Source organism: Mesorhizobium sp. LSJC285A00 (assembly GCF_000503155.1).
GTDB lineage: Bacteria > Pseudomonadota > Alphaproteobacteria > Rhizobiales > Rhizobiaceae > Mesorhizobium.
Genome location: NZ_AYVK01000051.1, coordinates 1 through 43344, shown reverse-complemented (window position 1 = coordinate 43344; position 43344 = coordinate 1). Strand labels below are relative to the sequence as shown.

Annotated in this window: 42 protein-coding genes and 1 pseudogene; 28 read left to right on the top strand and 15 right to left on the bottom strand. The window is 63.6% G+C overall.

Annotated elements, in window-relative coordinates; genetic code table 11:
- Nucleotides 1-268 precede the first annotated feature (268 nt).
- The 5 genes from X726_RS140815 (at nucleotide 269) to X726_RS140835 (ending at nucleotide 5068) form a co-directional block, all read left to right on the top strand.
- Entirely contained in the window at nucleotides 269-952 is a 684-nt protein-coding gene (locus tag X726_RS140815) for a M15 family metallopeptidase (RefSeq protein WP_023673083.1), read from the top strand.
- Nucleotides 953-1182: 230 nt separating this feature from the next.
- The gene (locus tag X726_RS140820; RefSeq protein ID WP_023673082.1) at nucleotides 1183-2211 is read left to right on the top strand and encodes a sulfate ABC transporter substrate-binding protein; all 1029 of its coding nucleotides are present in this window, start codon (nucleotides 1183-1185) and stop codon (nucleotides 2209-2211) included.
- An 18-nt stretch (nucleotides 2212-2229) separates the two neighbouring features.
- On the top strand, nucleotides 2230-3081 hold the full coding sequence (cysT, locus tag X726_RS140825) for a sulfate ABC transporter permease subunit CysT (protein WP_023687973.1): 852 nt from the start codon (nucleotides 2230-2232) through the stop codon (nucleotides 3079-3081).
- On the top strand, nucleotides 3074-3958 hold the full coding sequence (cysW, locus tag X726_RS140830) for a sulfate ABC transporter permease subunit CysW (RefSeq protein WP_023673080.1): 885 nt from the start codon (nucleotides 3074-3076) through the stop codon (nucleotides 3956-3958). Before cysT ends, cysW begins: the two co-directional genes overlap by 8 nt.
- A gap of 69 nt (nucleotides 3959-4027) precedes the next feature.
- Entirely contained in the window at nucleotides 4028-5068 is a 1041-nt protein-coding gene (locus tag X726_RS140835) for a sulfate/molybdate ABC transporter ATP-binding protein (RefSeq protein WP_023673079.1), read from the top strand.
- Nucleotides 5069-5082: 14 nt separating this feature from the next.
- Here the strand turns inward: X726_RS140835 and X726_RS140840 are convergent, their stop codons facing one another.
- Together X726_RS140840 and X726_RS140845 are read right to left on the bottom strand one after the other, a co-directional pair.
- Complete coding sequence (locus X726_RS140840) at nucleotides 5083-5481, bottom strand: type II toxin-antitoxin system VapC family toxin (protein ID WP_023673078.1); 399 nt, start codon at nucleotides 5479-5481, stop codon at nucleotides 5083-5085.
- Nucleotides 5481-5753 (bottom strand): AbrB/MazE/SpoVT family DNA-binding domain-containing protein, encoded by a 273-nt coding sequence (locus X726_RS140845; protein ID WP_023682213.1) that lies wholly within the window; start codon nucleotides 5751-5753, stop codon nucleotides 5481-5483. The genes X726_RS140840 and X726_RS140845 overlap by 1 nt, the downstream gene beginning before the upstream one ends.
- 240 nt (nucleotides 5754-5993) lie before the next feature.
- Here X726_RS140845 and X726_RS140850 point away from each other — a divergent pair, with 240 nt between their 5' ends.
- Nucleotides 5994-6977, top strand: a complete 984-nt coding sequence (locus X726_RS140850) for a sulfate ABC transporter substrate-binding protein (RefSeq protein ID WP_023673076.1) — start codon at nucleotides 5994-5996, stop codon at nucleotides 6975-6977.
- Between the two features lie 260 nt (nucleotides 6978-7237).
- A complete protein-coding gene (locus X726_RS140855) occupies nucleotides 7238-7687 on the top strand; it encodes an Rrf2 family transcriptional regulator (protein WP_023673075.1) in 450 nt (149 codons plus the stop codon).
- A 65-nt stretch (nucleotides 7688-7752) separates the two neighbouring features.
- Here X726_RS140855 and X726_RS140860 read toward each other — a convergent pair whose 3' ends face one another.
- Nucleotides 7753-9321: an acyl--CoA ligase gene (locus X726_RS140860; RefSeq protein ID WP_084630940.1), complete on the bottom strand. Its 1569-nt coding sequence runs from the start codon at nucleotides 9319-9321 to the stop codon at nucleotides 7753-7755.
- A gap of 86 nt (nucleotides 9322-9407) precedes the next feature.
- Here X726_RS140860 and X726_RS140865 point away from each other — a divergent pair, with 86 nt between their 5' ends.
- On the top strand, nucleotides 9408-10553 hold the full coding sequence (locus X726_RS140865; RefSeq protein ID WP_023673073.1) for a hypothetical protein: 1146 nt from the start codon (nucleotides 9408-9410) through the stop codon (nucleotides 10551-10553).
- On the opposite strand, the gene X726_RS140870 is transcribed toward X726_RS140865, so the two are convergent.
- From X726_RS140870 to X726_RS140900, 7 genes are all read right to left on the bottom strand, one after another.
- Complete coding sequence (locus tag X726_RS140870; RefSeq protein WP_023673072.1) at nucleotides 10548-11102, bottom strand: gluconokinase; 555 nt, start codon at nucleotides 11100-11102, stop codon at nucleotides 10548-10550. The genes X726_RS140865 and X726_RS140870 overlap by 6 nt on opposite strands.
- 2 nt (nucleotides 11103-11104) lie before the next feature.
- Nucleotides 11105-12091 carry an ABC transporter permease gene (locus X726_RS140875; RefSeq protein WP_023673071.1) on the bottom strand — a complete coding sequence of 329 codons (987 nt, stop codon included), beginning with the start codon at nucleotides 12089-12091 and terminating at the stop codon, nucleotides 11105-11107.
- Entirely contained in the window at nucleotides 12088-13068 is a 981-nt protein-coding gene (locus X726_RS140880) for an ABC transporter permease (RefSeq protein ID WP_023673070.1), read from the bottom strand. The genes X726_RS140875 and X726_RS140880 overlap by 4 nt, the downstream gene beginning before the upstream one ends.
- Nucleotides 13065-14630 carry a sugar ABC transporter ATP-binding protein gene (locus X726_RS140885; RefSeq protein ID WP_023673069.1) on the bottom strand — a complete coding sequence of 522 codons (1566 nt, stop codon included), beginning with the start codon at nucleotides 14628-14630 and terminating at the stop codon, nucleotides 13065-13067. The genes X726_RS140880 and X726_RS140885 overlap by 4 nt, the downstream gene beginning before the upstream one ends.
- Before the next feature lie 94 nt (nucleotides 14631-14724).
- Entirely contained in the window at nucleotides 14725-15849 is a 1125-nt protein-coding gene (locus X726_RS140890; protein ID WP_023673068.1) for a sugar ABC transporter substrate-binding protein, read from the bottom strand.
- Nucleotides 15850-16174: 325 nt separating this feature from the next.
- Nucleotides 16175-17203, bottom strand: coding sequence for a LacI family DNA-binding transcriptional regulator (locus tag X726_RS140895; protein WP_023712085.1), 1029 nt, complete (start codon nucleotides 17201-17203; stop codon nucleotides 16175-16177).
- Between the two features lie 159 nt (nucleotides 17204-17362).
- Nucleotides 17363-18535 (bottom strand): MFS transporter, encoded by a 1173-nt coding sequence (locus X726_RS140900; protein ID WP_050587434.1) that lies wholly within the window; start codon nucleotides 18533-18535, stop codon nucleotides 17363-17365.
- Nucleotides 18536-18766: 231 nt separating this feature from the next.
- Here X726_RS140900 and X726_RS140905 point away from each other — a divergent pair, with 231 nt between their 5' ends.
- The 4 genes from X726_RS140905 (at nucleotide 18767) to X726_RS140920 (ending at nucleotide 22063) form a co-directional block, all read left to right on the top strand.
- Entirely contained in the window at nucleotides 18767-19054 is a 288-nt protein-coding gene (locus tag X726_RS140905; protein WP_023673065.1) for a DUF3175 domain-containing protein, read from the top strand.
- 208 nt (nucleotides 19055-19262) lie between these two features.
- A complete protein-coding gene (gene iolE / locus X726_RS140910) occupies nucleotides 19263-20174 on the top strand; it encodes a myo-inosose-2 dehydratase (RefSeq protein ID WP_023673064.1) in 912 nt (303 codons plus the stop codon).
- A gap of 214 nt (nucleotides 20175-20388) precedes the next feature.
- Nucleotides 20389-20595 carry a LacI family DNA-binding transcriptional regulator gene (locus X726_RS140915; RefSeq protein ID WP_023673063.1) on the top strand — a complete coding sequence of 69 codons (207 nt, stop codon included), beginning with the start codon at nucleotides 20389-20391 and terminating at the stop codon, nucleotides 20593-20595.
- A 1-nt stretch (nucleotide 20596) separates the two neighbouring features.
- The gene (locus X726_RS140920; protein WP_023673062.1) at nucleotides 20597-22063 is read left to right on the top strand and encodes a PLP-dependent aminotransferase family protein; all 1467 of its coding nucleotides are present in this window, start codon (nucleotides 20597-20599) and stop codon (nucleotides 22061-22063) included.
- Between the two features lie 19 nt (nucleotides 22064-22082).
- Here the strand turns inward: X726_RS140920 and X726_RS140925 are convergent, their stop codons facing one another.
- The gene (locus tag X726_RS140925; protein ID WP_023673061.1) at nucleotides 22083-23327 is read right to left on the bottom strand and encodes an aminotransferase class I/II-fold pyridoxal phosphate-dependent enzyme; all 1245 of its coding nucleotides are present in this window, start codon (nucleotides 23325-23327) and stop codon (nucleotides 22083-22085) included.
- A gap of 112 nt (nucleotides 23328-23439) precedes the next feature.
- Between X726_RS140925 and X726_RS1000000171330 the strand changes: the two genes are divergently transcribed.
- The 6 genes from X726_RS1000000171330 (at nucleotide 23440) to X726_RS140950 (ending at nucleotide 28876) form a co-directional block, all read left to right on the top strand.
- Entirely contained in the window at nucleotides 23440-23712 is a 273-nt protein-coding gene (locus tag X726_RS1000000171330; RefSeq protein ID WP_198037391.1) for a hypothetical protein, read from the top strand.
- On the top strand, nucleotides 23687-24598 hold the full coding sequence (locus X726_RS140930; protein ID WP_023673060.1) for a polysaccharide deacetylase family protein: 912 nt from the start codon (nucleotides 23687-23689) through the stop codon (nucleotides 24596-24598). Before X726_RS1000000171330 ends, X726_RS140930 begins: the two co-directional genes overlap by 26 nt.
- A 63-nt stretch (nucleotides 24599-24661) precedes the next feature.
- Complete coding sequence (locus X726_RS140935) at nucleotides 24662-25630, top strand: sugar ABC transporter substrate-binding protein (protein WP_023673059.1); 969 nt, start codon at nucleotides 24662-24664, stop codon at nucleotides 25628-25630.
- 157 nt (nucleotides 25631-25787) lie between these two features.
- Nucleotides 25788-26903, top strand: coding sequence for an ABC transporter permease (locus X726_RS140940; protein ID WP_023746972.1), 1116 nt, complete (start codon nucleotides 25788-25790; stop codon nucleotides 26901-26903).
- Nucleotides 26900-27736, top strand: coding sequence for an ATP-binding cassette domain-containing protein (locus X726_RS140945; protein WP_023712088.1), 837 nt, complete (start codon nucleotides 26900-26902; stop codon nucleotides 27734-27736). The genes X726_RS140940 and X726_RS140945 overlap by 4 nt, the downstream gene beginning before the upstream one ends.
- A gap of 33 nt (nucleotides 27737-27769) precedes the next feature.
- Nucleotides 27770-28876: a Gfo/Idh/MocA family oxidoreductase gene (locus tag X726_RS140950; RefSeq protein WP_023673056.1), complete on the top strand. Its 1107-nt coding sequence runs from the start codon at nucleotides 27770-27772 to the stop codon at nucleotides 28874-28876.
- Nucleotides 28877-29025: 149 nt separating this feature from the next.
- Here X726_RS140950 and X726_RS140955 read toward each other — a convergent pair whose 3' ends face one another.
- Nucleotides 29026-29802 carry a FadR/GntR family transcriptional regulator gene (locus X726_RS140955; RefSeq protein WP_023673055.1) on the bottom strand — a complete coding sequence of 259 codons (777 nt, stop codon included), beginning with the start codon at nucleotides 29800-29802 and terminating at the stop codon, nucleotides 29026-29028.
- Between the two features lie 107 nt (nucleotides 29803-29909).
- On the bottom strand, nucleotides 29910-30800 hold the full coding sequence (locus X726_RS140960) for an NAD(P)-dependent oxidoreductase (protein WP_023673054.1): 891 nt from the start codon (nucleotides 30798-30800) through the stop codon (nucleotides 29910-29912).
- A 117-nt stretch (nucleotides 30801-30917) separates the two neighbouring features.
- Between X726_RS140960 and X726_RS01000000167605 the strand changes: the two are divergent.
- Nucleotides 30918-31932, top strand: a pseudogene (locus tag X726_RS01000000167605) (NAD(P)-dependent oxidoreductase).
- An 18-nt stretch (nucleotides 31933-31950) separates the two neighbouring features.
- Here the strand turns inward: X726_RS01000000167605 and X726_RS140965 are convergent.
- Both X726_RS140965 and X726_RS140970 read right to left on the bottom strand, forming a co-directional pair.
- Complete coding sequence (locus X726_RS140965) at nucleotides 31951-32733, bottom strand: FadR/GntR family transcriptional regulator (protein ID WP_023673051.1); 783 nt, start codon at nucleotides 32731-32733, stop codon at nucleotides 31951-31953.
- 179 nt (nucleotides 32734-32912) lie between these two features.
- The gene (locus X726_RS140970; protein WP_023673050.1) at nucleotides 32913-33902 is read right to left on the bottom strand and encodes a sugar-binding protein; all 990 of its coding nucleotides are present in this window, start codon (nucleotides 33900-33902) and stop codon (nucleotides 32913-32915) included.
- A 414-nt stretch (nucleotides 33903-34316) separates the two neighbouring features.
- On the opposite strand from X726_RS140970, the gene X726_RS140975 reads away from it, so the two are divergent.
- The 9 genes from X726_RS140975 (at nucleotide 34317) to X726_RS141015 (ending at nucleotide 43149) form a co-directional block, all read left to right on the top strand.
- Nucleotides 34317-35108, top strand: a complete 792-nt coding sequence (locus tag X726_RS140975) for an ATP-binding cassette domain-containing protein (protein ID WP_245261375.1) — start codon at nucleotides 34317-34319, stop codon at nucleotides 35106-35108.
- A 41-nt stretch (nucleotides 35109-35149) separates the two neighbouring features.
- Complete coding sequence (locus X726_RS140980) at nucleotides 35150-36148, top strand: ABC transporter permease (RefSeq protein ID WP_023673048.1); 999 nt, start codon at nucleotides 35150-35152, stop codon at nucleotides 36146-36148.
- Between the two features lie 988 nt (nucleotides 36149-37136).
- Complete coding sequence (locus tag X726_RS140985) at nucleotides 37137-37964, top strand: AraC family transcriptional regulator (RefSeq protein WP_023673046.1); 828 nt, start codon at nucleotides 37137-37139, stop codon at nucleotides 37962-37964.
- Nucleotides 37965-38077: 113 nt separating this feature from the next.
- On the top strand, nucleotides 38078-38521 hold the full coding sequence (locus X726_RS140990) for an SRPBCC family protein (RefSeq protein WP_023673045.1): 444 nt from the start codon (nucleotides 38078-38080) through the stop codon (nucleotides 38519-38521).
- 16 nt (nucleotides 38522-38537) lie between these two features.
- The gene (locus X726_RS140995; protein ID WP_023673044.1) at nucleotides 38538-39332 is read left to right on the top strand and encodes an FAD binding domain-containing protein; all 795 of its coding nucleotides are present in this window, start codon (nucleotides 38538-38540) and stop codon (nucleotides 39330-39332) included.
- A gap of 60 nt (nucleotides 39333-39392) precedes the next feature.
- On the top strand, nucleotides 39393-39875 hold the full coding sequence (locus tag X726_RS141000; protein WP_023673043.1) for a (2Fe-2S)-binding protein: 483 nt from the start codon (nucleotides 39393-39395) through the stop codon (nucleotides 39873-39875).
- Nucleotides 39876-39886: 11 nt separating this feature from the next.
- Complete coding sequence (locus X726_RS1000000172315; RefSeq protein WP_023673042.1) at nucleotides 39887-41254, top strand: xanthine dehydrogenase family protein molybdopterin-binding subunit; 1368 nt, start codon at nucleotides 39887-39889, stop codon at nucleotides 41252-41254.
- Between the two features lies 1 nt (nucleotide 41255).
- Nucleotides 41256-42260: a molybdopterin cofactor-binding domain-containing protein gene (locus X726_RS1000000172310; RefSeq protein WP_023673041.1), complete on the top strand. Its 1005-nt coding sequence runs from the start codon at nucleotides 41256-41258 to the stop codon at nucleotides 42258-42260.
- Between the two features lie 7 nt (nucleotides 42261-42267).
- Nucleotides 42268-43149, top strand: coding sequence for a MoxR family ATPase (locus X726_RS141015; RefSeq protein ID WP_023673040.1), 882 nt, complete (start codon nucleotides 42268-42270; stop codon nucleotides 43147-43149).
- Nucleotides 43150-43344 lie beyond the last annotated feature (195 nt).

The window sequence follows — 43344 nt, the reverse complement described above, 5'->3', positions numbered from 1 at the left end:
GTGTTCGTTGAATAGATGGCGCCAAGCGATTCAGGGGATTGGGCTTCTTCGCCCGAGGCCCGGCGCGAGGCACCCCCCTCTGGCCTGCCGGCCATCTCCCCCGCAAGGAGGGAGATTGGCAGCTTCGGCGCCACGCTCATTCAGCAACGTTGAAAAATGGCGAAAGCCGCAGCGACATCTGATCTCCCCCCTTGCGGGGGAGATGGCCGGCAGGCCAGAGGGGGGTGTGCCGAAGCGCTTGCATCGAGGATTGGCCTTAGCCCTATCCATGTTCGTTTCGACTTGCTCCCCCGCCGACGCCGATCCCCTGCCCGCCGGCTTCGTCCGCCTGGCCGATGTCGATCCCTCGATCCGCCAGGAAATCCGCTATGCCGGCCTGGAAAATTTCCTGCATCGCAAGGCCGATGGCTACGACGCCCCAATCTGCATCCTCACGAAGCAAGCTGCGCATGCGCTGTCCGGTGTGCAGAAAGCGCTCGCCGCCGATGGCCTGACGCTGGTCGTCTTCGACTGCTACCGCCCGGCCCGCGCCGTTGCCGACATGGGCAAATGGACCAGAGAGGGCGGCCCGCCCGATCCGCAATGGTACCCTCAAGTGCAGCGCGGCGACCTCATCGCCAAGGGCTATATCGGCGAATTGTCCACCCATTCGCGCGGCTCGACCGTCGATGTCGCCATCGCCCGCAGCGACGGCAAGAACAAGTCATCCGCCGCTTGCGGCGCGCCCGGCGCCGGCACGCTCGATTTCGGCACCAGCTTCGACTGTTTCGACCCGGCAAGCGAAACCGCACATCGCCCATTGGCGGCAGAAGCGGCGGCAAACCGCAAAAGGCTGCTCGACGCCATGCGCGCCGGCGGCTTCAAGAATTATGCGCGAGAGTGGTGGCACTACACGCTTCGGGATGAGCCGTTTCCAAAGCTGCGCTTCGATTTTCCCATCACTGCGGGCTGAACCGCCCGGTGCTACACCGAGCCTTCCCTCACTCGGCCTTGCTTCTGCGGTGTCAGCTCCTACATAGCGTCAAACCGGCCGGATTTGGGTTAGACCAATATGAGGAAAATATTTCCTTCCGAAACCCAATATCGGCGGAAATTTCCTTCGAGTGGACAAAAAAGGCAACGTTGAATGCATCTAATTTCTATCAATTCGATAGAGTTCAGCCGTCATCAACGGAGGCGGGAATGACCAAACCTCATTTCAAGAAACTGCTCGGCGCACTGGTCGCCACATCGATCCAGTTCGGCACGCTCGGTTTCGCGTTTGCCGATACGACCATTCTGAACGTGTCCTACGACCCGACACGCGAACTCTACAAGGCCTATGACGAAGCCTTCGTCGCACACTGGAAGGCCGAGACCGGCGAGACGGTCACCATCCAGCAATCGCATGGCGGCTCCGGCGCCCAGGCCCGCGCCGTGATCGACGGCCTCGATGCCGATGTGGTCACGCTGGCGCTCGAAGGCGACATCAACGCCATCGTCACCAAGTCGAAGAAGATCAACCCGGACTGGCGCAAGAAGTTCGAGAACAATTCGGCGCCTTACACCTCGACCATCATCTTCCTGGTCCGCAAGGGCAACCCGAAGGGCATCCACGACTGGAGCGATCTGGTCAAGGACGGTGTCCAGGTGATCACGCCGAACCCGAAGACGTCGGGTGGCGCCCGCTGGAACTACCTTGCCGCCTGGGCCTATGCCAACGCCAATGATGGCGGCGACGAAGCCAAGAACAAGGAATTCGTCGGCAAGCTCTACGCCAATGCTCCGGTGCTCGACACCGGTGCGCGCGGCTCGACGGTCACCTTCGCGCAAAAAGGCATCGGCGACGTACTGATCGGCTGGGAAAACGACGCCTATCTGGCGCTCAATGAATTCGGCGCCGACAATTTCGAGATCGTCTATCCCCCGACCTCGATCCTGGCCGAGCCGCCGGTGGCGATCGTCGACGCCAATGTCGATGCCAAGGGCACCCGCAAGGTCGCCGAAGCCTATCTCGGCTGGCTCTATTCCAAGGAAGCCCAGACGATCATCGCCAAGAACCACTATCGTCCGGCCAAGCCCGAGCTGGTGGATGCGGCTGACATTCCGAAGACGCCCGAAATCAAGCTGATCTCCATCGACGATCCGCTTTTTGGCGGCTGGAAGAAGGCACAGCCTTATCATTTCGGCGACGGTGGTATATTCGACCAGATCTACAAGCCGGCCCAGTAGGATTTAGATCAGGACGACATGACCATAGCACCCGCCAAGGCGGGGTGGCGATTCAGACAGCCGAGTGTCATTCCGGGTTTCGGATTGACGCTCGGCTTCTCGCTTGCCTACCTCACGCTCATCATCCTCATCCCCCTGTCGGGCCTGATCTGGCGCTCGGCAGCCCTCGGCTGGACCGATTTCTGGGCGATCGCCACCGACCGCCGGACCATCAACGCACTCGAAATCAGCTTCGGCACAGCCTTCATCGCAGCCGCCGTCAACGTCGTCTTCGGCACGCTCGTCGCCTGGGTGCTGGTGCGCTACCGCTTCCCCGGCCGCCGCGTCGTCGACGCCATGGTCGACCTGCCCTTCGCGCTGCCGACCGCGGTCGCGGGCATTGCGCTGACCACTCTTTATGCGCCCAATGGCTGGATCGGCCATCTCCTGGCGCCGCTCGGCATCAAGGTCGCCTACACGCCGCTCGGCATTGTCGTGGCGCTTGTCTTCATCGGCCTGCCGTTTGTCGTGCGCACGGTGCAGCCGATCATGGAGGAGATCGACAAGGAAGTGGAGGAAGCCGCCGCGACGCTCGGCGCCAACCGCTTCCAGATCATCACCCGCATCCTGTTTCCCGGCCTGGCGCCGGCCATCATCACCGGCTTCTCACTCGCCTTCGCGCGCGGCGTCGGCGAATACGGCTCGGTCATCTTCATCGCCGGCAACCTTCCCTACAAGTCGGAGATCGCACCGCTTCTGATCGTCATCCGGCTCGAGGAGTACAATTATCCGGCGGCCACCGCGATCGCGGCGATCATGCTTTTGCTGTCGTTCGTGATGCTGCTGGTCATCAACCTGGCGCAGTCATGGAGTCGCAAGCGCTATGGCTGACCCCGAGATCAAATCCTACGAACCGCATCACGAGAGCCGGTCGGCGGCGGTGACCGAAAGCCGGCCGGTGCGGCTGCTGCTGATGGCGGTGGGCTTCGCCTTCCTCGCCATCTTCCTGCTGCTGCCGCTGATCATCGTCTTCCACGAGGCGCTGGCGAAAGGCATTGGCGCCTACACGGAATCGCTCTCCAATCCCGATACGCGCTCGGCGATCCGGCTGACGCTGCTGGTGGCGGTGATCGCCGTGCCGCTTAACGTCGTCTTCGGCATTTCGGCTGCCTGGGCGATCGCCAAGTTCGAGTTCAAGGGCAAGGCTTTTCTGACCACGCTGATCGACCTGCCCTTCTCGGTCTCGCCGGTCATTTCCGGCCTGGTCTATGTGCTTTTGTTTGGCGCTCAGGGACTGTTCGGTGAATGGCTGAAGGCGCACGGCATCCAGATCTTGTTCGCCGTGCCCGGCATCGTGCTCGCGACCATCTTCGTCACCTTCCCCTTCGTTGCCCGCGAACTGATCCCGCTGATGCAGGAACAGGGCAACGGCGACGAGGAAGCCGCGCTCTCTCTCGGCGCCAATGGCTGGCAGACCTTCTGGTACGTGACGCTGCCCAACGTCAAATGGGGATTGCTCTACGGCGTGCTTCTGTGCAACGCCCGCTCGATGGGCGAATTCGGCGCGGTCTCGGTCGTGTCGGGCCACATACGCGGGCTGACCAACACCATGCCGTTGCATGTCGAAATCCTCTACAACGAGTACAACGCCGTCGGCGCTTTTGCCGTCGCTTCGCTGCTTGCCGGCCTGGCGCTGGTCACGCTGGTCTTGAAAACACTTCTTGAGATGCGCTACGGCGCCGAGATCGCCGCGACGCGCGGACATTAGATGCATGTCGCCCAAAAGTGTGAAGCGGTTTTGGGATAACGACATGCATCCACTAAAAAGGGACATTTGATGGAAGTTCGCGTTGCCAACGTACGCAAGGAGTTTGACCGGTTTCCGGCCCTCCATGACGTATCGCTTGACATCAAGTCGGGTGAGCTGATCGCGCTGCTTGGGCCATCCGGCTCCGGCAAGACGACGCTGCTGAGGCTTATCGCCGGCCTGGAGCGGCCGACGCGCGGAAAGATCTTCTTCGGCGACGAGGACGCCTCGCACCGCTCGATCCAGGAGCGCAATGTCGGCTTCGTCTTCCAGCACTATGCGCTCTTCCGGCACATGACGGTCGCCGACAATATCGGCTTCGGCCTCAAGGTGCGGCATGGACCGTCGCGACCACCGGCGGCCGAAATCCGCCGACGCGCCTCCGAACTGCTCGATCTCGTTCAGCTTTCCGGCCTGGAAAAGCGCTATCCGGCGCAACTTTCCGGTGGCCAGCGCCAGCGCGTGGCGCTCGCCCGGGCCATGGCCATCGAGCCCAAGGTGCTGTTGCTCGACGAGCCGTTCGGCGCGCTCGATGCGCAGGTGCGCCGGGAACTCCGCCGCTGGCTGCGCGAGATCCATGACCGTACCGGCCACACCACCGTCTTCGTCACCCACGACCAGGAAGAGGCGCTCGAGCTTGCCGACCGCGTCGTGGTGATGAGCCAGGGCCGCATCGAGCAGGTCGGCTCCGCCGACGAGATCTACGACACGCCGAACTCGCCCTTCGTCTACTCCTTCATCGGCGAATCGAGCATGCTGCCGGTCAAGGTTGAGAATGGCGAGATCTGGCTCGCCGACCGTCCGATCGGCGTGTCGGCGCCGCACGCACCCGAGGGCGATGCGACGCTGTATTTCCGCCCGCACGATATCGAACTGCTCGACGGCTGCAGCGGCTGCATCGCCGGCACGGTCGCCGCCAGCCGCCGCGTCGCCGGCACAAGACGCGTCGAACTGGAAATCGGCGGCGAGCGCCAGCGCGTCGAGATCGAACTGCCTGTGGACCATCCTGCGGCGCAGAAGAGCCGGGTGGCGTTCAGGCCGAGGCGCTGGAAGCTTTTCCCGGCGGCATAGACATCGATCCGGCGCTACTCCAGCCAGTTCTCGACCGTCAGGCCCTTGATCCGACGGAACTCAGCGGTGTTGGCCGTCACCAGTGTCGTCCCCAACACACAGGCATGGGCAGCAATGAAAAGATCATTGTGGCCGATTGGCTGGCCTCTGGCCTCCAGCTCGGCACGAAGTGCTCCGTATTCGTTATCCATCGGCACATCGAGCGGCAACACAGGAACCTCGGCGAGCAATTCCTCCACCTTGGCGAGCAGCTTGGCCGATCTCTTGCGGGCGCAGCCATAACGCAGCTCCGAGGCGACAACGATGCTGGTGCACAGGGCACCGTCTCCCGCGCGAACCGCCGCACTGGCAGCCTTGCCGGCAGGGTTTCGGATCATGTCGCTGAGAATGTTGGTGTCCAGCATGAACCGCATCAAAAGATATCCTCAGGCCCCACGGGCGCATCATGGATCTCGGGAAAGTCGTCTTCAGGACCAAGCGGCGGCTCTTTCGCCCATTGGGTGAGCAAGGCGGTGAGGCCTGGTTGACGGACCGGCTCGATGATCAGCCGGTCGCCATCGCGGCTGATCAGGACCTTCTCGCCAGGCAGCTCGAATTCGACAGGGATGCGAACCGCCTGACTGCGGTTGTTGCGAAACAACTTCGCCTCCCTGGGCGGTGGTATTGAGTGACGGTGCTGCGGCATGGCAGCCTCCCCTGTCTGTTCCACTTGTATATGCCATTTGTATATGCCACTCGGCCTCGAATTGCAAACCACAGAAAACCCCAACGCATCGGCATTTCGGCTGGAATGAAATTTCGCCGATAACCTGCTTCAGCGATTTCTTTTTCGCTGCAACGCCATACGTCTGCCCCGTGTGCCTCGCAGTACACCCTCCGGCCCGGCTATGTTCTGGCAACGCATTGCACATCGGAGCCTGTTTTCATGAAGCGTTTTTTGCTCAGCGTAGCCGCCGCCGGCCTGATCCTCGCCTCTTCGCAGGCTTGGTCGGCCGACAAATTGCTCAACGCTTCCTATGATGTCGGCCGCGAATTGTTCGCCCAGGTGAACAAGGCTTTCGTCGCCGGCCATCCGGGCGTCACCGTCGACCAGTCGCACGCCGGCACCTCGGCGCAGGCGCGCGCCATTGCCGAAGGCCTCGGCGCCGATGTCATCACCTTCAACCAGGTCACCGACATCGACTTTCTGGTCAAGAAAGGCCTCGTCTCCGCCGACTGGCAGAAGGATTTCCCCGACAACGCCTCGCCCTTCTATTCGCTCCCATCCTTTCTCGTCCGCGCGGGCAACCCCAAGCACATCAAGGACTGGGACGACCTCGTGCGCGACGACGTGCAGGTGATCTTCCCCAACCCCAAGACCTCGGGCAATGCGCGCTACACCTATCTGGCCGCAACCGCCTACGCCAAGGAAGCCTTCAAGGGCGACGACGCCAAGGTGAAGGAGTTCGTCACCAAGCTGTTCAACAACGTGCCGATCTTCGACACCGGCGGGCGCGCCGCCACCACCACCTTCGTGCAACGCGAGATCGGCGACGTGCTGATCACCTTCGAGTCGGAAACGCGCGGCATCCGCAAGGAGTATGGCAACGACAAGTTCGAACAGGTCACGCCAACGGTCAGCCTGCTCGCCGAATTCCCGGTGGCGATCGTCGACAAGGTCGCCGACGAGCACGGCAGCCGTGACCTCGCCAAGACCTATCTCGATTTCCTCTACACGCCCGAGGGCCAGACCATCGCGGCTGAAAATGGCCTGCGCGCCCGCAACGCTGAAGTCGCGGCAAAATACAAGGCCGACTTCCCCGATGTCCGCCTGCTGACGGTGGAAGACGTCTTTGGCGGCTGGGACAAGGTACAGAAGGAGCACTTCGCCGCCGGCGGTCTGCTCGACCAGACCTATGGCAGCCGCTGATATCAGCAGCGTTCGACCTCACCTCACAAGAAAGCCGGCGCTTTGCCGGCTTTTTTGATTTCGCGCGCCGACAAACGGCTTTCAGGCGGAATCTGTCGCGATCGGCGAAAACGTTACAAAGAATCAACGCCTTTGTGCCTAACATCTCAACCGGGCGGCTTGTTCTACGCGAAACCGGGTTGTTCAGGCGAAACGTCATGATTTGCACACAAACAACCGCCAGATGCGGGTGGTTGGGGTTTTCATGAACTGAAGCGGGCATGCTTACCAAAAAAGGCAAATACGGCCTCAAGGCCCTCGTGCATCTTTCCGGCCTGCCGGTCGGCCAGCTTGCATTCGTCAACGACATCGCGATCGCCAACAACATCCCGAAGAAATTTCTGGATGCCATTCTGGGCGAGCTGCGCAATGCCGGCTTCGTCCTCAGCCGCAAGGGCAAGGAAGGCGGTTATCGCCTCGCCCGGCCGGCTTCCGAAATCAAGATCGGCCACGTCGTGCGCGTGCTGGACGGCCCGCTCGCTCCCATACCCTGCGCCAGCCGCACGCAATACCAGCGCTGCGAGGATTGCGACGAGGCGACCTGCCAAGTCCGGCACATGATGCTGGAAGTGCGCCAGGCGATCGCCGAAGTGCTGGACAATCGCAGCCTCGCCGCCATGCGCGACGCCGACAATGATGATTTTCCGGTCGAACTGACATCGCAGATCTAAATTAGAGCATGGTCCCGAAAAGTGCGAACCGGTTTTCGGACAAGATCATGCTGAAATGAGAGTCCTCAGACCAGGCCGAGCTTGCCGGCCAGGCCGACGCGCTGGATTTTGCCGGTGGGACCCTTGGGTATCTCCTGGAGAAACAGGATGTGGCGCGGCACCTTGAACTCGACGATCCGGCTGCGCGCGAAATCACGAATCTGCTCGGCATCGGCGGTGGCGCCCTCGGCCAGCACGATGGCCGCACCCACCTCTTCGCCGAGCATGGCGTGCGGCACGGCGAAGGTCACCGCCTGCGCCACCAGCGGATGATCGAGCAACACATTGTCGACCTCGAGCGGCGAGATCTTTTCGCCGCCGCGATTGATGATCTCCTTCAGCCGCCCGGTGATCTTCAGATCGCCATCCTCGTCGATGAGGCCCTGGTCGCCGGTGCGGAACCAGCCATCGCTGAAGGCAGCTTCATTGGCCACCGGATTGTCGAGATAGCCATCATGGATGTTGGCGCCGCGCACCGCGATCTCGCCCTTTTCACCCGCCGGCAGGATCGTCCCCTTGTCGTCCAGGATCGTCACCTGCGGACCCGCAGGCAGGCCGACCGAGCCTGGCTTGCGGCGTGCCGGCGGCAGGCCGTTGGATGTCATCTGGTGCGCCGCCTCGGTCATGCCATAGGCCTCGACCACCGGACAGCCGAAGACGCGCTCGAGGTCGCGGAACACGGTGTCGGGAAGCGCTGCCGAAGACGAGCGGATGAAGCGCAGCCGCGCAGCCGCGATGGTTTCGCCATTGCGGGCGGCGCGCGCCAGGATCGCCTGATGCATGGTCGGCACCGCGCTGTACCAGCTCGGCCGGAAATCGCCCAGCCAGCCGTAGAATTTGAGCGGGTTGAAGCCCGGCGTGCAGACAACAGCGCCGCCGACTGCCAGCTGTGCGCTGAGCGCCGCCATCAGCCCGTGAATGTGGAACAGCGGCATCACGTTGAGACACATATCGTTTGCCGACAGCGCCAGGGTGCTGGCGATGTTGGCCATCGATGCCTGCAGATTGCGCTGCCGCAAGCCGACGATCTTCGGTCGCGCCGTGGTTCCCGATGTGTGCAGGACAAGCGCGAAATCGTCGGGTCCGTTGAACTGCATATCGTCGAGGCGAGCCTCGCTGGCAGCCTCCACCTCGGCGTCGCCCGCCAGCAGAAACTCGCCAGCCTTGGCGCCGTCAGTCACGACGACGTCGAGCACCGCAATGCCGAGCCCCTTTGCGGCGTTGCGCGCGGCATCGCCCATGCCTTGTCCGCACAGCAGCAGCTTCACATCGAGATCGCCGAGATAGAAGCGGAATTCGTCTTCGCCGTAAGCCGGATTGAGCGGCGCCGCCGTCGCCAACGCCGAGACCGCCAGGAAACAGGCCGCCGTTTCCGGGCCGTTGGGCAAGACGATGCCGACGGCCGTGCCGCGGGCAACGCCACGCCTGGCGAGATCGCCGCAGAGCTTGTCGACAAGATTGGCGAGGCCGGCAAAGCTCAGGGACGGCCGGTCCGGCGCCATCAGCGCCACCGCAGCCGGCCGCCAGGGCGCCAGTTGGGGAAGTGCTACCGATAGGGCCTGTTTCAAGTTCGAACCCTGAATGGCGTTCACCATGGCCTTGCCGGCGCCGATTGCGCGCCCGTGGCAGACGCAGTAAAGCGATTTCCGGACGCACGCAAGAACAGGTGGACACCGATCGGATGAGGCTGCCGTGGTTGGGAAAATCCCGGAAAGCCGACCGGACACCATCTTCCGCCGTCATTTATCATACGGAAATCATCGCCGACATCCTGGTGCCCGAACGCGCCGAGCATGTCCGCTTCTTCAGCCGCAAGCAGGTCCGCGCCGGCAAGTTGCGCACCTTCAACAACAGGGATTTCCGCGAGCTGCTGCTGGCCGCCTTCTATCTCGGGGTCGCGGCATTGCTGCCGGTCAATTGGTGGGCCGCGATCTGCAGTCGCATATCGGGGCGGCGCCTCAAGCGCCATATCCGCAAGGATTTCGTGCGCTACGCCGCCGCGACGCGCGCCGTGCTCGGCAATGGCATCGATGCGCAAAGGCAGTTCAGGGCCTTGCTCTGCGCCAACCACCGCCGGCGTTTGCTGCTTGCCGCGCATCTCATCGGCCGCCGCTGGTCACCTGATATCCGGCTGGAGGGCCTGGAAGGCCTGCAAGCGGCGCTGAAGCGCGGCCACGGCGCTATCATCTGGTGCGATCAGTTCACGGCACAGACCATCATCGGCAAACGCGCTCTCCATGAGGCCGGTATCGAGACACACCAGCTCAGCGTCAGGGCTCACGGCATATCCGATTCGACCTTCGGCTTGCGCTTCCTGAACCCGCCGATGGTTCGGGTCGAGAACCGTTTCCTGAAAAGCCGGATCGTGTTCGACCGCAGCGACGCCTACCAGGTCACCGGCCGGATCCAGAAGATCCTTGGCAGCAACGGCGTCGTATTGGTGACCAACACCGTGCATGCCGGCTCGACATTCACCGAAGTCGGCCTTGGCGAGAGCGGCTGGACTCACCTCGCCTCGGCGCCGACGAATTTCGCTGCCAGAGGCAAGGCGGCGCTGTTTTCCATGTCGACCTTCGAGACCGATCCGTTCCGCCAATACCGCGCCGTCCTAAGTCCCGAACTGGTGCCGGCCCCGGCAGAGGCCGGCGAGCGCGCGGCCAGAGCCGGCGCCAAGAACATGGCGCTGCAGGCCGAGTACATATTGCTCAAGCGCGACCGCTTGCTGGAGGCGCTGAAACTCTATCCCGAGCAAATGATGGTCTGGTCCGGCGCCGACCGGTTCACCGAACGACCGGAAACCGCCTTGCCCGACGAGGGTGGTTCATGATTTTGCGCCGGCCAGCAGGCTGGCAACGGCGGTGACGATCTCAGCCACTGGAAGTGTGGCGTCGGCCGTCAGCGCCCGCTCGTCGGCGCCAGGCGGCTCAAGGATGGCGAACTGGCTTTCGACCAGGCTTGCCGGCATGAAATGGCCCTTGCGGTTGGCGACACGCTGCTTGGCGGTTGCGGGATCGATCTTCAGATAGATGAAATCGATATCCCGGCGGAAGCCACGCAGACGATCGCGGTAGCTGCGCTTCAGCGCCGAGCAGGCGGCAACCACGCTTTGGCCGCTGCCGGTCAGGTCGGCGATCCGCTCGCCGATGGCATCGAGCCAGCCCTCACGCAGTTGATCTGTGAGCGGCTCGCCGCTCGCCATGCGGGCGACGTTTTCGGGTGGGTGCAGCCTGTCGCCTTCGACAAAGACGGCCCCTTCCTCTGCTGCCAATGCTTTGCCGACAGCCGATTTTCCGCAGCCGGCGACGCCCATCACCACAATGGCCCGAGGCACTGAGCCGGTAGCGCCCATTGGCGCCTTTGCGGTCTTTTCGTCCATGGTCAGCGGCTTGCCGGCGCGCGGCCGTAGAGCAGGAGCATGGCGACGATGACCAGGCCATAGACGATCTGCCGCCCCGCCTCCGGCATCTGCATGACCGAGAGTATGGACTGCAGGAGGGTGATCAGAATGACACCGGCGACGGTGCCGAGATAGGAGCCGCGGCCACCCAGGATGGAGGTGCCGCCCAGAACCACGGCGGCGATCGACGGCAGGAGATAGGCATCGCCCATCGATTGCGCCGCCTTGGAGGCATAGCCGGCGAGAAGCACTCCGCCAAAGGCGGACAGCCCGCCTGAGATAGCGAAGGCGATCATCACCACGCGCCTTGTATCGATGCCGGAGAGATAGGCGGCACGCTCGCGGTTGCCGATGCCGTAGACGGTGCGGCCGAAGCTGGTGCGGGACAGCACGAACACCATCGCGGCACCAATCAGGGCCCAGATGATGACGGCGTTAGGCACGCCTGGAATGGTAAAACCTGTCGCAAGATAGCGCATGGCGCCGGTGGCCGAATCCTGTGGCGAGTAGCCGCCGGTATAAACGACCATGAGCCCCTGAGCGACAGCGTTGGTTGCGAGCGTGATGATCATCGAGGGTATGCGCAGATAGGCGACGCCAAAGCCGTTGACGATGCCGATCAGCACCCCGCAGAAGATGCCGAACGGGATGGCCAGCGCCACACCGATCGGGCCATAGGCCGCAGCCGCACACGCCATCATCGCGCCCGCCGCCACCGCCCACGGCACCGACAGGTCGATCTGGCCTAGCAGGATGACCAGCATCATGCCTGTGGCGATGACGCCGAGGAACGAGGCCACCTTGAGCTGCTGCAAGAGATATTCAGGCGACAGAAAGCTCCTGGAATAGAGGCTGCCTAGGAACAGCAACAGCACGATGCAGGCGAAGGCCGTCAGCACCGCCGGATCGGCGCGGCGGATGAATTTCGGCATGCGGCCGGCTATGCCGCCCAACGTCGTTTCGCTCACAGGAACCACTCCAGCCGGTTGCGGACCCGAAACAGTGCGAAGGCGCCGAGGCTGACCGCAACCAGCAGGATAACGCCCTGGAACAGTGGCTGCCATAGCGGGTCGAAATCGAACACGAACAACAGGTCGCCGATGGTGCGGAAGGCCAGCGCGCCGAAGATGGCGCCGATGGCGCCGCCTTTGCCGCCGAACAGCGAGACGCCGCCCAGCACCACCGCGGCGATTGAAAACAGCGTATAGGCGTTGCCGCTGGCATAGGCTGCATCGCCCGTATAGGTGAAGAAGGTCAGGAACAGTCCGCCGATCGCGGCCAACAGGCCTGCGAGCGCGTAGGCAGCGAACTTGCCGCGCCTTATCGGCACACCGGACATGTAGGCCGCCGTCTCCGACGAGCCGGCCGCATAAGCCGCGCGCCCGAGCACCGAGCGGCTGAACGGCACCCAGACGATTAGCACGACGGCGAGCAGCGCGATAAGACTGGCCGGCACTACGCCGAACAGGCGCCCGGTCAGCGCGTCGGCGAGACCTTCGTTGACCGAACCGCCGGGAAACGGCCTCAGCAGCAGCGCGATGCCGAAATAGACCGCACCCGTGGCGATCGTGGCGACGATCGGCTGCAGGCGGCCGTAGATGACGATGGCGCCGTTGATCGCCCCGCAAAGGAGCCCGGTGCCGAGCACGGCGATGACGCCGAAAGCGGTCTCAAGGCCGGTGCCGATGACCACCCAGGAGGCGAGGCAATTGGTCAGCGTGAAGATCATGCCGACGGAGAGGTCGATGCCGGCGGTGATCACGACGAGTGTCTGCGCCATGGCGACGAAGGCGAGCAGCACGCCCTTGTTCGACGCCGTCTGCACGACATTGGCGGTGAAGCCCGCCGGATGGTTCGAGGTGTAGATGACGAACATGACAATGAATATGCCGAGTGCCATCAGTGTTCCGCGCTGCTCGGCCAGCCAGTAGCGCCACTCTTTCACGCGTCCGCTCCCTGTCTTGCGCCGGCATCGTCCCTTGCGCCGGCGTCATCGCCGTGGATGTTAAGCGCGCTTGCAATCAGCGCCCGCTCGGTGATCTCGGCTCCGACCAGCTCGCGCTTGACCGCGCCGTCATAGAGCACCAGCACGCGGTCGCAGCAGCCGATCAGTTCGTCATAGTCGGTTGAATAGAACAGGATCGCCGCCCCCGCATCCGCCAGCTTGCGCATCAGTTGATAGAGTTCCTGCTTGGTGCCGACATCGATGCCGCGCGTCGGATCGTTGAGCAGGATGATGCGCGGCTGGCGCATCAGCCATTTGGCGATGACCACCTTCTGCTGGTTGCCCCCCGACAGCGCACCGACCGGAATGTCGAGGCCGGCCGTCTTGATCGCCAGCAGCCCGACCATGTCGTCGATCAGCCGCTGTTCGGCGGCGCGGTCGATGATGCCGGCCTTGGACAGCCGGTCTAGGGCGGCAAAGGACAGGTTCTCGCGCACCGTCATCGGCAGCATCAGGCCTTCGGTCTTGCGGTCCTCCGGGATCAGCGCCATGCCGATGCGGTCGTCGCGCGCCGCTTGGGGGCTGGCGATCGAAACAGGCTTGCCGTCGATAAGGATCTGGCCGCCGAGGCCGCGCAGCACACCGAAAAAGGCAAGCAGCAATTCGCGCTGGCCCTGGCCGTCCAGGCCGCCAAGGCCGACGACCTCGCCTGCCCCGACCGTCAGCGAGACATTGTCCAGCCGGTCCGTCCAGGACAGCTTGCGCGCCTCCAGCACGGGAACGGCGGCGGCTGCGGTGCGCGCGGGTTTCGGCGGGAAAATATGGCTGTATTCGCGCCCGATCATCAGTTCGACGACTTCGTTGTCGCTCTTTGTGCCTGCCTTGTAGCTGGCGACATTGCGGCCGTTGCGAAACACCGTGCAGTGGTCGGCAAGCTCGGCGATCTCGTTCATGCGGTGCGAAATGTAAAGCAGCGCCAGCCCTTCCGAGCGCAATCGCTTGAGCACGCTGAATATCCTGGCGACGTCCGTCGCGGTCAGCGCCGAGGTCGCCTCGTCGAGGATCAGGATGCGCGGCTTCCTGGCCAATGCCTTGGCGATCTCGACCATCTGTCTTCTTGAAAGCGGAAGATCCTTGACCAGCGCCAATGGATGGATGTCGGCCGCACCTGCGCGTGCCAGCGCATCCTCGGCAATGCGGCGCTGCGCCTTGCGGTCGATCATGCCGAAACGCTTCGGCGGATCGGAGATGACGATGTTGTCGGCAACGCTGAGTTCGGGAACCAGCGACAGCTCCTGGAAGATGCAGACGATGCCGGACTTGTTTGCAGCAGCAGGCGAAGCGAACGTCACCTCGCTGCCGTTCAGCATCATGCGGCCTTCGTCGGGCGCGACGACGCCCGCCATGACCTTGATCAGCGTCGATTTGCCGGCGCCGTTTTCGCCGAGAATGGCGTGGATGCTACCGGACGCGACCGAAAGCTCGGCCTTTTCCAGCGCCCGCACACCACCATAGCGCTTGGATATGCCTTCCATCCGGAAAAGCGGAACCGCACCGTCCATCGGCCCTCCCGAGGCAGTTTGACTTCAAGGGATATCGAGTGGCCGGCGCCGCGGAGATCCCGCGGCGCCGGATATGCCGCCTATTGGTCAGCCCCTATTGGTCAGCTTTGGTCTGGCCCATAATTTCCTGCGCGGTGAAATTGATGCCGCAGGTCGGGAAGGAATTGCCGACGAAGAAATTGTCGGACTGGTCGGGGAAGAAATCCTGACCGGCCTTGAAGTTCGGGTCCTCGACGATCGCCAGCGGCAGCTTCACCGCTTGCGGCACAACGTTGCCTTCGAGCGCGGCAATCGCCGTCTTGATGGCGACCGCGACCTGCGCCGGACCGGTGCCGGCCGATGAGCATTTCAGCCCGTCGCCGGCATGTGCCGCGCAGAACTTGCGGAAACCGTTCTCGGTCTCGCCGCCGAACGGCACGAAAGCATGCTTGGCATCGATCATCGCCTGCACGATGCCGGTGTCGCCGCCTTGCCCGGTGATGCCGTCGAACGGGCCGTTGGTGGCAATGGCGTCGGCCGTGGCTTTCTGCGCCACGCCGTCGTCCCATTTGCCGACCACCTCGGTGACGTCCCATTTCTTGCCGGAGGCATCGAGCGCTTCATGGATGCCGTTGTGACGGTCGGTGTCCACGGAAGTTCCGGCAACGCCGCGCACTTCGAGCACCTTGCCGCCATTCGGCACATGGCCGACCAGCCATTTGCCCCACAATTCGCCAAGGCCCTTCTGGTCGACATTGACGTTGATGGCGTCCTTGGTGTCGAGAATATTGTCGAAGGCGACGAGGATGACGCCAGCTTCCCTGGCGCGCTTGATGACCGGCCCGAAAGCGGTCGGGTTCTGGGCGTTGACGACGATCGCGTCATAGCCGGAATCGATGAAGTTGTTGATCGCCGAAATCTGAGCCGGCACGTCCTCGCCGGTCGAGACGACCTTGAATTCCTTCAGTTTCGCGGCGACCTCCGGCTGGGCCGCATAGGCCTTGGCGGTCTGCACCATCTGGATGCGCCAGGTGTTGGCGATATAGCCATTGGCGAGCGCGATGCGGTATGGGCCGTCTTTCTTGGGGAACTTGAAGAACTGCGTATCGGCCGCCCAGGGCGCAAAGCAATCCGGCTCAGCCGACGGTCCCTTGACAACTTCCGGGTCGGCCATGGCCGACGAACTCAGCATGACGAATGCAGTGGCGGCAACGATGCCACCAACAAGTGACTTGATCATCGATATTCCTCCCAGTTGTAGTTTTGTTTGCTGCTGCTTGTTTATTTGATGCTGTTTGTCGTGGTGTGTTTTCCACGCCTGCCGAAGGCCCTCCAGCCTGGCCGGCGCCACGTCTCAAGGGCCCGAAGCCGGCCCGATCCCCTCCCCCTCGCCGCTTCACAGGCGAGAAACGAAACTAGCATATTATACATAATAAACAAGCATGAGCTGTTGCTTATGTATAATAAACAGGGGCGGCCTTTCATCAAAACGTCTGCCCGACGAAAATGGTAGCGCTACCATGACGTTGTGTAAAGCACCATTTGCTGAGGCAGCCAAAGCGTGTTCAGCGTGCGGTGCTCTCGCGGGGCTTGAGTTCGAAACCGAGATCGACGACCCGCTGCTCAGGCCTTCGTCCTGCGATCGCCGCCAGCGCCATGGCGACAGACCGACGGCCGATTTCATAGCGAGGGGTGCGGATACTGGTGAGCGGCGGGAACGCCGCCTGCATCATTTCGAGGTCGTTGAAGCCGACAATGCCGATTGTTTTCGGCACGTTGAGCGCGGCGCTATGGCATTCGAACAAAACGCCGAGCGCGATGTCGTCATTGTTGCAGAAAACGCCGTCGAGCGCCGGCATCTTGGCCAGCGCATCGCGAAGCAGCTCGCGGCCGAGCGTCACGCTGGACAGTAGCGGAGTGGTGGTGACGAGCCGCGGGTCGAACAGGCCGGCCTTCTCCATTGCCGCGCGATAGCCGGCAAGCCGCCGCTGCGAGCGCGGGTCCATGCGTGCGCCGATGAAGCCGATCCGCCGGCAGCCCGCCTCGATCAGATGCTCGGTCGCGGTGCGGCCGCCGTCGAAATGCGAGAAGCCGACCAGCATGTCGACCGGATCGGGCCCGGTCTCCATCACCTGCACCACCGGGCAGCCCGCGCTCTCCAGCAGCTTTCGCGAGGTCGGCGTCTGGTCGATGCCGGCCACGATCAGCGCCGCCGGGCGCTGCGGTGCGAACACCTGCAGCAGGCGCTCCTCCTCGAGGCCGGAATAATGGGTGTTGCCGAGCTGGACGCGGAACGGGCCGTCCGACAGGCTGTCATAGATGCCGCGCACCACTTCTGCGAAGACGTTGTTGGTCAGCGACGGCACCAGCACGCCGAACACATCGGCGCGCGCCGAGGCCAGTGCCCGTGCATTGGGATCCGGGACATAACCAAGTTCGTCGACAGCGGCCTGGATCTGGCGCCGCAGATCCTGGCTGACGCGTTCCGGTTCGCGCAGCGCCCGCGACACGGTAATGGCGCCGACGCCGGCCTTGCGCGCCACATCTGATAGGGTCGGGCGGCCGCCCCCACGACGCGAGCGCGGCTTGGTCATGGACATCCTCCACGTGCCAGGCCCCGGCCGCTGCGCCCTTGCGAAACCATGTTCAGCTTTTCCACTGCCACCATGCCAACCGGCTGCTGCCGCACCCACTCGCCTGCTGGCGTCGCGCAGCCAATCGCCCTTGTCAAGCAACAGGGCAATCCTGCCTTCCTAAGCCATCAGGGCAGCACTGCGTTTTGCTTTCCACAGCAGCAGCCCGATGGCCACTATGTTCAGCAAGTTCCACGCGATCCCGTTGAGGAACGCGGCGGCGTAAGAGCCGGTCAGGTCGTAGATCCAGCCCGACATCCAGCCACCGATCGCCATGCCGAAGATGGTCGCCATCATGACGATGCCGATACGCTGGCCGGCCTCCCTGGCGGGCAGGTATTCGCGCACGATGATGGCATAGCAAGGCACGATGCCGCCTTGCGACAGGCCGAACACCAGCGACACGACATAGAGCGAGGCAAGCCCATCGAACGGGATGTAAAACAAAAGCGACAGGCATTGCAGCACGGAACCGATAAGCAGGGTTTTCACGCCGCCGATGCGGTCGGCGACAAAGCCGGAGGCGAGCCGGCTGACGACACCCGCCGCCATCATGATCGACAGCATGTCGGCGCCATGCGCAATGCCGTAGCCAAGATCCATGCAATAGGCGACGATGTGCACCTGCGGCATCGACATCGCCACGCAGCAGCCGAGACCGGCAACGATCAGCAGCACCTGTAACGCCGCCGGCGACAGCGAAATCGACTGCACTGGCCGGCTTCCGGGCGAACCGGCGGCAGCCGCCGCCGGAGCAGCGCGCCGCAACAACAGCACCAGTGGCACCATGGTGACCAGGCAGAAGACACCGATGCCGGCATAGGTGAAGCGCCAGCCTTCCGCCTTGATCAGTGTCGGCATGATGGTTGGCCAGAGCGCTCCGGCGAGATAGTTGCCAGCCGCCGCAGCTGTGACGGCGACGCCGCGCCGACGGTTGAACCAGTGCGAGATGTCGGCGATCAGCGGCCCGAAGATCACCGATGTGCCGACACCAATCAGCACGCCCTGGGCAAGGGTGAATTGCAGGATAGAGGTCGACAGCGCGGCGAGCAGCAGGCCGGCGGCGAGAGCCACCGAGGATAGCAGTGCCGGGATCCAATACCCCATGCGATCGACCGCGCGGCCAACCAGCACATTGCCGGCGGCGAAGCCGACCATGGTTGCGGTGTAGGGCATCGATGCCGCGGCGCGGTCAACGCCGAACTCGGCCTGCACGGCCGGCAGCACGACGACGACGGCCCACATGCCGACCGCACCGATCGTCGCCAGCAGCATGGAGATGGCAAGCCGCATCCAGGCGTAGCTGCTGTCGATGCCGGGGCTATCCGCCTGATTGGCGACGATCGGGGTCAAGGCGTTTCCTGTCTACGGTCCTGGGAAGTCGACCGTTGTGTCGCCACTATCGGCGCATTCACCGCGACGGGCAGCGCCACAGGGCCATGATCCGTGGCTCCAGCGGCCCGGCGACTTTCTCGGGAACCGGCGGCGGCCTGCTCGAGTTTTTGCGACAGGAAGGAGTTTGTCATGACCGCGAAAAAGAAATGGTCGGCCGAGGTGACCGAGCACAGCGATGCGATGGACCTCGAGGACCACATCTTCGAAGCCGACGACGCCAGGAAGATCGCGGCCTCGCTCAAGCGCTCGGCCGAGCACAGCGACCGCCGCAAGGCCGAGCCGTTTCAGTCGGCCATGTCGATGCTGAATTTCTACATCAACCGCGCCGGCAAGAACCTGCCGCAGGCGCGCCGGAAAGTGCTCGAGGACGCCAAGGACGAACTGCGCGCGGCCTTCGGAAGGCCGCAGCAGGATTAATGCATGTCGCTCAAAAGTGGCGCCGGTTTTGAGACAACGACATGCAAAGACCTAAGCGCGTCGACTTAGTCCGTTCAAACGGGACGCGCTTTAGCGCTCCCGATTGGCTCTACCAAATTCACCTCAACTGGACCTAGTGACAGGTCCTCTTTCCCCTCAGTTTGCCGGCCTCGGCTTTGTGTTTCCCCGAGCCCTTTGAAGTAGCGGCATGACGGTCAAGATCGGCATCAATCCCATCACCTGGAGCAATGACGATGTTCCCGCACTCGGCGGCGATACGCCGCTCGCGACATGCCTGTCGGAAACCAGGCAGGCCGGCTATCGCGGCACCGAACTCGGCGGCAAATTCCCCAGGCGAAGCGACGAGCTTGGACCGATCCTGTCTTCTTACGGACTGGAACTCGTCTCCGGCTGGTATGACGGCCGCATTCTGGACCGCACGGTCGACGAGGAATTCGCCGCCCTCACCTCGCATCTGACCCTGCTGCGCGACCTCGGCGCCAAGGTCGTCGTCTATGCCGACACCTCGCGCGGCCGTCATGACGGCATTTTCGCGCCGATCTCACAGCGTCCGCGCCTCGCTGACGGCGAATGGACCGCCTATGGCGAGAAGCTGACCGAACTCGCCGACCGCATGGCTGCCTTCGGCGTCGGCATGGCTTTCCATCACCATATGGGCACGATCGTCGAGAGCGATGACGAGGTCGACAGGCTGATGGCCGCAACCGGCAAGAGCGTCGGCCTGCTGTTCGATACCGGCCATTGTCTGTTCTCAGGCGGCGACCCGGCCTCCCTCCTGAACCGGCATCTCGACCGCATCGTGCATTTCCATTGCAAGGACGTCCGCGCGGCCGTGCTGGAGAAGGCACGGCGCGAGGACATGAGTTTCATGGCGGCAGTGATGGAAGGAATCTTCACCGTGCCCGGCGATGGCTCCGTCGATTTCCTGTCGCTGCTGCAGCCTCTGGCCAGCCATGGCTTCGAAGGCTGGATCGTCGTCGAGGCCGAGCAGGATCCGGCCAAGGCACACCCCTTGACCTATGCCACGAAAGGTTACGCTTCGCTTCTCAAAACGGCCTGCGCGGCCGGGTTCGACGTGGCAATACGAGACATGGCCTAACCACCGCCGGGGGGCTGGTGGTTGGGCCGGTTGGGCGCGCGCCTCGGTAGGGGTAGCGACGCGAAAGCGCCCGGCGATCCGCGCCGCCGCCCTCCCTTGGCGGCGCGGATCGCACAGTTCTTGGCATCGAAATTTTTGCCCCCGAGTTGCCGGCCCGGCGTTTCCAGCTTGAGGCTGGGGACGAGGCATGCCTTGATGCAGATGGAGGAGCGACATGGCATTCGAGGCGGCACTCGGCATGGAACGGCTTTGCACCATCCGTGAGATCGCCGAGAAGGCGGAACTCGGCGCGGCAACCGTTCACCGCGCGCTGAAGAACAGCCGCGAGGTCCGTCCCGAAACCAGACGGCTGGTGCTGGAGACTGTCTGCCTGCTTAACGAAGAGAAGATCGCCCGCGCCGCCAGGTTGGTCGGAGACTAGCTTGGCCGACCATATGCGCCTTTCCCTCGACATCATGTCGGTCGACCGCGGCTCGGACGAACCGATGCACCGGCAGATCTACGGCGCCTTGCGGCGCTTCATCCTCGACGGCCAGATCCAGCAGAACACGCTGCTTCCTTCGACACGCTCGCTGGCCGAGGATCTCAAGGTCGGCCGCAACACGGTGATCGCCGCCTACGACCAGCTGCTCGCCGAAGGGTTTATAGAGGCGCGCGCCGGGTCCGGCACCTGGGTGGCGCCGATCCAGCAGAAACGCCCGCCGGCCGCGCTGCGCGCCGGCCTCGCCGCCCCGCAAAAACTCTCGCGGCGCGGTCAGACCATCGTCAACGGCCCGCAGCCGCCACGCAATGCCGGCGTCATCAACTTCCATCCGGGCGTGCCGGAATCGGCATCCTTTCCCTTCACCATCTGGTCGAGCCTTCTGGTGCGCAATGCGCGCAGCCGCGATGAGAATTTGCTCGGCTATATCTCCTTTGCCGGCCATCCCGGCCTGCGCCAGGCCATCGCCTCGACCATAAGCCTGTCGCGCGGCATCAATTGCACCGCCGACCAGGTCATCATCGTCACCGGCGCGCAGGCAGCACTCGACCTCGCTTCGCGCGTGCTGATGGACGAAGGCGACCATGTCTGGATGGAGGAGCCCGGCTATCTCGGCGCCAAGAGCGCCTTTCTCGCCAGCGGCGCGCAGCTTGCGCCCTTGAAGGTCGATCGCCTTGGATGGCATCTCGCAGACCCAGAGCTGCCGCCGCCGCGCCTGATCTATGTGACGCCATCCTGCCAGTGGCCGTTCGGCACCATCATGCGCATCGAGGAACGACTGCAGCTGCTTGACATCGCGGAACGCCACGGCGCCTGGATCGTCGAGGATGATTATGACGGCGAGTACCGGTACCGTGGCCGGCCGGTACCGGCGCTGCGCGGCCTCGATCACGCCGACCGGGTCGTCTATATCGGCTCCTTCGGCAAGACGCTGATCCCGGCGCTCCGCATCGGCTATCTCATCGTGCCGCGCGAACTGTCGGTCCCCTTCGACCGCGCCGTCTCGATCACCGGCCAGTTCGCGCCGCTGATCCTGCAGGCGACGGTCAACGACTTCATCACGCAAGGCTATTTCGCCACGCATCTGAAGCGTATGCGCCGGCTCTATGCGCGCCGGCAGGCCAATTTCGTAAAATTGTGCCAGGAGCATCTGGCCGAATGGCTGACTGTGACCGAGAACGATTCCGGCATGCAGCTGCTGGCCAGTTTTATCCGACCCTACAAGGACAGCGACGTCGTCGCCGCTGCCGTCAAGGAGGGCCTCGACGTGCAGGGCATCTCGATCAACTACCATTCGAGCGAGCCGGAACACGGCCTGCTGCTCGGCTATGCCGCGATGGACGAACGCCAGATCCTGCGCGCAGTGCTGGCGCTGCGCGCCGCCTTTATGCGACTGGACCGGCAATAAGCCGGTCCAACGCGGCTCTTCAATTCACGCTGTCGAATTTCTGCAGGTCCACCGGTGCTGCCTTGCGCACCTCGACATCGTCCAGCGAGGCATTCTCCAGCGCCACACGGGCCGCCGCATCGATGTTATGGATCATGTCGTCGATGTCGGCGTCGCCATGCGCCGGATTCATCGCGATCATCACCGTGCGGTTGAGGATGTCGAGAGAACCCTTGCCGAGGTCGTCGGCATAGGTCAGCCGCAGGCCCTTGTTTTCCGGCAGCGTGTACGGATTGAGCGCCGGATGATGCGCGCCCTCATGCATCAGCACCTGGTCCCACTGGGTGAAATTGTGGCGGCCGGTCTTGCCGGCAATGACGCTCGGAATGGTCTTCGAAAAAGTCTGCGCCGCCTGTTCGCTGGGCAGCAGATACATTACCTGTGCCGCGCAATCGTCGTCGGGGCTGTTCATCGGCGACGGCGTCAGGCCGAGATTGCCGAGATGGCGCGTGCCGGCCAGCACCTTCTTCTTCTCCGCCCGCATCGCCTCGATGATGCCGTCCAGACGGTCGAGCTGGACATTGAGCATTGCACCCATCAGTTCCGAGGCGCGCGCCCCGATGCCGGCGAACGGCTTGATGCTGTCGCTGCGGCCCTGCCAGTAGAAGTGGCAGGGGTCGATGGCGCAGCGCGCGCGCTCGGCCACTTTCGGATCGCTGGTGGCGATGCCGCCGCCCTCGCCCGACGTGATGTTCTTGAAGTAGTTGAAGGAGTAGGCGCCGGCATGGCCGATGGAGCCGAGCTTCTTGCCCTCATAGCCGCCGCCAATGCCCTGGCAGACATCTTCCAGCACGAGCAGACCGCGTTTTTTAGCGATATCCATGATCGCGTTCATGTTGCAGGCCGCACCCCACATATGCACCGGGATGACCGCCTTGGTGCGCGGGCCGATGGCGTCGCGCAGAGCGGCCGGGTCAATGGTCAGGCTCTCGTCGATGTCGACAATGACCGGAATGGCGCCGACCGACAGCACTGCCGTTGCGGTCGCCATATAGGTGTGCGCCGGCACCAGCACCTCATCGCCCGGGCCGATGCCGAGGCCGATCAGGCCGGCGGCGAGCCCATAGGTGCCGCTGGCGGCCAGCGCAAAATGCTCGACGCCGAGATGCCTGGCATAGCGGGCCTCGAAGCGGTTGCACTCGCTGTTCTCGCCATAGCGAAACAGCGCACCCGAGCGGATCACCCTGGCAATGGCTTCGATCTCTTCTTCGCCGGCAGTGTACATGGCAAGTCTCCACATCGCTGATGGTATGAAAGCAGTACGCCTGCGGCCGCTGTTTGAAAGAACCACTCCGCTGCGATCTGACCAAGCCATCCCGGTTGCTTGATGGCCGGGTTTGACGCCGAATGTGGGCATATCGAATGAAATCGACATTCCAGAATGCAGGCCCGCGGAAAAATCGTACCCATCCGAATTCGTCGAAGTGGCCCTGTCGGAAAGCCGGCATTGGGCGTTCCATCGCGTCCAGTTGGGCAAACGGTCGGTTCCATGCAGCACGGGACACACTTTGGAAGACCCTCGAAACCGGCGTGCCGGCAAGATGGTGGCCGGCAAGATGGTGGCCGGCAAGACGGTGGCCGTCCATGACGCGACAGCTCGTCCTGCATGAAGACGATGTCGGCATGTGCCATGGCGCCAACAGCGCCTTCCTCGAACTGACCGCACACGGCGCCTGCAGCTCCGGCGCCGTGATGGTGCCGTGCCCATGGTTCCCTGAGATGGCCGAAGCGGCAGCCGCCGATCCCCGGCTCGATCTCGGCGTCCACCTGACGCTGAACAGCGAAAAGCAGCACTACAAATGGCGGCCGCTGACGTCGCCGTCGCGCGCGGCCGGCCTGACGGACGAGTTCGGCTATTTCTGGCCCGATGTAGCGACCACCCGCCGCAAGGCAGCACCGCAAGCGGTGGAAACCGAGCTTCGCGCGCAGATCGACACCGCCTACCGCGCCGGCATCGACGTCACTCATCTTGACGCCCATATGGGGGCAGCGCTGTCGCCGGAGTTTTGCGACGTCTACATCAAGCTCGGCCTGGAATATCGGCTGCCGGTGCTGTTGACCAAAACGCTGTCGGCCTATTCGCCCAACGACAATCTGGTCGGCGTCACCGAAGCGGCGTTCCAGCGCGGCGTCACTGGAGCCCGCGCCAAAGGCTTTGTCATCTTCGACGCCGCCATTCAGACGACCTGGGGCCGTCCACGCTCCAAGCCGATAGAGCCAGCCTACAAGGCATTGGTCGAAGGGGTCCGTGAAGGCCTGACCTTCTTTTGCCTGCACTTCAACGCGCCGGGCGAGCTCGAACTGATCGAGCCGCGCTCCGCCTATATCCGCACCGAGGAATATGAACTCTTCCGCGACCAGGCTTTTCGCGACTGGCTCGGCGCGCAGGACATCGACATCATCGGCATGAAGCCGTTGCGCGAGGAACTGCGTGCACGGCTCGGGGCATCGACACCGGCAAAGGCCCGCAAAGCGGCCACCCGGTCAGCGCCGTAAGCCGATCCGTCGGCCAACAGCGCAAAGAGGGATTTGGAACTGCAACGACAATGGGAGAATGACATGAAGACTGTTCTGAAACTGGCGCTCGGCGCGCTTGTCTCGATGAGTATGCTGGCGGGCGTCGTGCAGGCCGCGGGCCTGAAGGACCCGAAGGATGTCCGCATCACCTTCGTGGTGCATGGCTCGGCCTCCGATCCCTACTGGTCGGTGGTCAAGCGCGGCGTCGACGATGCGGCGGCGCTCACCGGCGCCAAGGTCGAATATTATGCGCCGCAAGTGTTCGACGTGGTCGAACAGGCCCGCCTGCTCGACGCGGCCATCGCCACCAATCCCGACGGCATCGCCGTCTCCATTGCCGACGCCAATGCGCTTGGTAAATCGGTCAAGGCCGGCCTTGCCGCCAACATTCCGATGGTCGTCCTGGATTCCGGCGAGAAGGAAGGCGCCGAACTCGGCACCTCTCTCTACGTCGGCACAGTCTCCGAATATGATTCCGGCAAGAAGGCGGGCGAGCGGCTGGCCAAGGAAGGCACGCTCAAGGTCGTCTGCATCAACCACGAGGTCGGCAATGTCAGCCTCGACCAGCGCTGCCAGGGGTTGAATGACGGGCTGAAGCCGTCAGGCGGCGGCACCGAGGTGCTTACCGTGTCGCCCGATCCGGCCGACATCCAGCGCCGCACCGAAGCCTATCTGTCGGCGCATCCCGACACCCAGGCGGTGTTTGCGCTCGGCGCCACCGCCGCCAATCCGCTGATCCCGTTCTTCCGGCAGAAGGAACTGTTCGGCAAGATCAAGCTCTACACCTTCGACATCAGCCCCGAAGTCCTGGATTCCGTCGTCGCCGGCGAAATGGGCTTCGGCATGGACGCCCAGCAATATCTGATGGGATACCTGCCGGTGATCTATCTGGTCGAGCATGCCACACATGGCTTCTGGCCGCAGAACAACGCCTACACCGGGCCGCTGTTCATCGACTCGCCCGGCAAGGCCAAGGCGATCCTGGCGCTCGCCAAGGACGGCATCCGCTAAGGCAAGACCAAAACGGATCGGGGAGCCGCCATGCGCTCCCCGTCTCTGGTCGAGATTGCGAAGTGAGCGATTGGGGAGCCTAATGGCTGTTGTGGAAGACAAGGCGATACCTCCAGAAGCGCCGGCCCCCGGGGTACTGGGCAAGGACCGTTTCGGCATGACGTCGAAACGGGCGGCCGGCGCTGACGAGCGGCTGGCCAGCACCGGCCGGCTGACTCAATGGCTGCGCCGGCCCGAAGCCGGTGCCGCCGGCGGCCTTATCGCCACCATCATCATCTTCGCCCTGCTGCCGGGTGCAGCGAACCTCTATTCGCTGCAGGGGTCGATGACCTTCCTGACGCTGGCAGCCGAACTCGGCATCATCGCCACGGCCGCAGCCCTTCTCATCATCGCCGGCGAGTTCGATCTCTCCGTCGGCTCGATGGTCGGCTTCGCCGGCGTCGTCATCGGACTGACGGTGAAATATTGGGGCCTGCCGCTGTGGGGCGGCATCGCCTGCGCCTTCGCTGTCGCCATCCTCACCGGCTACGTCAACGGCCTGATCGTGGTGAAGACCCGCCTGCCCTCCTTCATCGTGACGCTGGCGTCGCTCTACATCCTGCGCGGCCTGTCGATCGGCATCACCCGCGCCGTCACCGGCCGCACGCAGATCCCCTACATCCTCGACGGCGCGCCGGACCCGGCAACCGCGGGCCTGTTCAACGGCCATCTCCTGACCGGCTTCTTCCAATGGATGGGCACGCAAGGCTGGATCGCCACCCGCACCGACGGCATTCCCTTCGTCGTCGGCATTCCGATGTCGATCGTCTGGTGGCTCGGACTGACAGCGCTTGCCGGCTATGTCTTGACCCAGACCAAATACGGCAACTGGATCTTCGCCACCGGCGGCGACCTCAATGCCGCCCGCAATGTCGGCGTGCCGGTCGACCGGGTTAAGATCGCGCTGTTCATCTACACCGCCTGTGCCGCGACCTTGCTTGCCACCATCCAGGTGATGGAGGCCGGCTCCGCCGACACCACGCGCGGCCTGCTCAAGGAATTCGAGGCGATCATCGCCGCGGTCATCGGCGGCGTGCTGCTCACCGGCGGCTACGGCACCGTCTATGGCGTGCTGTTCGGCGCGCTGATCTTCGGCCTGGTGCAGATGGGCATCTTCTACACCGGCATCGACACCGACTGGTTCAAGGTCTTCCTCGGCATCGTCATCTTGATGGCCGTGCTCGTCAACAACTACATCCGCCTCAAGGCGCTCGGACGCGGAGGTGGCAAATGACCTATCCAAACCCATCCCCGGCCATCCAGCCAGCCATGGAATTGCGTGGTGTATCGGTCAATTTCGGCTCGGTGCGCGCGCTGCAGGATATCGACATCAAGGTCTATCCCGGCGAGGTGCACTGCTTGCTGGGCGACAACGGCGCCGGCAAGTCGACGCTGATCAAGGTTCTGTCGGGCGTGCACCGGCCGACCAAGGGCGAGATTTTCGTCGACGGCAAGCCCGTCACGTTCCGCAGCCCGCGCGACGCGCAGGACCTCGGCGTCGCGACGGTCTTCCAGGACCTCGGCATGATCTCGCTGATGTCGATCACGCGCAACTTCTTCCTCGGCCGCGAGCCGACCAGAAGCCGCCTGCCCTTCTCGCGCTTCGACAAGGAGCGCGCCAACACAATTGCCCGCCAGGCGATGGCCGATATCGGCATCGACGTGCGCGACCCGACGCAGGCCGTCGGCACGCTGTCGGGCGGCGAGCGCCAGTCGGTGGCGATCGCACGCGCCGTGCATTTCGGCGCCAAGGTGCTGATTTTGGACGAACCGACCTCGGCGCTCGGCGTGCATCAGGCGGCGATGGTGCTGAAATTCATCATCGAGGCGCGCATGCGCGGCCTGGCCGTGATCTTCATCAGCCACAACATCCACCACGCCTACCCTGTCGGTGACACTTTCACGCTGCTCAACCGCGGCCGCAATCGCGGTACATACGCCAAGTCCGAGATCTCGCGCGACGAGGTGATTTCCATCATGTCGGGCGGCGAGGATTTGAAGGCGGTGGAAGCTGAGATTGCCGGGCTGTTGGCGCAGATCGGCAACCGGCCGGCCGCCGCACCCTGAGCCTGGAACACTTTTGCAGAGAGTATTAACAGCATGAGCAGGATACGCGTCGGCGTCATCGGCGCCGGCATGATTTCGCAGGTCGAGCATATTCCAAACCTGTTGCGGCTCGGCGACCTGTTCGAACTGGTCGGCGTTGCCGACCCGTCAAGGATTTCGCGGGAATATGTCAGCGAAATTCACGGCATCGCCAATTTCGAAACGCCGGAGCAACTGTTCGGCCAGAAGCTCGACGCCGTCGTCATCGGCTCGCCCGACCCGCTGCATCACGAGCAGGTACTGGCCGCACTCGGGCGCGGCCTGCATGTCTTCTGCGAAAAGCCGCTCTGCTATTCCCCGGCGGAAATCGCCGAGATCATCGCCGCGCGCGACAAGGCCGGCAAGGTCATGCAGGTCGGCTATATGAAGCGCTTCGATCCGAGCTACCGGCTGGCGCTGGCCTCGCTGCCCGGCACGGCAAAGACGTTGCGGTCCGTCTCGGTCGAGGTCAACGATCCCGATGCCTGGCCGTTCATCGCCCACCAGCGCTACAAGCGCGGCAACGACATTCCCGAGGAGCTGATTGCCGCCGCGCAAGCCAGGCAGAAACAACAGGTCGAGCGCGCCATCGGCCAGCCCATGACCGATCTGGCTTTCCGTGGGTTTACCGGCGCTTACAGCTCCGCCTTGATTCACGATGTGAATGCCGTGCACGGCCTGCTCGACGCGCTCAGCGTGCCGGAGGGCGAGGTTGTCGGCGCGCAGATCTTCGCCAATGGCGATGGCGGCCAGGGCGCGGTAAAACTGCTCGACGGCCAGGCGCTGTGGACGATGACGCATCTCACCGTGCCGAAGCTCGCCGACTACAAGGAACGCATCACGCTCTTCTTCGACGATGCCAGCCTTGAGCTCGAATTCCCCTCGCCCTGGCTCAACCATCATCCGACCCGGCTGACTGTGAAGACCTCGGACGGCCACACACTGTCGACAAGGGATCTGCGTGCCGGCTACGGCGAAGCCTTCGTCGAGGAACTGCGCGGCTTCTGGGGTGCGATCGTCAATGGCGACGAGGTGGTCAACCGCCCCGAGCACGCCGCCCGCGACCAGGCGCTGCTGGTCGCGCTGACCAGGCAGCACCTGGCCACTTCGCAGGCCGGCTGAGCGCTCGCAGGATGTGTTGAGATTCAGGTCAGGCCGCGCCGAAAACGTTGGATTTCGAGAACCGGAGCGGAGCGTACTTAAGTAAGTGAGCACCGGAAGCGCAGAAAGCCGGCGTTTGCAGGCCGGCCTCACCTGAATATCAGCATATCCTACCGGGTGTTGATGACGCCGTCGGTATTGGCGAGCAGCTTGCGCACCGCGTTGCGGGCCGCCTCCGGCCGCTGCAGGCGGATGGCCTTCTCGATCGCCTCGTGCAGTTGCTGTGCATGCTGCAGATCGTCGAGTTCGCGCGTCGTATAGGTGAACAGATGATCGAAGGCGGATTCGATCAGCACGCCGAGCGGCACCAGCAGATCGTTGCCGGAGGCGCGCAGGATGGCCAGATGGAAACGCGTATCGGCGCGCGTGCGCTCCTGCAGGCTCGGCGCCTCGCCCATCTCGCGGCAGGCCTGGCTGATCTCGGCCATCTGCTCTTCGGTGCGTCGCATGGCGGCGAAGGCAGTCGCTTCCGGCTCGATGATATGGCGGAATTCCTGCACCGTCTTCAGGAACACCTCACGGTCGGGCGCGGTCGCGTACCAGGCGAGCACATCGCGATCGAGCAGGTTCCAGCGCTCCCTGGGCTCCACCCAGCTGCCGATCTTGGGGCGCGATGCCAGAAGGCTTTTGGCCATCAGCATCTTGATCGCCTCACGCACCGCCGAGCGGCTGACGTTGAAGGTTTCGGACCATTTGGCTTCATTGGGCAGGATGGTGCCCGGCGGATAGTCGCCGCGCACGATCCGAAGCCCGATTTCGCTGGCCAGCGAGGCATGCACGCTGGTGCCGGGCATCCGGGTGGCGTCAGCCCGGCGAAAGGTCGCCGGGCGCTCGCCGGATGCCGCCTTTTCAGGCTTCGTTCCCTTATTCGGCTTTCCGTCCCTCATGCGTCCACAAAGTCCGGATTTCGAAAGCTGTCAAGCAGAGGGCGGGACGTTGACGGCAAAGCCTGCGGCTGTGCACAGATCAGGTCGCAACCTTGCCCCCGGCCGGCCTATTTGACGTATTTGCGCCAGCTGTGCTCGGGACGGAAGCTAAGCATCTCCCTGGCTTTGCGGTTGGAAAGCAGCGTTTCATATTCGCCGAGCTGCGTCTTGACCGGCACGTCGGGATAAAACCGCTTCAACAGTTCCGCGGTCGGCAGGTCGGACGAGGTGTCGTCATTGGCGGCGTTGAACACCTGGAAGCCGAGCCCGTCCGTTTCAACGGCGCGTAGCGCGATCTGGCCGAGATCGCGCGCGTCGACATAGCTCCAGGCGATGCGCTTGCGAAAGCCCGGATCGGCAAACCACTTCGGAAACAGCGAATATTCGTGCGGCTCGATGACGTTGCCGATGCGCAAGGCATAGATATCGGTGCCGTTGCGCTGCGCAAAGGCGCGCGCCGTGTGCTCGTTGACGACCTTGGACAGAGCATAGCTGTCCATCGGATCGACGTCGTATTCTTCATCGAGGGGAAAATATTTGGGGTCGCGCGGTTCATTGGCGAACACCACGCCATAGGTGGTCTCGCTGGACGCGATCACCACCTTGGGGATGCCAAGCTTCACCGCCGCCTCGATGACGTTGTAGGTGCCCATCGCATTGATGCGGAACACCTCATTGTCGGTCGTGATCATGATGCGCGGTATCGCGGCGAAATGCACCACGGCATCGACCGGCTGCGGCCGCAGCGACGGGTCGAATTCATGCAGGCCCATATAGCTCGACAGCGCGTTGAACACCTGGCCGCTGTCGGTGATGTCGGTGATCAGCGTGCGCACCTTGGGATTGTCGAGCGGCCTGGTGTCGATGTTGAGCACCTGGCAGCCCTGTTCGACCAGATATTGCACGACATGGCGACCGGCCTTGCCGCTGCCGCCGGTGAACATGATCCGCTTCGTCATTTTCGTCTCCAATGCCTAGGATTTCCGTGTATTGTCAGACAATATGGCATTCCGCAACCACCCTCGCCCGCCAGACGGCGGCGCCCACTATCAATCATCGCAACAGGACTTCAAGACATGACCACGACCGCCGCGAGCGAAAAGATCGGCTTTATCGGCCTTGGCCTGATGGGGCACGGTATTGCCAAGAACATCGTCGACAAGGGCTATGGCCTGACCTTCCTCGGCCGCAAGAACCGCAAGCCGGCGGAGGACCTGATTGGCCGGGGCGCCAAGGAGGCGGCGACTTCGCGCGACGTGGCGGCGGCGTCCGACATCGTCTTCATCTGCGTCACCGGCTCGCGCGAAGTGGAAGCCATCATCCGCGGCCCCGGCGGCCTCAAGGAAGGCTTGAAGAAGGGTTCGGTCGTCGTCGACTGCTCGACCGCCGATCCGGTCTCGACGGTGGCGCTGGCGGCGGAACTGAAGGAGATCGGNTTCGGTCGTCGTCGACTGCTCGACCGCCGATCCGGTCTCGACGGTGGCGCTGGCGGCGGAACTGAAGGAGATCGGCGTCGACTTCGTCGATGCACCGCTCAGCCGCACCCCGAAGGAAGCCTGGGAAGGCACGCTCGACGCCATGGTCGGCGCGCCCGACGCGCTGTTTGCCCGTGTGAAGCCGGTCATCGAGACCTGGGCCGGCCGCATCGTCCATATTGGCGACACCGGTGACGGCCACCGCATGAAGCTGCTCAACAACTTCATCTCGCTGGGCTATGCCGCGATCTATTCCGAGGCGCTGGCGCTGGCCGAAAAGGTCGGCATCTCGCCACCGCGTTTCGACAGCGTCATCCGCAACGGCCGCATGGATTGCGGCTTCTACCAGACCTTCATGCGCTGGACGCTGGAGGGCGACCGCGACGCACATAAATTCACCATCGCCAACGCCTTCAAGGACCTGACCTATCTGGAATCGATGGCGGGCGCGGCCGGCATCGCCAACCCGCTCGGCAACGCCACCAAGAACTCCTTCGCCGGTGCCCATGCCACTGGCCCGGCCGAGCAATTCGTGCCGATGCTGGCGACATATATCGGCAAGGTCAACGGCGTCGACCTGATGCCCAGCAAGGATGGCAAGAAGCAGACGATTTGAGGTGGCGAAAAGCCTGTGTCAGCGCCTCGACCGGCCGATAACATCGTCGGTGTTGGCGAGCAGTTTGTGCACCGCATTGCGCGCGGCCGCAGGACGCTGCAGGCGGATGTTCTTCTCGATCGCCTCATGCAGCGCCTGCGCCCGCCGCTGATCGCTGGTCTCGCGTGTGACGAAGACAAAGAGATGATCGAGCGCCGACTCGATCAGAACGCCAAGCGGCACCAGCAGATCGTTGCCCGAGGCGCGCAGTATGGCGAGGTGAAAACGCGTATCGGCGCGGATACGCTCCTGCAGGTTCAGAGCCTCGCCCATCTCACGACAGGCCTGGCTGATCTCGTCCATCTGCTCGTCGTTGCGCCGCGTGGCGGCAAAGGCCGACGCTTCCGGCTCGATGATGTGACGGAACTCCTGCACCGTGCGCAGGAAGGCTTCCCGGTCCGGCCCGGTCGCGTACCAGGCCAGCACATCGCGGTCGAGCAGGTTCCAGCGTTCCCTGGGCTCGACCCAACTGCCGATCTTGGGCCGTGAAGCCAGCAGGCTTTTGGCCATCAGCATCTTGATGGCTTCGCGCACCGCCGAACGACTGACATCGAAGATCTCGGCCCATTTGGCCTCGTTGGGCAGAATGGTGCCGGGCGGATAATCGCCGCGCACGATTCTGAGGCCGATCTCGCCGGCCAGCGAGACATGGACGCTCGCTCCCGGAAAATGCGCGGCACCGGCCCTGCGCATGACAGCCGGACCGCGGCTGGCTTGTGCCTTGGCCCGCTCGGTTCGCTTCTTTGATTTCTCGTCCGGCATTCACGTTCCAATGCGTCGGCCGTCTGCGTCCGGACTGGTCCGAACCTGCACGGCGCGCCGATCTCGTTGCCGAAAATCCAAACTACAGACGCGTCAAAGCCGGAGCCTGCTGCCCCAACCGTTGCGTCCGTCCGGGAAGAGACGGGGCGCCCGTCAAAGGGCGCCCCGAAATCGAGAACCTACTTCTGGATGCAGGTGTCGACCGTGTCCTTTGTGCATTCGTCGAGGCCGGTGAACACCGGATCGGCGACGGCCTTGCCTTCGACCAGATCGATCATCACCGACGGTGCCTTGTAGCCCATTTCGAACGGCCGCTGACCAACCAGAGCGGTTACAAGGCCGTCACGGGCGATCGCCACTTCATCGCCGATCGTATCGGCGGCGCCGATGACGAAGTCGTTGCTGGCGATGCGGTCCTTGAGCGGCCCGAACAGGTCGCGATAGGGCTGCGGTGCGCCAAACAGCGGCCAGCCGCCCATGATGCCGAAGGCGTCGAGCTTGGGATTGGCGGCGAGGATGTCGGTCATCGCCTGCACGCCCTTGGCGCCGTCGTCATTGGTGAACACCGGGCAACCGGCGACTTCGGTCCAGCCGCCTTCGCCGGCAAGTGCCGCCAGGCCTTCCTTGCCCGACAGCGCGTCACGCATGCCCTGCGCGCGGCGCAGGATGTTGTCGGCCGCGGGATTGCCTTCGATGGTACAGATCGTGCCGCCGTTCGGCTTGCCCTTCTTGATGTACTCGCCGATCTTGTGACCCATCAAATAGTTGTCGGTGCCGAGATAGGTCTTGCGCAGCGCGGCATCTTCCTTGCTGAGATCGGCGTCGAGCGTCATGATCGGGATCGTCGGATTGGCGGTCTTGATCGTCTGAGCGATCAGCGGCGCGTTGGATGGCGAAATCGCCATTGCCACCGTGTCGGCCTTGCTCAGCATGTCCTGAACGATCTGCGCTTCGCCGGCCTCGTCGGAGGTCGATGCCGGGCCGGTGTAGAAGCATTCATATTCCGAGCTTGCATTTTCCTTGTTCCATTTCTCGCAGCCCTGGTGGATGGCTTCGAAGAATGGATTGTCGAGACCCTTCACCACGATGACGAGCTGTTTCTTGGCCAAAGCCGGCCCGGCGCCCAGCGCCATGGCGGCGACGGCGGCGAGCAAAAGTGTTTTCCTCATGTCAGTCCTCCCTTGAAACAGACGGACACGGCGTGCCCGCCACACAGATCGACCGGATGCTTAATGACCGAGGTTCGTTTCACGAGCACTCGTGTCGCCAAGACAGATCGATAAGCATTTCCAGATGCGGCATTGGCCCGGCTCACACAAGGGTGGCGCCGCAACCTCGACCGATAAACCTCCGCCGATTCCGCCCGGCTAACCGCCAGCGGCATCGGCATAATCTCCTCCGACGCTTAGCTAATATCGGCTTGCGGCCAACGTCAATGCTATTTGTCCTACAAAACGGATTTTTGGATAACCAAGGCTTCAATTCGTCCGACAATTGATTGACGAGCGCCGGCTTTTGCGTAAAAGAACGCTGACGCTGTTTCCGGGAGGAGATGGGGAGAGCGGGGCCAAAGCAGCGCCGGCATTCACGCCGGGAACAGCAGCGGGTCGCAAAACACGGGGAGGCAAAGACTGGTGGCGGTTCTCGAACTCACCAATATCTCGAGGCATTTCGGCGCCATCCAGGCGGTCAACGACGTATCGCTGTCGATCGAGCCCGGACAGGTGGTCGGCCTGATGGGCGACAACGGCGCCGGCAAGTCGACGCTGGTCAAGATGATCGCCGGCAATTTCCGCCCCAGCCATGGCGTCATGCGCATGGACGGCAAGGAGTTGATCCTGCACAAGCCGGCGGAAGCTCGCCAGCACGGCATCGAGATCGTCCACCAGGACCTGGCGCTGTGCAACAATCTGACCGCTGCCGCCAATGTCTATCTCGGCCGTGAATTGCGCCGCGGCTTCGGCCCTTTACGCATCCTCGACTATGCCGCCATGTACAAGCGCGCCGGCCAGCTCTTCGCCGAGTTGAAGTCCGAGACCCGTCCGCGCGACCTCGTCAAGCAGATGTCGGGCGGCCAGCGCCAGGCAGTAGCGATCGCGCGCACCATGCTGTCGCAGGCGAAGATCGTGTTGATGGACGAACCGACGGCCGCGATCTCGGTGCGCCAGGTCGCCGAAGTGCTGAACCTGATCCGCCATTTGCGCGACCAGGGCATCGCAGTGGTGCTGATCAGCCACCGCATGCCTGACGTGTTCACCGTCGCCGACCGCGTCATCGTCATGCGGCGCGGCCGCAAGGTCGCCGACAAGACGATTGCGTCAAGTTCGCCCGAGGAAGTCACCGGGCTGATCACCGGCGCCATCGAACAGGTTTGATCTCAGCGAATTTCACCACGCACAGCACATGAAGGTCGACGATGGCACTGACAATTGACCAGCCGATCGAACAAAAGCAGCAATCCTTGCCGGCAAGACTGTTTGCCAGCCAGACCTTCTGGGTGGTGATCGCGGTCATCCTGGCCTGCCTGTTCCTGTCTTTTGCCACCGACGCCTTCGCCACGTCGAAGAACCTTTACAACATCACCCGCAACATCACCTTCGTCGCCATCATCGCGCTCGGCATGACCTTCGTCATCATCACAGGTGGCATCGACCTGTCGGTCGGTTCGGTGCTCTGCCTGTCGTCGATGGTGCTGGCCGTCACCATGCATGCCGGCTACTCCATCGAGGTCGGCATCCTCGCCTCGATCGCCACCGCGCTCGCCATAGGCGCCTTCAACGGCATCATGATCGCCTATCTCGGCTTTCCACCCTTCGTGGTGACGCTCGGTATGCTGTCGATTGCCCGCAGCCTCGCCATGGTCGCCTCCAACAACACCGTCGTCTTCCAGTTCGGCCCGGATCACGACAAGCTTCTGGCGCTGGGCGGCGGTGCATGGGTGTTCGGCATCGCCAATCCGGTGCTCTACATGATCCTTTTGGCGCTGATCACCGGCTTCACGCTGCGCTGGACCAAGTTTGGCCGCCACATCTTCGCCATTGGCGGCAATGAGCACGCGGCGACGCTGACCGGCGTTCCCGTCAAGCAGATCAAGGTCGCCGTCTATATGATCTCGGCGCTGGCGGCGGGCATTGCCGGCATCATCCAGACCGGATGGCTGGGCGCCGTCACCACCAATCTCGGAACCGGCATGGAACTGCAGGTCATCGCCGCCACGGTCATTGGCGGCGCCAATCTCGCCGGCGGCGTCGGCACCGCCTTCGGCGCTATTGTCGGTGCCGCGCTCATCGAAGTGATCCGCAACAGCCTTGGTCTGCTCGGCATCAATGCTTTCTGGCAAGGCGTGTTCATCGGCGGCGCCATCCTGCTCGCGGTGCTGTTCGACCGGATCCGCAACTTCAGGCGCAATGACTGAATGTTTTTGGACTGAACCTTTCGGCTGGAAACCGTTGCCTTGACATCGAAAACCCTGTTCGAGCTCAACGGCCGGCTGGCGCTGATCACCGGCTCCGGCCAGGGCATCGGCCTGGCGCTGGCGCGCGGCCTTGCCGAGCATGGCGCAAGTGTCGTGCTCAACGGCCGCGATGCCGGCAAGGTTGCCGGTGCTGTCGCCGGCTTGCGCGACGCTGGCTTCAAAGCGCACCCCTCGACCTTCGACGTGACGGATTTTCGCGCGGTCGATGCCGATGTCGCCCGCATCGAGGCCGAGATCGGCGCCATCGACATCCTGANAGTTCAGACGTGTGCTCTTCCGATCTATCAACAATGCCGGCGTGCAGTTCCGCGCTCCGCTCGAGGACTTTCCCGAGGAGCAGTGGGAGCGGCTGTTCAAGACCAATGTCTCCGGCGCCTTCCATGCCGGCAAGGCGGTCGCCCGCAATATGATCGCGCGCGGCAAGGGCAAGATCATCAACATCGGCTCGGTGCAGAGCGAACTCGCCCGGCCCAACATCGCGCCCTATACGGCCACCAAGGGCGCAATCCGCAATTTGACACGTGGCATGTGCACCGACTGGGCGAAATACGGCTTGCAGGTCAATGCCATCGCCCCCGGCTATTTCCGCACCGAGATGAACCAGGCGCTGGTCGACAACCAGGAATTCTCCGCCTGGCTGGAAAAGCGCACGCCGGCTGGCCGCTGGGGGTATGTCGACGAACTGATCGGCGCCGCCGTGTTCCTCGCCTCCGACGCCTCATCCTTCGTCAACGGCCATACGCTTTATGTCGACGGCGGCATGACGGCTTCGGTTTGACGGGAAACCCTATCGCTCAGTCTGAAAATCCACCACTACGGCCGGCAGCACACAGCGGCTTTCGCCCCGCGCCTTGACGCGAGCCCGAACTCAGCCGCACAATCCCGTCGCAGGCGAAGGGAGGCCAGTCGTCTGCGGGAGGTATAACCCATGACGGACGCGATCAGGCTCTATTGGGGCCGGTTCGGACATGTTTCTGTCCTGAATGTCGCCAGCGACTTCGTCACCCATGCGCATGTCGAGGCCCACATCATCATCTGGCTGGAGGGCACGGCCGGCGAGATGACCGTCGGCCGCGAGACGGTGCCGCTGGGTCCCGGCACCGCCGCCGGCATCAATTCCTACCAGCCGCACAGCCACATTCTGTCGCAGAACGGCAGGCCCGGCCTGTTCCTCGCTTTCTACATCGATCCGGATTGGGCGCGCCGGCGCCGCGACCTGCCTTCGTCGGCGCCGTTGTTTGCACAGGCTGCGATCACGCTCGAACCCTGGCTGCACCAGGCCGCCGCCAACCTGCTCGACCATTTGAGCGATAATGAAAGCATCGACGACGTCGCCAATTACGAGATCGAGCGCTTCATCGATAGCCTGCTCGACGCCGCCGACGCCTCGGCGCCGCAGGAGGCGCGGATCCGGGTCAACACAATGCAGGATTTCCGCGTCCGCAAGGCAATCCAGCTGATGAAGGCCAATGTCTGCGAACGCATCTCGTTCGACGACGTCGCCCGCAGCGTCGGCCTGTCGCGGCCGCACTTCTTTGCTTTATTCAAGGAACAGACCAATCTGACGCCCAATGTCTACTGGAACACGCTGCGCATGGAGGAAGCCGTGCGGCAGCTGCAGTGGTCGCAGGAGCCGCTGATCTCGGTCGCCTGCAATCTCGGCTTCACCACCCAGGGCAATTTCTCGCGCTTCTTCCGCGACCATGTCGGCGTGCCGCCGACGCTTTACCGCGAGGCGGCGCGGGCTATGGCCTGAGCCAAGCCGCTCGTTTTTCAGACTCCTTGATAGGGCCGCAAGACCCATTGATAAGCGCAGCACCGGCCGCCGCCCTACCCTGCTGCGTATCGAATTCGTAGGGGAATGATCATATGGCTGAAGTCACCGTCTCCAGCGTCATCGACGCGCCGGTCGAAAAGGTCTGGGCGCGCATACGCGACTTCAACGGCCTGCCGGGCTGGCATCCGCGCATGGTCAAGAGCCATATCGAAGACGGCAAGAGCGCCGAAACCATCGGCTGCGTGCGTAATTTCGAGCTCGCCAGCGGCGCGCGTATCCGCGAAAAACTGCTCGACTTCTCCGACGCGAATTTCCGCGTCAGCTACTCCATCCTGGAGACGCCGCAGCCGTTGACCAATCACAAAGCGACGCTGCAATTGCGCCGCGTTACCGACGGCGACCGCACCTATGCCGAATGGACAGCAACTTTCGACGCGGCGCCCGAAGAGGCCGACAAGATCGCCGCCGGCATGGCCGCCAATGTCTTCCAGGGTGGCTTCAATGCGTTGAAGAGCCATTTTTCTGGCCAGAGCTGAGTCAGGGGAGACTGCCATGGCGCTTGCCCTCCAGACCTTTTCGGCCGTCAGGGATGCCAACGCGGCGCTGAAGGCGCCCGGCACCCGCTATCTCGGCGGCGGCACGCTGGTCGTGCGCGCCGCCAATGAAGGCGATGTCTCCGTCACCGGCCTCGTCCGCTCGACTGATCCGGCCCTCTCCGGGATCACCGTTGCCGGCGGCAAGGTCCGCATCGGAGCTTCGGTGACAATGGCGGCCATCGCCCGCCATCCCGAGCTTGCGGCGCTGTCCAGGGCTGCGCGCGCCGTCGGCGGCCCGGCGATCCGCAATATGGCGACTGTCGGCGGCAATCTGTTCGCACCCGCGCCCTACGGTGATTTCGCTGTCGCCCTGCTGGCGTTGGATGCGACGGTCGGCACCGATGATGGGGAATTGCCTATCGAGGATTTTCTGGCCAGGCGGGACGACAGCCGCGCCATCGTCACATCAGTCGCCTTCGCGTTGCCGAAGGCCGAGAATTTCCGCTTCCTGAAAGTGTCGCGGGTCAAGCCGAAGGGCGTCTCCGTGCTCAGCATCGCCGCCGTTCTCGAACAGGCCGGCGACGGCACTGTCTCCTCGGCGCGGATCGCGCTCGGCTGCATGGCAGACCGGCCGATGCGCGCCCGTGCTGCGGAAAAGGCACTGATCGGCAGCAGGCTCGAGCAGGACGGCGTCGCAGCGGCGCTGGCTGCAGCCGGTGAAGGCACCTCGCCAATCACCGACCCGATCGCCAGCGCCTGGTATCGCGCCGAGGTTCTGCCGGTCCATCTCGGCCGGCTGCTGCTTACTTAACCACCGCTTGGGGGGCGCGCGTCTGTCCGATCAACCGGGCAGGCGCGCTGGGAGGAAAACATGGCAAAGGTTCCGGTTCAGTTCACGCTCAACGGCTCGGAGAAGGCCGAATTTGTCGACAGCGGCACGACGCTGCTGCACGCGCTGCGCGACAAGATCGGCGACACCTCGCCCAAGGGCGGCTGCCACCAGGGCACCTGCGGCGCCTGTTCGGTCATCATCGACGGCGAACTCCGGCTCTCTTGCCTGACGCTGGCCGAGACCTGCGGCGGCGCCGACATTCGCACCACATCGGGCCTCGCTGAGGCCGGCGTCCTGCATCCGCTGCAGCGTGCCTTCCTCGACGCCTTCGCCACACAATGCGGCTTCTGCACGCCGGGCATGATCATGGCCGCCAAGGTGCTGCTTGACCACACGCCCAATCCGAGCCGCGAGGATGTGGTCGAGGCGCTGTCCGGCAATATCTGCCGCTGCACCGGCTACGAGCCGATCATCCAGGCGGTGCTGACCGCGGCCCGAGCCAATTCGCAGAACGCGGCCTAAGGACCAAAAGAATGGAACTGCGCAAAAACTATTTCGCCGATCAGCGCAAGGACGGCCTGCACGAGATCGGCCATGGGCGGCCTCGGCTGGATTCGCCGGGACATGTGACGGGCAAGACCGCCTATTTCGCCGACCGCAACTTCCCGAATATGCTTCACCTGAAAATGGTGCGCAGTCCGCACCACCATGCCCGCATCCGTTCGATCGACACTTCCGAAGCGGAGAAGCATCCCGGCGTGGTGAAAATCCTCACCGCCAAGGATGTGCCGCACAATGTCTACACCATCCTGATCCTGATCCAGGTCGGACCGGAAGACGAAACGGTGCTGGCCGACGGCAAGGTGCGCTGGAAGGGCGAGGCCGTGGTGGCGGTACTGGCCGAGACCGAGCGCGCGGCTCAGGAAGCGGCAGCCAAGGTCAAGGTCGATTATGAGGTGCTGCCGGCCGTCTTCGACATGGAAGAAGCGCTGAAGCCCGGCGCGCCTTTGGTCAACGAATATCACGGCCAGAATTATTACCTCTATGACAGCGGCGAATGCCGCAAGGTGCGCTTCGGCGATGTCGAGGCGGGCTTCGCTGGCGCCGACCACATCCTGGAACAGAGCTACCAGTCCTCGCCGATCGAGCATGCGCCGACCGAGACCACGGGCTGCGTCGTGGTGCCCGAAGGCAATGACCGCTTCACCTGCTACACCAACACCCAGGCGATGTTCTTCACCCTCGACAACGCGTCGATCATCCTGCAGATGCCCGGCTCCAAACTGCATTTCGTCGGCGGCACTGTCGGCGGCGGCTTTGGCGGCAAGGTCGACGTCATCGTCGAGCCGATCGCCATTCTTGGCGCCAGGCTGACAGGACGTCCCGTCTCCTTCATCTACAGCCGCGAAGAGGAGATGCAGATCTCCTCACCCCGCGCCGCCGAAAAGATAATCATCAAGGACGGCGTGATGAACGATGGCCGCATCGTTGCGCGCAAGGTGACCGGCTATACCGATGCCGGCGCCTATTCGCGCCACTCGCCTTATGGGGCGCAGAAGGGTGCCGCGCACTATCCCGGCCCCTACACCATCCCCAATGTCTGGATCGACACCTACTGCGTCTACACCAACCGCACACCCTCCTCCGCGATGCGCGGCTTCGGCGTCACCATCGGCGACTTCGCGCTTGAGGTGCAGATGGACAAGCTGGCGCGGCTGATCGGCATGGACCCGCTCGAATTCCGCTTCATCAACGCCTATCGCGATGGCGACATGAAGGCGCATCGCCAGCCGACCGAAGGAGCGGCGCTGATCGAGTGTATGCAGGAGGCGTCGCGCGCCGCCAACTGGCCTGTGGCGGAGAAGTATATGGCGATGTCCTCCTACAAGAAGGGAGCTTGAGATGGCGCTAAGGCGCGGACGCGGCGTCGCCGCGATCAACTATCCGACGGGCATGAACCTTGGCGGCGACCCGACGCAGGCGCTGGTGCATTCGACGCCGACCGGCAATTTCATGGTGACGCTTTCCAGCGTCGATCTCGGTCAGGGCTTGAAGCAGATCATGGCGCAGATCTGCGCCGAGACCATCGGCGTGCCGACGGACCGGGTTACCATCGACACCGCCGACACCGACACCGGTCCGCACTGCATGGGCACCTTCGCCTCGCGCGGCACCCACCGCGCCGGCAACGCCGTCATCCAGGCGGCCAAGGAAGCGCGCCAGGTGATGCTGGAAGTGGCGGCGGAAGAGCTGGAGGTGAACGCCTCCGATCTCGAAACTGATGGCGAGGGCAACATTCTGGTCAAGGGCGCGCCGCAAAAGTCGATCTCGATCTTCGATGTCGCGCTGTCGGCTCATTTCAAGCGTGGCCGCTCGATCTCAGGCCGCGGCATGTTCCTGATCCCGCGCTCCTATCCGGAGAAAGAGACCGGCGCGATGAAGCCGTCGACCTGCTACGCCCATGCCTGCGCGGTGGCCGAGGTCGAGGTCGATGACGAGACGGGCGAGGTTACGGTGCTGACCGTCAAGAACGTCTTTGAGATCGGCCGCGCGCTGAACCCGAAAATGGTCGAGCAGCAACTGGTCGGCGGTTCCTGGATGGGCATCAGCCACGCGCTCTACGAAACGACCGAGCCCTATTATCCCAACCGCGACCATGGCGGCACCGACTTCAACCAGTATCTGATGCCGGGACCGGGCGATCTCGCCCAAACCGAGATCATCGTGCTGGAGCGGCCGTCGGCGGATGGTCCTTACGGTGCCAAAGGGCCAGGCGAAATGTGCGCGAACCCGCAGATCCCCGCGGTTGCCAATGCCGTCTTCGACGCCGTCGGCGTGCGCATTGACACGCTGCCGATCACGCCGGAGCGCATATTGCGCGCGCTGAAGGCGCAAGCGGCGAACTGAGGACGACATGCAGGAGCCGAACGCAGAGACTGTCGCGACCTCACCGGAGGCGGTGGCATCCCGTCTCGCCGCTTCGCGTTATCTCGCCGACGACAGCCTGGCCACCGCCATCTTCCTGGCCATACGGCTGGGCAAGCCGTTGCTGCTCGAAGGCGCGCCCGGCGTCGGCAAGACCGAAGCGGCCAAGGCGATCGCGCAGCTGCTGGGCCGCGATCTGGTGCGGCTGCAATGCTATGAAGGAATCGACGCAGCACACGCGCTCTATGAATGGAACTACCAGCGCCAGTTGCTCGCCATCCGCCATGCCGGCGAGCACGAGATCGACATCTATGACGACCGCTTTCTGATCGCGCGGCCATTGCTGCAGGTGCTGCGGGCGCCGGAGCAGCGCGTGCTGCTGGTCGACGAGATCGACCGCTCCGACCACGAATTCGAAGCGCTACTGCTGGAATTCCTCTCCGACTTCCAGATCAGCATTCCCGAACGCGGCACCATCCGCGCCGAAGCGCAGCCGATCGTCATCCTGACGTCGAACCGCACCCGCGAACTCGCCGAAGCGCTCCGGCGCCGCTGCGTCTATCACTGGATCGGCTATCCCGACGCCGAGCGCGAAGCCGCCATCATCATGCTGCGCGCCGGCGATGTCGCCGAGACCACCGCCCGCGCCGTGGCGGCCGCTGTGCAGGAGATCCGCGTCCGCCCGCTGGCCAAGCCGCCCGGCATCTCCGAGGCCGTAGAATGGGCCAACGCCGCCACCATACTGGAGAAAGGCGGCAGCCCATGGCCGCAAGCCTTCCGCCGAGCCATCGGTGTGCTTATCAAGGACGAGGAGGATTTGTCCGCGATCGCGCCGGAGCTTGGCCAGATTGTCGAGGAGGCGCTGGGGTGACGTGTGAGGTCAACAGCTCGTTCATAGCGAGGTGGCCTCACCTGGGCACTCTGCAACGCTGGCGGGACAGCGCCCCCCTCTGTCCTGCCGGACATCTCCCCCACAAGGGCATAGGCGCTAAGATAGCTTTGGCATGGACTGAAACTTGCGCTTTCGTGGTGGTTCGCGCCAGCGATATCGCAAGGCATGGAGATT

What these genes read in the sequence shown, in the direction of transcription:
- X726_RS140815 (WP_023673083.1), top strand. Translation starts at nt 269, where the DNA reads ATGTTCGTTTCGACTTGCTCCCCCGCCGACGCCGATCCCCTGCCCGCC.
- X726_RS140820 (WP_023673082.1), top strand. Translation starts at nt 1,183, where the DNA reads ATGACCAAACCTCATTTCAAGAAACTGCTCGGCGCACTGGTCGCCACA.
- cysT (WP_023687973.1), top strand. Translation starts at nt 2,230, where the DNA reads ATGACCATAGCACCCGCCAAGGCGGGGTGGCGATTCAGACAGCCGAGT.
- cysW (WP_023673080.1), top strand. Translation starts at nt 3,074, where the DNA reads ATGGCTGACCCCGAGATCAAATCCTACGAACCGCATCACGAGAGCCGG.
- X726_RS140835 (WP_023673079.1), top strand. Translation starts at nt 4,028, where the DNA reads ATGGAAGTTCGCGTTGCCAACGTACGCAAGGAGTTTGACCGGTTTCCG.
- X726_RS140840 (WP_023673078.1), bottom strand. Translation starts at nt 5,481, where the DNA reads ATGCGGTTCATGCTGGACACCAACATTCTCAGCGACATGATCCGAAAC.
- X726_RS140845 (WP_023682213.1), bottom strand. Translation starts at nt 5,753, where the DNA reads ATGCCGCAGCACCGTCACTCAATACCACCGCCCAGGGAGGCGAAGTTG.
- X726_RS140850 (WP_023673076.1), top strand. Translation starts at nt 5,994, where the DNA reads ATGAAGCGTTTTTTGCTCAGCGTAGCCGCCGCCGGCCTGATCCTCGCC.
- X726_RS140855 (WP_023673075.1), top strand. Translation starts at nt 7,238, where the DNA reads ATGCTTACCAAAAAAGGCAAATACGGCCTCAAGGCCCTCGTGCATCTT.
- X726_RS140860 (WP_084630940.1), bottom strand. Translation starts at nt 9,321, where the DNA reads ATGGTGAACGCCATTCAGGGTTCGAACTTGAAACAGGCCCTATCGGTA.
- X726_RS140865 (WP_023673073.1), top strand. Translation starts at nt 9,408, where the DNA reads ATGAGGCTGCCGTGGTTGGGAAAATCCCGGAAAGCCGACCGGACACCA.
- X726_RS140870 (WP_023673072.1), bottom strand. Translation starts at nt 11,102, where the DNA reads ATGGACGAAAAGACCGCAAAGGCGCCAATGGGCGCTACCGGCTCAGTG.
- X726_RS140885 (WP_023673069.1), bottom strand. Translation starts at nt 14,630, where the DNA reads ATGGACGGTGCGGTTCCGCTTTTCCGGATGGAAGGCATATCCAAGCGC.
- X726_RS140890 (WP_023673068.1), bottom strand. Translation starts at nt 15,849, where the DNA reads ATGATCAAGTCACTTGTTGGTGGCATCGTTGCCGCCACTGCATTCGTC.
- X726_RS140895 (WP_023712085.1), bottom strand. Translation starts at nt 17,203, where the DNA reads ATGACCAAGCCGCGCTCGCGTCGTGGGGGCGGCCGCCCGACCCTATCA.
- X726_RS140900 (WP_050587434.1), bottom strand. Translation starts at nt 18,535, where the DNA reads ATGCGGCTTGCCATCTCCATGCTGCTGGCGACGATCGGTGCGGTCGGC.
- X726_RS140905 (WP_023673065.1), top strand. Translation starts at nt 18,767, where the DNA reads ATGACCGCGAAAAAGAAATGGTCGGCCGAGGTGACCGAGCACAGCGAT.
- iolE (WP_023673064.1), top strand. Translation starts at nt 19,263, where the DNA reads ATGACGGTCAAGATCGGCATCAATCCCATCACCTGGAGCAATGACGAT.
- X726_RS140915 (WP_023673063.1), top strand. Translation starts at nt 20,389, where the DNA reads ATGGCATTCGAGGCGGCACTCGGCATGGAACGGCTTTGCACCATCCGT.
- X726_RS140925 (WP_023673061.1), bottom strand. Translation starts at nt 23,327, where the DNA reads ATGTACACTGCCGGCGAAGAAGAGATCGAAGCCATTGCCAGGGTGATC.
- X726_RS140930 (WP_023673060.1), top strand. Translation starts at nt 23,687, where the DNA reads ATGACGCGACAGCTCGTCCTGCATGAAGACGATGTCGGCATGTGCCAT.
- X726_RS140935 (WP_023673059.1), top strand. Translation starts at nt 24,662, where the DNA reads ATGAAGACTGTTCTGAAACTGGCGCTCGGCGCGCTTGTCTCGATGAGT.
- X726_RS140940 (WP_023746972.1), top strand. Translation starts at nt 25,788, where the DNA reads ATGACGTCGAAACGGGCGGCCGGCGCTGACGAGCGGCTGGCCAGCACC.
- X726_RS140945 (WP_023712088.1), top strand. Translation starts at nt 26,900, where the DNA reads ATGACCTATCCAAACCCATCCCCGGCCATCCAGCCAGCCATGGAATTG.
- X726_RS140950 (WP_023673056.1), top strand. Translation starts at nt 27,770, where the DNA reads ATGAGCAGGATACGCGTCGGCGTCATCGGCGCCGGCATGATTTCGCAG.
- X726_RS140955 (WP_023673055.1), bottom strand. Translation starts at nt 29,802, where the DNA reads ATGAGGGACGGAAAGCCGAATAAGGGAACGAAGCCTGAAAAGGCGGCA.
- X726_RS140960 (WP_023673054.1), bottom strand. Translation starts at nt 30,800, where the DNA reads ATGACGAAGCGGATCATGTTCACCGGCGGCAGCGGCAAGGCCGGTCGC.
- X726_RS140965 (WP_023673051.1), bottom strand. Translation starts at nt 32,733, where the DNA reads ATGCCGGACGAGAAATCAAAGAAGCGAACCGAGCGGGCCAAGGCACAA.
- X726_RS140970 (WP_023673050.1), bottom strand. Translation starts at nt 33,902, where the DNA reads ATGAGGAAAACACTTTTGCTCGCCGCCGTCGCCGCCATGGCGCTGGGC.
- X726_RS140980 (WP_023673048.1), top strand. Translation starts at nt 35,150, where the DNA reads ATGGCACTGACAATTGACCAGCCGATCGAACAAAAGCAGCAATCCTTG.
- X726_RS140985 (WP_023673046.1), top strand. Translation starts at nt 37,137, where the DNA reads ATGACGGACGCGATCAGGCTCTATTGGGGCCGGTTCGGACATGTTTCT.
- X726_RS140990 (WP_023673045.1), top strand. Translation starts at nt 38,078, where the DNA reads ATGGCTGAAGTCACCGTCTCCAGCGTCATCGACGCGCCGGTCGAAAAG.
- X726_RS140995 (WP_023673044.1), top strand. Translation starts at nt 38,538, where the DNA reads ATGGCGCTTGCCCTCCAGACCTTTTCGGCCGTCAGGGATGCCAACGCG.
- X726_RS141000 (WP_023673043.1), top strand. Translation starts at nt 39,393, where the DNA reads ATGGCAAAGGTTCCGGTTCAGTTCACGCTCAACGGCTCGGAGAAGGCC.
- X726_RS1000000172315 (WP_023673042.1), top strand. Translation starts at nt 39,887, where the DNA reads ATGGAACTGCGCAAAAACTATTTCGCCGATCAGCGCAAGGACGGCCTG.
- X726_RS1000000172310 (WP_023673041.1), top strand. Translation starts at nt 41,256, where the DNA reads ATGGCGCTAAGGCGCGGACGCGGCGTCGCCGCGATCAACTATCCGACG.
- X726_RS141015 (WP_023673040.1), top strand. Translation starts at nt 42,268, where the DNA reads ATGCAGGAGCCGAACGCAGAGACTGTCGCGACCTCACCGGAGGCGGTG.